The 57671-nt window shown below is 38.3% G+C and carries 52 protein-coding genes and 3 pseudogenes (2 of these 55 cut by a window edge); 22 read left to right on the top strand and 33 right to left on the bottom strand.

Annotation, left to right across the window (positions count from 1 at the left end):
• Window positions 1-21: the final stretch of a CGNR zinc finger domain-containing protein gene (locus RVS70_RS01875; RefSeq protein ID WP_026682376.1), read on the top strand. It extends 561 nt beyond the left edge of the window; only the last 21 of its 582 coding nucleotides appear in the window; the start codon falls outside the window, past its left edge; its stop codon occupies window positions 19-21.
• 431 nt (window positions 22-452) lie between these two features.
• On the top strand, window positions 453-1886 hold the full coding sequence (locus RVS70_RS01880) for an alpha/beta hydrolase family protein (protein WP_026682375.1): 1434 nt from the start codon (window positions 453-455) through the stop codon (window positions 1884-1886).
• Window positions 1887-1913: 27 nt separating this feature from the next.
• Here the strand turns inward: RVS70_RS01880 and RVS70_RS01885 are convergent, their stop codons facing one another.
• From RVS70_RS01885 to RVS70_RS01915, 7 genes are all read right to left on the bottom strand, one after another.
• A complete protein-coding gene (locus tag RVS70_RS01885; RefSeq protein WP_026682374.1) occupies window positions 1914-2939 on the bottom strand; it encodes a MerR family transcriptional regulator in 1026 nt (341 codons plus the stop codon).
• A 311-nt stretch (window positions 2940-3250) separates the two neighbouring features.
• Window positions 3251-5125: a beta-glucoside-specific PTS transporter subunit IIABC gene (locus RVS70_RS01890; RefSeq protein ID WP_166529969.1), complete on the bottom strand. Its 1875-nt coding sequence runs from the start codon at window positions 5123-5125 to the stop codon at window positions 3251-3253.
• 188 nt (window positions 5126-5313) lie between these two features.
• A complete protein-coding gene (gene licT / locus RVS70_RS01895; RefSeq protein ID WP_026682372.1) occupies window positions 5314-6144 on the bottom strand; it encodes a BglG family transcription antiterminator LicT in 831 nt (276 codons plus the stop codon).
• A 238-nt stretch (window positions 6145-6382) separates the two neighbouring features.
• A complete protein-coding gene (ascB, locus tag RVS70_RS01900; protein ID WP_321132444.1) occupies window positions 6383-7819 on the bottom strand; it encodes a 6-phospho-beta-glucosidase in 1437 nt (478 codons plus the stop codon).
• A gap of 298 nt (window positions 7820-8117) precedes the next feature.
• Window positions 8118-9302 carry an alanine racemase gene (gene alr / locus RVS70_RS01905; protein ID WP_321132445.1) on the bottom strand — a complete coding sequence of 395 codons (1185 nt, stop codon included), beginning with the start codon at window positions 9300-9302 and terminating at the stop codon, window positions 8118-8120.
• A gap of 250 nt (window positions 9303-9552) precedes the next feature.
• Entirely contained in the window at window positions 9553-10674 is a 1122-nt protein-coding gene (gene ald, locus RVS70_RS01910; protein WP_321132469.1) for an alanine dehydrogenase, read from the bottom strand.
• Window positions 10675-10787: 113 nt separating this feature from the next.
• A complete protein-coding gene (locus RVS70_RS01915; RefSeq protein WP_321132446.1) occupies window positions 10788-12032 on the bottom strand; it encodes a PucR family transcriptional regulator in 1245 nt (414 codons plus the stop codon).
• A 129-nt stretch (window positions 12033-12161) separates the two neighbouring features.
• On the opposite strand from RVS70_RS01915, the gene RVS70_RS01920 reads away from it, so the two are divergent.
• The 3 genes from RVS70_RS01920 to RVS70_RS01930 all read left to right on the top strand — a co-directional run bounded on the left by RVS70_RS01920 (window position 12162) and on the right by RVS70_RS01930 (window position 15960).
• Window positions 12162-13250, top strand: a complete 1089-nt coding sequence (locus RVS70_RS01920) for a hypothetical protein (RefSeq protein ID WP_321132447.1) — start codon at window positions 12162-12164, stop codon at window positions 13248-13250.
• Between the two features lie 343 nt (window positions 13251-13593).
• Complete coding sequence (gene mqo, locus RVS70_RS01925; RefSeq protein WP_321132448.1) at window positions 13594-15093, top strand: malate dehydrogenase (quinone); 1500 nt, start codon at window positions 13594-13596, stop codon at window positions 15091-15093.
• 318 nt (window positions 15094-15411) lie between these two features.
• Complete coding sequence (locus RVS70_RS01930) at window positions 15412-15960, top strand: GNAT family protein (RefSeq protein ID WP_321132450.1); 549 nt, start codon at window positions 15412-15414, stop codon at window positions 15958-15960.
• Between the two features lie 274 nt (window positions 15961-16234).
• Here the strand turns inward: RVS70_RS01930 and RVS70_RS01935 are convergent, their stop codons facing one another.
• On the bottom strand, window positions 16235-17773 hold the full coding sequence (locus RVS70_RS01935; RefSeq protein ID WP_026682364.1) for a multicopper oxidase family protein: 1539 nt from the start codon (window positions 17771-17773) through the stop codon (window positions 16235-16237).
• Window positions 17774-18146: 373 nt separating this feature from the next.
• Between RVS70_RS01935 and RVS70_RS01940 the strand changes: the two genes are divergently transcribed.
• Window positions 18147-19031, top strand: coding sequence for a cupredoxin domain-containing protein (locus RVS70_RS01940; RefSeq protein WP_321132451.1), 885 nt, complete (start codon window positions 18147-18149; stop codon window positions 19029-19031).
• 227 nt (window positions 19032-19258) lie between these two features.
• Entirely contained in the window at window positions 19259-19804 is a 546-nt protein-coding gene (locus RVS70_RS01945) for a hypothetical protein (protein WP_321132452.1), read from the top strand.
• A 264-nt stretch (window positions 19805-20068) separates the two neighbouring features.
• On the opposite strand, the gene RVS70_RS01950 is transcribed toward RVS70_RS01945, so the two are convergent.
• Window positions 20069-20545: a hypothetical protein gene (locus RVS70_RS01950; RefSeq protein WP_321132453.1), complete on the bottom strand. Its 477-nt coding sequence runs from the start codon at window positions 20543-20545 to the stop codon at window positions 20069-20071.
• 410 nt (window positions 20546-20955) lie between these two features.
• A pseudogene (locus RVS70_RS01955) lies at window positions 20956-22241 on the bottom strand (IS110 family transposase).
• A gap of 242 nt (window positions 22242-22483) precedes the next feature.
• On the opposite strand from RVS70_RS01955, the gene RVS70_RS01960 reads away from it, so the two are divergent.
• Window positions 22484-22894, top strand: coding sequence for a hypothetical protein (locus tag RVS70_RS01960; RefSeq protein WP_321132454.1), 411 nt, complete (start codon window positions 22484-22486; stop codon window positions 22892-22894).
• A gap of 79 nt (window positions 22895-22973) precedes the next feature.
• Here RVS70_RS01960 and RVS70_RS01965 read toward each other — a convergent pair.
• From RVS70_RS01965 to RVS70_RS01975, 3 genes and pseudogenes are all read right to left on the bottom strand, one after another.
• Window positions 22974-23135, bottom strand: a pseudogene (locus tag RVS70_RS01965) (transposase); the annotation flags it as partial.
• 169 nt (window positions 23136-23304) lie between these two features.
• The gene (locus RVS70_RS01970; RefSeq protein WP_026682360.1) at window positions 23305-23505 is read right to left on the bottom strand and encodes a cold-shock protein; all 201 of its coding nucleotides are present in this window, start codon (window positions 23503-23505) and stop codon (window positions 23305-23307) included.
• Window positions 23506-23909: 404 nt separating this feature from the next.
• Window positions 23910-24539, bottom strand: a complete 630-nt coding sequence (locus tag RVS70_RS01975) for a spore coat protein (protein ID WP_414617164.1) — start codon at window positions 24537-24539, stop codon at window positions 23910-23912.
• Window positions 24540-24706: 167 nt separating this feature from the next.
• Between RVS70_RS01975 and RVS70_RS01980 the strand changes: the two genes are divergently transcribed.
• Both RVS70_RS01980 and RVS70_RS01985 read left to right on the top strand, forming a co-directional pair.
• Window positions 24707-25654 carry an arginine deiminase family protein gene (locus tag RVS70_RS01980; protein ID WP_026682358.1) on the top strand — a complete coding sequence of 316 codons (948 nt, stop codon included), beginning with the start codon at window positions 24707-24709 and terminating at the stop codon, window positions 25652-25654.
• Window positions 25655-25680: 26 nt separating this feature from the next.
• Entirely contained in the window at window positions 25681-26976 is a 1296-nt protein-coding gene (locus RVS70_RS01985; RefSeq protein WP_321132470.1) for an amino acid permease, read from the top strand.
• A 354-nt stretch (window positions 26977-27330) separates the two neighbouring features.
• Here the strand turns inward: RVS70_RS01985 and RVS70_RS01990 are convergent, their stop codons facing one another.
• The 4 genes from RVS70_RS01990 to RVS70_RS02005 form a co-directional block, all read right to left on the bottom strand.
• Complete coding sequence (locus tag RVS70_RS01990; RefSeq protein ID WP_051388410.1) at window positions 27331-28491, bottom strand: MFS transporter; 1161 nt, start codon at window positions 28489-28491, stop codon at window positions 27331-27333.
• A 271-nt stretch (window positions 28492-28762) separates the two neighbouring features.
• Entirely contained in the window at window positions 28763-29815 is a 1053-nt protein-coding gene (locus RVS70_RS01995) for a Gfo/Idh/MocA family protein (RefSeq protein WP_205389288.1), read from the bottom strand.
• A gap of 233 nt (window positions 29816-30048) precedes the next feature.
• The gene (locus RVS70_RS02000; protein WP_321132455.1) at window positions 30049-30897 is read right to left on the bottom strand and encodes an HAD-IIB family hydrolase; all 849 of its coding nucleotides are present in this window, start codon (window positions 30895-30897) and stop codon (window positions 30049-30051) included.
• Entirely contained in the window at window positions 30884-32197 is a 1314-nt protein-coding gene (locus RVS70_RS02005) for a DegT/DnrJ/EryC1/StrS family aminotransferase (protein ID WP_166529976.1), read from the bottom strand. The genes RVS70_RS02000 and RVS70_RS02005 overlap by 14 nt, the downstream gene beginning before the upstream one ends.
• A 95-nt stretch (window positions 32198-32292) precedes the next feature.
• On the opposite strand from RVS70_RS02005, the gene RVS70_RS02010 reads away from it, so the two are divergent.
• Window positions 32293-33285, top strand: a complete 993-nt coding sequence (locus tag RVS70_RS02010) for a LacI family DNA-binding transcriptional regulator (protein ID WP_321132456.1) — start codon at window positions 32293-32295, stop codon at window positions 33283-33285.
• 68 nt (window positions 33286-33353) lie between these two features.
• Here RVS70_RS02010 and RVS70_RS02015 read toward each other — a convergent pair whose 3' ends face one another.
• The 4 genes from RVS70_RS02015 to pssA form a co-directional block, all read right to left on the bottom strand.
• Window positions 33354-34109 carry a YqcI/YcgG family protein gene (locus RVS70_RS02015; protein ID WP_321132457.1) on the bottom strand — a complete coding sequence of 252 codons (756 nt, stop codon included), beginning with the start codon at window positions 34107-34109 and terminating at the stop codon, window positions 33354-33356.
• Window positions 34110-34169: 60 nt separating this feature from the next.
• Window positions 34170-34799, bottom strand: coding sequence for a LysE family translocator (locus tag RVS70_RS02020; RefSeq protein WP_166529979.1), 630 nt, complete (start codon window positions 34797-34799; stop codon window positions 34170-34172).
• Between the two features lie 293 nt (window positions 34800-35092).
• Complete coding sequence (locus RVS70_RS02025) at window positions 35093-35752, bottom strand: DUF3889 domain-containing protein (RefSeq protein ID WP_166529980.1); 660 nt, start codon at window positions 35750-35752, stop codon at window positions 35093-35095.
• Between the two features lie 171 nt (window positions 35753-35923).
• A complete protein-coding gene (pssA, locus tag RVS70_RS02030; protein WP_026682349.1) occupies window positions 35924-36610 on the bottom strand; it encodes a CDP-diacylglycerol--serine O-phosphatidyltransferase in 687 nt (228 codons plus the stop codon).
• 692 nt (window positions 36611-37302) lie between these two features.
• Here pssA and RVS70_RS02035 point away from each other — a divergent pair.
• A complete protein-coding gene (locus tag RVS70_RS02035) occupies window positions 37303-38085 on the top strand; it encodes a phosphatidylserine decarboxylase (protein WP_414617165.1) in 783 nt (260 codons plus the stop codon).
• Here the strand turns inward: RVS70_RS02035 and RVS70_RS02040 are convergent.
• The 4 genes from RVS70_RS02040 to RVS70_RS02055 all read right to left on the bottom strand — a co-directional run bounded on the left by RVS70_RS02040 (window position 38078) and on the right by RVS70_RS02055 (window position 41334).
• Window positions 38078-38677 (bottom strand): DedA family protein, encoded by a 600-nt coding sequence (locus RVS70_RS02040; RefSeq protein WP_308036003.1) that lies wholly within the window; start codon window positions 38675-38677, stop codon window positions 38078-38080. The two genes, RVS70_RS02035 and RVS70_RS02040, sit on opposite strands and share 8 nt — an antisense overlap.
• A gap of 603 nt (window positions 38678-39280) precedes the next feature.
• Entirely contained in the window at window positions 39281-39964 is a 684-nt protein-coding gene (locus RVS70_RS02045; protein ID WP_321132460.1) for a DUF421 domain-containing protein, read from the bottom strand.
• A gap of 220 nt (window positions 39965-40184) precedes the next feature.
• Entirely contained in the window at window positions 40185-40949 is a 765-nt protein-coding gene (locus RVS70_RS02050) for an HAAS domain-containing protein (protein ID WP_121604128.1), read from the bottom strand.
• Between the two features lie 28 nt (window positions 40950-40977).
• A complete protein-coding gene (locus RVS70_RS02055) occupies window positions 40978-41334 on the bottom strand; it encodes a PadR family transcriptional regulator (RefSeq protein WP_051388409.1) in 357 nt (118 codons plus the stop codon).
• Between the two features lie 157 nt (window positions 41335-41491).
• Between RVS70_RS02055 and RVS70_RS02060 the strand changes: the two genes are divergently transcribed.
• From RVS70_RS02060 to RVS70_RS02070, 3 genes are read left to right on the top strand one after another with little or no spacing between them, the layout of a single operon-like run.
• Window positions 41492-41869 (top strand): SLAP domain-containing protein, encoded by a 378-nt coding sequence (locus RVS70_RS02060; protein WP_051388404.1) that lies wholly within the window; start codon window positions 41492-41494, stop codon window positions 41867-41869.
• 57 nt (window positions 41870-41926) lie between these two features.
• Window positions 41927-42889, top strand: a complete 963-nt coding sequence (locus RVS70_RS02065) for a D-2-hydroxyacid dehydrogenase (protein WP_321132461.1) — start codon at window positions 41927-41929, stop codon at window positions 42887-42889.
• 47 nt (window positions 42890-42936) lie between these two features.
• Window positions 42937-43497, top strand: a complete 561-nt coding sequence (locus RVS70_RS02070; RefSeq protein ID WP_121604125.1) for an HAD-IA family hydrolase — start codon at window positions 42937-42939, stop codon at window positions 43495-43497.
• 312 nt (window positions 43498-43809) lie between these two features.
• Here the strand turns inward: RVS70_RS02070 and RVS70_RS02075 are convergent, their stop codons facing one another.
• The 3 genes from RVS70_RS02075 to RVS70_RS02085 all read right to left on the bottom strand — a co-directional run bounded on the left by RVS70_RS02075 (window position 43810) and on the right by RVS70_RS02085 (window position 46387).
• The gene (locus tag RVS70_RS02075) at window positions 43810-44130 is read right to left on the bottom strand and encodes a hypothetical protein (RefSeq protein WP_026682344.1); all 321 of its coding nucleotides are present in this window, start codon (window positions 44128-44130) and stop codon (window positions 43810-43812) included.
• A 272-nt stretch (window positions 44131-44402) separates the two neighbouring features.
• A complete protein-coding gene (locus RVS70_RS02080) occupies window positions 44403-45890 on the bottom strand; it encodes a PH domain-containing protein (RefSeq protein ID WP_121604124.1) in 1488 nt (495 codons plus the stop codon).
• Window positions 45890-46387, bottom strand: coding sequence for a PH domain-containing protein (locus RVS70_RS02085; RefSeq protein WP_321132462.1), 498 nt, complete (start codon window positions 46385-46387; stop codon window positions 45890-45892). Before RVS70_RS02085 ends, RVS70_RS02080 begins: the two co-directional genes overlap by 1 nt.
• Before the next feature lie 179 nt (window positions 46388-46566).
• On the opposite strand from RVS70_RS02085, the gene RVS70_RS02090 reads away from it, so the two are divergent.
• The 4 genes from RVS70_RS02090 to RVS70_RS02105 all read left to right on the top strand — a co-directional run bounded on the left by RVS70_RS02090 (window position 46567) and on the right by RVS70_RS02105 (window position 49735).
• Complete coding sequence (locus RVS70_RS02090) at window positions 46567-47136, top strand: bifunctional transcriptional activator/DNA repair enzyme AdaA (RefSeq protein WP_240455803.1); 570 nt, start codon at window positions 46567-46569, stop codon at window positions 47134-47136.
• A 2-nt stretch (window positions 47137-47138) separates the two neighbouring features.
• Window positions 47139-48053 (top strand): DNA-3-methyladenine glycosylase, encoded by a 915-nt coding sequence (locus RVS70_RS02095; RefSeq protein WP_321132463.1) that lies wholly within the window; start codon window positions 47139-47141, stop codon window positions 48051-48053.
• A complete protein-coding gene (locus tag RVS70_RS02100; protein WP_205389280.1) occupies window positions 48037-48540 on the top strand; it encodes a methylated-DNA--[protein]-cysteine S-methyltransferase in 504 nt (167 codons plus the stop codon). The genes RVS70_RS02095 and RVS70_RS02100 overlap by 17 nt, the downstream gene beginning before the upstream one ends.
• A 472-nt stretch (window positions 48541-49012) precedes the next feature.
• Entirely contained in the window at window positions 49013-49735 is a 723-nt protein-coding gene (locus tag RVS70_RS02105; protein ID WP_121604121.1) for a Crp/Fnr family transcriptional regulator, read from the top strand.
• A gap of 157 nt (window positions 49736-49892) precedes the next feature.
• Here RVS70_RS02105 and mobB read toward each other — a convergent pair whose 3' ends face one another.
• The 3 genes and pseudogenes from mobB to glp form a co-directional block, all read right to left on the bottom strand.
• Window positions 49893-50378 carry a molybdopterin-guanine dinucleotide biosynthesis protein B gene (gene mobB / locus RVS70_RS02110; protein ID WP_034679445.1) on the bottom strand — a complete coding sequence of 162 codons (486 nt, stop codon included), beginning with the start codon at window positions 50376-50378 and terminating at the stop codon, window positions 49893-49895.
• A 175-nt stretch (window positions 50379-50553) separates the two neighbouring features.
• Window positions 50554-50665, bottom strand: a pseudogene (locus tag RVS70_RS02115) (molybdenum cofactor biosynthesis protein MoaE); the annotation flags it as partial.
• Between the two features lie 28 nt (window positions 50666-50693).
• A complete protein-coding gene (gene glp / locus RVS70_RS02120) occupies window positions 50694-51938 on the bottom strand; it encodes a gephyrin-like molybdotransferase Glp (RefSeq protein ID WP_121604120.1) in 1245 nt (414 codons plus the stop codon).
• A 457-nt stretch (window positions 51939-52395) separates the two neighbouring features.
• On the opposite strand from glp, the gene RVS70_RS02125 reads away from it, so the two are divergent.
• From RVS70_RS02125 to ric, 3 genes are all read left to right on the top strand, one after another.
• Entirely contained in the window at window positions 52396-52587 is a 192-nt protein-coding gene (locus tag RVS70_RS02125) for a hypothetical protein (protein WP_121604119.1), read from the top strand.
• A gap of 471 nt (window positions 52588-53058) precedes the next feature.
• On the top strand, window positions 53059-54582 hold the full coding sequence (locus RVS70_RS02130) for a NarK/NasA family nitrate transporter (RefSeq protein ID WP_121605809.1): 1524 nt from the start codon (window positions 53059-53061) through the stop codon (window positions 54580-54582).
• A gap of 101 nt (window positions 54583-54683) precedes the next feature.
• Window positions 54684-55373, top strand: a complete 690-nt coding sequence (ric, locus tag RVS70_RS02135) for an iron-sulfur cluster repair di-iron protein (RefSeq protein WP_121604118.1) — start codon at window positions 54684-54686, stop codon at window positions 55371-55373.
• 283 nt (window positions 55374-55656) lie between these two features.
• Here ric and RVS70_RS02140 read toward each other — a convergent pair whose 3' ends face one another.
• Both RVS70_RS02140 and nrdD read right to left on the bottom strand, forming a co-directional pair.
• On the bottom strand, window positions 55657-56316 hold the full coding sequence (locus RVS70_RS02140; RefSeq protein WP_166529986.1) for a 4Fe-4S cluster-binding domain-containing protein: 660 nt from the start codon (window positions 56314-56316) through the stop codon (window positions 55657-55659).
• Between the two features lie 20 nt (window positions 56317-56336).
• Window positions 56337-57671: the 3' portion of an anaerobic ribonucleoside-triphosphate reductase gene (nrdD, locus tag RVS70_RS02145; RefSeq protein ID WP_321132464.1), read on the bottom strand. The gene runs 609 nt beyond the window's last position; the window shows 1335 of its 1944 coding nt (coding positions 610-1944); its start codon lies beyond the right edge, outside the window; its stop codon occupies window positions 56337-56339.

Here is a 57671-nt window from a genome sequence, read left to right on the forward strand (position 1 = left end):
AGGCGACAAAAACAAGAATGAAAGTAATTATTCTAAAAGAAGACTTAAGATTAATATAATTGGAGTGACTTACGCAAAGGGCTATTAAAGGATATGATTATAATGAATCACAAATTAATCTGAACATATCCTAACTTTAAACTTAATCATGAGTAAGGAAAGCAATGTATCCACTGCCCGCTCAGAGGTCACCTATATTATTAACGCCTATACCATGTACTTCTTTTAAGCAATCATTAAAAAATAAAGTCAATACTTCCTTAAAGAGCCTCGTACAGAATATCTAGAGAAGAAATTCGCCATTCACCAACTTCGCCTTTCCGTTAAGTTGCAGTGATTGAATGAATAAAATAGTCCTTGAATCTCCACCTACTGGATAATGTATTGTTTATATTAGCAAGCAGCTAGCATTTGAAGCTAGAAGCTAACGTAAACGAGGAGGTTCTATGCATATGAGATTTTTTGAGATAGTCGTTATTGTCTTCAACCTTTTGCTGATCGGTTGGATTCTAGTTGCCAAGAAAAAGCCTGTGCCTTGGTTGCTTATTGGTTTCGGTGTTTCCACCATTCTAATACTGATACATGGAGTTATTGAAGGCTGGCGCTGGCAGATGATTCCGGCTTATGTTATGACAGTAGTTCCGTTAGTGGCTGTAGCCGGTAGATTGCTGTTCAAATCCGAACAGTCTGCTGAGCGAGTGGTGACAAAAGCATCCCGCGTAAAACGAATAGCACTGATAACGTTAGCTGTAATCTATTCTTCCGTGGCCGTTGCGCTGCCGCTTATACTTCCGGTCTTCACCTTTGAGGAGCCGACAGGTCCGTACAAAATCGGCACCGTTACCTACGACTGGAAGGATCAGGCGCGGGATGAAACCTTCACGCCAGATCCGGGTGACAAGCGAGAGTTAATGGTGCAGATCTGGTATCCTGCAGATGCTCAAGCAGAAGGAGAAACAGAGCTCTATTTTTCTAACCCAGATGTGTTTGTGGAGGGGTATAGTAAGCTTCTGAATATGCCGAAACTGTTGTTTACGACGTTCGCTTATGTTAAAACACATGCCATTGAGAACGCGGCGATTTCCAATCGGGAGCCATCTTATCCGGTTCTTATTTTCTCGCATGGATTTAGTGGGCATAAGAATCAGAATACTTTTCAGATCGAGCATTTAGTGAGTCATGGATATATAGTGGTGGGCATAGATCATACGTACAGTAGTACAGCATCTGTTTTTGCTGATGGTCGTGTTGCAAACTTTGTGCCACAAGATACCGAATCAATCGCTTACTTGGATAAAGCGAATGAAGGCTGGGTAGCAGATGCCAAGTTTGTGCTGGATCAAGTAGAGAAGCTAGCCAATAATGATCCGGATCGTCGTTTTACGGGTCGCATGGATATGAGCAATGTAGGGATGTTTGGCCACTCTTTTGGAGGGGCGACAAGTGCACAGATGCTAATGTCGGATTCTAGAATAAAGGCTGCAATTAATATGGATGGCATTTTATATGGAAAACAACGGATTCCAGCAGAAGGGATGAAAAAGCCCTTTATGATGATGAGTGCCGATGACTCCATAGAGGTGAAAAACACCGCAGATACAGTGTCTGTCCAAATTATAGAGGAAACGTTACCGCGGTATAAACATGTGGCTGTAGGTGGAAATTACTGGATGAAAATAAAAGACATGAAGCATATGGGCTTCTCTGATTTATATCTGTTTTCACCAATATATGAAAAACTGGAGGGGGTTGATGCCCGAAAGGCTCATCGGCTCATTAACGATTACACGCAGGATTTCTTCGATCATTATTTAAAGCAGCAGCCATTTAAGCTATTGGAGCAAAATATGGGGGAACACCCGGCGTTTGAGCTGGAAAAAGGCTAAATGGTACAGGTGAACAGCCAGGGGACGTTAGCCTTCAGGCTGTTCGCATGATTGATCTGACAGTTGCTCTAGCTTTAGCTGTAAGCTCTGATAAAGTACGAGATTACCTTTTGCAAGCAAATGAAATGAAGGACTTATAATGGAACATAGTGTATTGCAGCGTTCGAGCAGTGGCGCCCTCGTTTGCTGAACATATTCTGCAAAAGAACGGATAAAATCTTCCTTATTAAATGCTTGCTCTGTATTGACATAAAGCATAATCATATCCTCGACAATGGCCTGTACATAAGGACTGTCGGCAGCATGTTTTTTATCCACCGCATGATTCAATCGATATTGTATATTCTCAAGCTTTTTCATCCATGTGGCTACACTGTAACGAGGTTTATAACCTGTATGTAAGAAGAAAAACTCAATATTATTCAGTTCCTTGATAAATTGGGGATCGTTTATCAGCTCCTGAAGCTCATTCCAAGCGGCTGTTTGTTTTGCTGTTACCCTCGCTTGATTGACAATATATTTATTGAAAAAATATAACATTGGCTCCTTCCATTCTGAAGGAATCTCTGCAAAAATGTTCAAGGTTTCCACCTTCTCAGAAATGAACTGTTTTCGTTTCTCGATAGTTAATTCTTTTTCATGAACGAGGTCGTAAACATAACGCAGTGAATCCCCTTGGTGCTGCTTCGCCTGACGTAAAATCGCAATCATATTGGTGAGTGCGCTAGCCTGTGTCGAAAGCGATTCGATCTGCCAATCGAGTGCCTTTTCAACCGGCAATTCCCCAGAAATGAGCTGGCTTATTTCATCAATACTAAAATCAAGATAGCGCAAGGTAATCGTTAACTCTAAACGCCATATATCTTCTGCCGTATATAATCGATGTCCACCATCCGTATGGCTCGTAGGCTTTATTAACCCAATTTCATCGTAATAACGGACGGTTCTGACCTTAGTTCCAATCATTTTCGCCACTTGCCCAATGGAAAACGTATCCGTCACAGCTTTAGAATCTAAAACCTTCTGAAAATCCATGCCGCTGTTTGCATGCACATGACTCACCTCCAATATCTTATTTTACGTTCTCCAGTTACTGGAGATTCAACCGGATTATACTACGTAAGCATGTCCCGGAAAGGGAGTTGCTTTGATAATACCATCATTGTATCCTTCCAAAGGGTGTGTCTTACAAATACTATTGTACTAGAAAAAATAGAATTGTACTGTACGATATACAACTATATACGGCCTTTTTCAAAACTAAACTGCCTTCCCCCTGTTCCATTCAGGGCAAAGGCAGTATAGGTGCGTTTTCTTGTCTCATATTACTAGGTTAGTTTATTACAATAGAGGGTTTTATTTGTTTAGTCCTTTGCAACAAGTGTCAGGATCGAATCTTTTTCTTTTACTTGATTTTCAGCTGTAGCATCGACTGTACTGTATTGGTTAGAGTTGGTGACAATGATTGGAGTGGTTACATCATAACCGGCCTCCTTGATTTTATTTATATCAAATTCTACTAAAACATCACCAATGTTCACTACATCTCCCTGTTGGATGTGAGAAGTGAAGTACTGCCCATCTAACTGTACGGTATCTATACCAACGTGGATCAATAGTTCAGCACCATTCTCCGAAACGATACCAATCGCATGCTTGGTTTTAAAGGCAACGGAGATGGTTCCATTAACTGGAGAAACAACCCGACCTGTCTGAGGCTTAATCGCAATCCCTTGACCCATTGCCTCTGAAGCGAAGGTAGGATCAGCTACATTGGTCAATGCAATTGCCTCTCCTTCCAATGGGCTAAAAATTTGCTCATCTACCGATTCTATATTATCGTCTTTTATAGCTGTGTTTGCTTCCTCAACAGTTTCTTCCACTGGATCATCAAAGCCTAGCATATAGGTTAGCACGGCAGAGATTATGAAGGAAGCGGTAATTCCAAGAATTAAGGCGAAAAATCCTTCGCCACCTGGCCCGAAGAAGATCGGTAGGGTTAATAACCCTGGTGCACCGGAGGCAAATGCTTGTGTACCACCGTATCCGATAATTGCCCCACCAACGGCCCCACCGATAATGCCGGCGATAAAGGGTTTCTTCAATCGTAAGGTTACTCCGTAAACCGCAGGCTCGGTAATCCCGAATAATGCGGTAATCGTGGCTGAACCGGAAAGTGCTTTTAATTTTTTGTTTTTCGTTTTTAAGAATACCCCAAAGGCTGCTCCAGTTTGAGCGAATACCGAAGCGGTAGCTGCTGGTTTAATTCCATCCTGTCCGTAAACAGCGATGTTATTGATAAAGACAGGAACAAGTCCCCAGTGCACCCCAAAGATAACGAATAGCTGCCAGCCAGCCCCTAATGCTGCTCCTGCAAGTAATGGGCTAAAATTAAATCCAGCAAGTAGTGCGTCGGCAATCCCATTACCAATCGATACACCGATTGGTCCGAAGACAATTAAGGTAATTGGCACCAGTACGACTAAAGAGATTAACGGTGTTAAAAAGTTTTTCACGCTTTGGTGAATATAGCGATTCGAGAGCTTTTCTACATAACTCATCATAATTACAGATAGAATAATCGGTATAACCGTTGATGAATAAGGCATCATCACGACAGGAATGCCGAAGAAATCGATAGCAGCATCCTGTGCTTCTAATTCTACAATGGTTGGATAGACAAGTGCGCCAGCTACTGTCAATGCGGTAAAAACATTCGCACCAAATTTACGTGCGGTGGTTACCGCTAATAGTAGTGGTAGGAAATAAAATAAGCTATCTGAAGCTGCATATAAAATCGTGTAGGTGCTTCCGGCTGGGTCTAACCAATTTAGGTTATCAGCAATTAATAGTAGCCCCTTCAAAATACCTGCTCCAGCCATTACGCCTAACAATGGTGCAAAAATACTAGAAATGACATCTACGACACGTCCGACAATATTCCCCTTTGATTCATTAGTGGAAGCATCTGTCGTTTTTTTATCATCTTCTAGAATATTAGAAATCGCACCAATTGCTTGGTACACTTCGGGCACGGTGTTTCCTATAACCACTTGGAATTGTCCACCGCTCTCCTTCACTGTAATAATACCCTCTGTATTTTCTAATTTGTCCTTATTAGGCTTCGAAGGATCCTGTAAGGTAAAGCGTAGACGCGTAGCACAATGAACAAGTGATTGTACATTATCCTCGCCGCCCACATGATGTATAATTTCTTTAGCTAATGCTTGGTTATCCATAGTAAACCTCCTCTAGGCGTTTGAGCGAAAAGAGTATGAAAAAAACCTAAGCCAATAGAAGAGCTAGAACATACTCGTGTTCCTCTTCCATGACTTAGGTTTTGCCTGCTTAATCAGTAACAATCCTAATCGCTTTTATGATTTATTTGTTAAGATATTTCATGATGACAGGGCTATCCATCTGGATTTTAACGGTTCACGACACGTTCGATATGAATCGTTAAATAAAGCATTTCTTCATTTGTCAGCTCGTGATTATATTGCCTTTTAATATAGCTTTTAATCTTCTCGGTGCATTTGGATGCTTCTTTATGCTTTTGCTTAATCATGATATATAAGTAATCATCATCATTTTTATAATGAGAACCATTAAATACACGTTGGGCAAAATATTTGAGGTGTGTAATAAAGCGTCCGTAGTTCAACGAATCTTCATTGAACTCCACATTAAAATGATATTTGACGATATTGATAATCTGTTGAATAAACTTCGTCGTGTTAAACGTATTTTCTGTGTCCTCATTCATATTTGCTTCAATAATATGAATGGCGATAAACGCTGCCTCATCCTCGGGCAGCTCGACATCAAACCGTTGATTAATGCGTGCTACTGCTCTTTTTCCAACCGCAAATTCATCCTTATACAACTGCTTAATTTCCCAAAGAATATCATTTCGTATGGTAATCCCTTGCTGATAACGCTCGATAGAAAAATGAATATGGTCTGGAAGGGATAAATAAATTTTTTCATTGAGCTCTGTATTCAAGGCTTCCTTAGCATCCTTAATGATCAGCTCAACCTCAGACATGAGCTCAGCCGGAATTTCTCGTAGCAATAGCTTAAAGTTATCAAAGGTTTGCTGATCCTTTAAGGTGAACACCTTTTCAATTTTATCCGCTTCGATTTCTTGACCAGCTTTCTTTTGAAATGCTAGCCCTCTTCCCATGACAACCAATTCCATGCCCTCTTCATCAAATGCACTGACAACATTGTTATTTAGTACTTTATGAATCTTCATTCGCTATCCTTCCTTCACATACAACGTTCGTGAAAAGTAAAAGAACCTAAGCCACTTTGAAATAAACCTAATACAGGTCTATAAAAGGTGACTTAGGTTTTGCCTGCTGACCAGTTACAACCCTAATCATCATATCTATAGTTATTCATAACTTACTAGTATTATAAGCCTATTTCTTTTCATACGTCAACGCTTTCATAAAAGAAAGAGCATACCAAAGTTCTTATTCGTTAAAATGCTAATCAAGTTGCTGACCATTAGATGAAATAACGCGTTTATACCAGTCAAAGCTCTTCTTTTTGATTCGCTTACCAGTACCATTTCCTTCATTGTCGCGATCGACATAAATATAGCCATATCGCTTTTTCATTTCTCCGGAAGAGGCACTGACAATATCGATAGGCCCCCAGCTTGTATAACCAATAATTGGTACGCCATCTTCGATCGCTTCAGCCATTTCGGCAATGTGTCTACGTAAATATGCAATACGGTAATCATCTTCAATCGTTCCAGCCTCAGTTACTTGGTCAATAGCACCTAAGCCATTTTCTACTACGAACAACGGTTTTTGATAGCGATCATACAATTGATTTGCGGTGATGCGAAATCCAACTGGGTCAATCGTCCAGCCCCATTCTGATTTAGATACATAAGGGTTCACTGCTGAACCGAATACGTTCCCACTTGTCGCCTTTTTCATCACTTCTTTGTCAGAGCTGATCGTTCTACTGGAATAATAGCTAAATCCGATGTAATCGACTGTATGATTCTTGAGGATTTCAAGATCTCCAGGCTCCATCGCAATGTGAATGTTATTTTCGTTGAAGAAGCGGTTTGCATAGCCTGGATATTCCCCACGTGCTTGTACATCGATAAAGAAGAAGGATTCACGATCCTTATCCATCGCCAGCTTTACATCTTCTGGATTACAACTGTATGGATAGAACATCCCTGCTGCTAGCATACAGCCAATTTGTGCATCTGGAATGATTTCATGACATGCTTTTACTGCTAAGGCACTAGCCACTAATTGATGATGGGCTGCTTGATATTGAATTTGTTTTTGATTATCTCCTTCAGCGAAGACCAGTCCAGCACCGAGAAATGGAAGGTGAAGCAGCATGTTTATTTCATTAAAGGTCATCCAATATGTCACCTTGTCTTGGTAACGTTCGAACACCGTTTTTGCATAGCGTTCGAATAGGCTCACAAGCTCACGAGAGTGCCAGCTTCCATACGTATCAATTAAGTGAACAGGCACATCAAAGTGTGCAAGCGTTACGACTGGCTCTATATCATGCTTTCGTAGCTCATCGAATAACGAATCATAGAATGCTAATCCTGCTTCATTTGGTGTTGCATCTTCTCCAGTTGGAAAGATCCGTGTCCAAGCAATTGACACACGTAGTGCTTTAAAGCCCATTTCTGCAAATAAAGCAATATCCTCTTTATAATTATGATAAAAATCAATCGCCTCATGAGCCGGATAGAACTCGCCAGCCAATGGTTGTAAGGAAGGAACATCCCCCTTCATGATTGCGCGACGACTATCTCCTGTCGGCAATAAATCAACAATGGTTAAGCCCTTATTATCTGTTTGATAAGCCCCTTCAGCTTGGTTTGCTGCAATTGCGCCACCCCATAAGAACCCATCTGGAAATGTATAATTTTCCATTATCTCTGCTCCTTTACGTTCCATATTTTCATAACGGCAATAAAAAAACCTGACGAATGCAAGGGACACAGCAATGGTGCTCCTTATTCGTCAGGTTATGCCCACTAAAGGTAACATTCCTTTTCGTTACGTATATGAATTACCTATAATCTAGCAGAAGGGATAATAGAAGTCAATTGGAATAGGTTACATCTATACCATCTGCTTTTGTTCTACAATATAAAAATCCGCTTTTCGTTCTTAATGGAACTTTTACGTAAAGCGGAGAAAGTCACATTTGTATTCTTTTTGCTTTTTTTCAACTACCAGTAATAACTCCTTCTTCAACCATTCCTCTAAACTCCATGGCTTTCCCGCCTCTTACATAAACACGTGGGACGCGTTTCCCCATTAAACAGGCTGTTTCATAATGAATAGTTCCCATTAAATCAGCAACCTCCTCCATGGCGACATAGCCTTCGCTAGGCTCACCAAAAATGGTAAACACATCCTCTAAGCTGACATTCTTATTAACCTCGGTAATATCAATCATTGATTGATCCATACAGATTCTACCGACGATCGGTACGCGTTTTCCGTGGACGGTTACATCGCCACGATTGGATAGTAAGCGCGAAAAGCCATCTGCATAGCCAACGGGAATGGTTGCTATCTTACTTTCCCTCGTTGTCTGAAAGGTTAGTCCATAACTTATCAATTCATTGCAAGCTAATGTCTTGATATGGATAGGCTTGGTTTTGAAGCTCATGGCCTGGGTCAAGTTAATCTTTTCCTTGAGATGTTTCTCTGGATATAAACCATAAAGCCCAATACCGACACGTACCATGTCTAGATGCATAGCTGGATAGGCGATGGTTGCTGCGGTATTACAGCAGTGAATAATTGGAATATGGCGGTATTGCTTGAGAAATGAAATAACCACACAAAATTGATGGAATTGCTTCTCTGTATAAGTTGGATCGGTATTATCTGCATCGGCAAAGTGTGTGAAGGCACCCTCCAGTATGACATAGTCGGATGTAGCTGCTTCGACTACTTGAATGGCTTTTTCTTTACTGTTCACACCAATTCGATTCATGCCACTTTCGATCTTTAAGTGAATATGTGCGGGCTTCTGCAGCACCTCTGCTTCATGCTTCACTTTCATAGCTGCTTCTTCCGTGAAAATTGTCAAGGTAATATCCTGCTCGATCGCTGTTCTCACACCAGCTGGGTGTGTATATCCAAGTACGAGAATAGGGAAATCAATTCCTGCTCGCCGCAACTGAATCGCCTCATCTAATAAGGCGACAGCGAGATAGTCAGCACCGGCTGCAATAGCTTCATTTGCAACTTCTACGGCTCCGTGCCCATAGCCATCTGCCTTGACGACAGCCATCAGTTTGGTTTGCTTGCCGATATGATTTCTAAAGGCGCTGACATTATTCTTAATCGCATCTAACGAAACTTCTGCCCATGTATCGCGGTAACTTCCAAGCTTCATTTTGCATCTCTCCTTAGGTGACTGCCGATGTTGAATTTCTGCAATGAGGCAACGCACTTTTCGATCATACATAATATAAAGTGAAACTTCAATCAGCTGGGCTTTTGTTTATCCCCCCCCACGGATAGTTCGTACGACAAGGATATGACCTAAAGGCCCTAGAACCAATCGTACATTTACTGGCAGTTAGTTATATGTGAATAAAAGCACCCTTCATACCAAGGTAGAAGGGCACATAGCTGCTATTTACTTATGCGTCTTTCAATACATCTTCCGGTGATACGAAATCGTACCCAAGATCTGCTGCGACTGCTTCGTATGTTACTTTTCCATTCATCACATTGACACCGGAAAGGATTGCTGGATTATCCTGAATCGCTTTCACAGCGCCCTTCGATGCGATTTGTACAGCATATGGAACGGTTACGTTTGTCAAACCAACCGTGGACGCACGTGGTACGGAACCAGGGATGTTGGCAACCGCATAATGGAGAACATCATGCTTTACATAGATTGGATCATCATGCGTGGTCGGGTGGTCCACTGTTTCAAAGTTACCTCCCTGATCGATGGCAACGTCAACAATCACAGAACCTGGCTGCATGGATTGAACCATTTTATCTGTTACTAATTTGGGAGCCTTTCTTCCTGGAATGAGCACAGAACCGATAACGAGATCCGATTCTTTCACCGCTTCTGCGATATTGTACGGATTTGACATTAATGTTTGGATGCTTGAACCAAAGATATCGTCTAGTTGACGAAGACGTACTGGGTTTAAGTCGATGATGGTTACTTCTGCACCAAAGCCAAGTGCAATTTTTGCAGCATTTGTCCCAACAACGCCCCCACCAATGACGGTTACTTTTCCGCGTTTTACCCCGGGAATTCCACCAAGGAGGATGCCTTTTCCGCCTTCCGATTTTTCAAGATATTGTGCGCCAATTTGTGTAGCCATTCGTCCAGCTACTTCGCTCATTGGTGTCAACAATGGCAATGTGCCGTTTGCTGTAATGGTTTCATAAGCGATGGCAGTTACGCCAGTTTCCACTAATGCTTTGGCTAGTTCTGGTTCTGCAGCCAAATGAAGGTATGTGAATAGAATAAGTTCTTTGCGGAAGTATTTGTATTCTGATGCAAGTGGTTCTTTTACCTTCATAATCATATCTGCTTTTTCCCAAACATCTGCAGCGTTAGCGATCATCTCTGCTCCAGCTTCTTGGTATTCCGCATCTGTAAAATTACTTCCCATACCTGCGTCTTTTTCGATATAGACGGTATGACCAGCATTTATTAAGTGAATCACCCCAGCGGGTGTCATAGCAACACGGTTCTCGTTGTTTTTAATTTCTTTTGGTACACCGATAATCATCATTATCCAACTCCTTCTCAATCAATCTGTTCTTGTATCATAACGTTTATGTAAAACGGTTTCATTATGAAAAAATATAAAAGGAAAAAACATGATTTGTGTAAATGCACAAATCATGCTTTTCGTATGCTTTCTATAATTAGATCAAGGTAGGAATTTGCTTTTTGGTTTGGGTCTTTTAAATCAATGCCACTAACCTCTTTAATTCGCTTTAAGCGATAATTCATTGTATTGGGATGAATAAATAGCCTTTTGGCTGTGTTATAGACATTGCTATCACAGTGAAAATACATTTCTAATGTCGCTAGAAGAGAAGTCCCGTGAATTTGGTCATAAGCCCGTAGTTTTTCGATAAATGGGTTCTTGTATTGATTCATCTTCCGTGCAGCTGCTAATTGCTCGATAAATTGGTACACCCCTAAATCTTCGTAGAGTTTTACAGGAGCGATGGTATCTGGTAGCTTTTCTTGTAGTTTTAATACTTCTCTAGCCTGTTGGTAGGAGTTTTGGATCTGTTGCGTCGGTTGATAAACTAGTCCTGCTGCTGCAAATATGTCCGCTAAGTCTAGTTGTTGGCTAATCAGTGTAATGAAGTCGTCCATAAAGGCATACATCGTTTGCTTGTAATCGAATGCATCCTTTAGATGTACGAGCATAATAAAATCATTATTGTCAAAGAGACTTGTAATCACATGTAGCTTGATCTGCGATTCTGATAAGTAAAAGGCATGCTTTTCCATTTGTTCGGTTATTTCATCTGTAAAGCGAATAATGACAATCGCTTTATTACCATCCAAGTGCATATTGTATTTCTTTTCCCGTTGTTTAATAGCGTCCGTATCTTGCAAATCTCCACGCAACAGCTGCCAAAAGAAGTCTCGATATCCTTCTTCCAGCTTGCGATGGCGCTGTAGATCTTTGATGAAGAATTTCTTCACGTAAGCAGCCGCTTCTTTGAATAATATTAAATCCTCGTCTGTAAAGGCTTTGTCGGATGTGTGGGCCCACACAAATCCTAATATTTCATTTTGGTTGCGTACGGAAATAGCAACGCGATTGCCAAGACCAATCTCGTTAATTTTGGGAATACGAACAGGATTATCACTGTCAATTAATTTTGGCATCACACCCTTTTTCCACAATGCATTTATTACCTTATCTGGGACCTTTCGGTTGATAATCGTGGAAATGCGGACTTGGTCGATATTGTCTTTATGTTTGCTGTAGGATACGACATGATGATTGGAATCTTCTATTGTAATTGGACATCCGAAGATATCTGCAATCTGGTCTGCAAGCTGATCGAGGGATGTTATCTTTTCCTTTAAGCTATTCAGTATATCTTTCTGTTGGGACATAGACCTTATTCCTCCGTGTATGGTTTGAACAAATAAACAAAATTTTATTCTATTATTTTAGTATATACACAAATCGATTTCATAGTGAAGATGTTATAGTAATCATGCAACACGATGGGAGGAAATACAATGAAAAAAATCCTGTTAATTGGAAGCGCTTTTATTGGGGTAATTGTTGGTGCAGGTTTCGCTTCTGGACAGGAAGTGCTACAATACTTTACTAGCTTCGGCCTGATGGGGATTATTGGGGGAGTTATTGCAACCGCTTTATTTGCGTATGTTGGGATGACACTCGTCTGGGTCGGTAGTAAGATGAAAACGAATTCACATAAGGATGTTATTTATACAATAAGTGGGAAGACCATTTTTGGTCGCGTGATAGGGACAGTTATTGATTATATTCTTATTTTTACTCTATTTGGTGTTGGTGTGGTCATGTTGGCTGGAGCGGGTTCTAACTTAGCTCAACAATTTGGACTGCCAGCAATTTTAGGTACGATCCTTATGACAGTACTTGTCTTGGTACTTGGGATGATGAATGTGGACAAGGTTGTTTCTGTTATTGGTGGGATTACTCCATTCTTAATTCTATTTATTGTGATGATTTCAGTCTATAGCTTTTTAACGATGGATGTGTCGTTCAGTTCCTTGGATGACTTAGCGAAGCAACAGCCGACAACATTGCCAAATTGGTTTATTGCAGGGGTGAATTATGCATCCTTCAATACAGCAGTAGGTGCATCGATGGCATTAGTAATGGGTGGTGCTGAAAAAGATAGAAGGGCAGCAGCTCTAGGAGGGCTAGTTGGTGGCTTTGTGCTTGGATTACTTATTATTTTGAGTCATCTATCCATCTTTTCTAAAATCGAGGAGGTTGGCGATATGGATATGCCAATGCTTGCGATTGTCAACGATATCTCGCCAATATTAGGTACAATTATGGCAATTGTGATCTTTGCTATGATATTTAATACAGCGATAAGTATGTTTTATTCGTTTGCTGCTCGCTTTACGAAAGTAGAGACAAGCAAGTTTAAAATCTTTTATACGATCATCCTACTCGTTGGATTTATCGTAAGTTTTATCGGGTTTACCGATCTAGTCTCTCTTTTCTATCCAACCATTGGCTATATGGGACTTGTATTAATATTAGGTTTGATCTATGCGCCGATAAAACTTAAAAGAGAAGCGAAGCAAAAGCAAATAGAAGAAGCGTAAATAATGCAAAATGATGCAGGGTATCACAGGGTTGAAACACAGACCAACATCATAAAGTGAAACTTCAATCAGGGGTTCTGTTTATGGGGTATGTCTGCCAGTTATATAGAATAAATAAAATTTCGAATCTAGTCGGTGCAGCTTCAACGTTTTAGCACTCTAGTCCGCTTGTTACCTCCTTATAATTACCAAATAAAATTTAAATATTTCTTTAATAGTGGTAAACTAGAGAGTGGGTTAAATATTTCTAGGAAAGATTTGTAACGAGATACGTCTTGTTTGATGTATCATTCAACAAGAGCGATTACATCTTTTCTGTTGAAAATAGGGAGAATGAATGGGAATGAGCAAAAACTATACGAAAACAGATGTTATGTTAATTGGTGCAGGTATCATGAGTGCAACGTTAGGATCATTGTTGAAAGAATTGGTACCAGATTGGAACATTCGTGTGTTTGAAAAGCTGGAAAGAGCAGGAGAAGAGAGTTCAAACGTTTGGAATAATGCAGGTACGGGGCATGCTGCATTGTGCGAGCTGAACTATACGCATGAACAACCTGACGGCTCGATAGATATGACGAAAGCAATTAAAGTAAACGAGCAATTCCAGGTTTCAAAACAATTTTGGTCTTACCTTGTAAACAGTAATCTGATACGTAATCCAAAGGATTTTATTATGCCTTTGCCTCACATGAGTTTTGTGCAAGGGGAGAAGAACGTAGAATTTTTAAGAAAGCGCTACAAAACCATGTCAGATCATCCGTTGTTTCGGGATATGGAGTTTTCCGATGATCAGGAACAGCTTAAGAAGTGGATTCCACTCATGATGAAAGATAGGATAGCGGATGAACCAATTGCAGCAACAAAGATTGATTCTGGAACCGATGTCAATTTTGGAGAAATAACACGTAAAATGTTCGATCACTTAGAAAGACAAGACGTTGAGGTGAACTATAGACATACAGTTGAGGACATTCAACGTTTGAGTGACGGTACATGGGAAGTAAAAGTCCATGACATCGATAATGGGAAAATTGAGTACCATACGACAGACTTTCTTTTTATCGGCGGTGGTGGAGGCAGTCTGCATTTACTGCAAAAAACCGGGATTCCTGAATCGAAGCATATTGGTGGCTTCCCTGTAAGTGGACTATTCATGGTATGTAATAACCAAGAGGTGATCGCACAGCATCATGCAAAAGTGTATGGTAAAGCTAAGGTAGGAGCTCCACCGATGTCTATGCCACACCTTGATACAAGATTTATCGACCATGAAAAATCATTGCTTTTCGGACCGTTCGCAGGCTTTTCACCGAAGTTCTTGAAAACGGGATCCATGCTAGACCTGTTAGCTTCGGTTAAAACAGATAATCTCGTGACAATGTCAGCGGCTGGTGTGAAAAATGCTTCCTTGACAAAATATTTGATTGAACAAGTGATATCTTCGAAAGAAAAGCGCATGGAAGAATTACGGGCATTTATTCCGGATGCTAAGAGTGAGGACTGGGGTCTAGTAGTAGCTGGGCAACGGGTGCAAGTGATCAAGGATACGGAGAATGGCAAAGGAACACTTCAATTTGGTACGGAGGTTGTCAGCTCTGCAGATGGCTCGATAGCTGCATTGCTAGGAGCTTCGCCAGGTGCGTCTACTGCGGTTCACGTCATGCTTGAGGTAATCGAAAAATGTTTCTCTCAACATGTAAAAGACTGGGAGCCAAAAATAAAAGAGATGATTCCTTCTTATGGTGTTTCACTAGCAGAAAATCCGGAGCTTCTTCGAGAGGTTCATACTTCAACAGCACAGACACTTGGACTTGTTGAAAAAGAAAAGGTGCATAGTTAAGCTGGAACATCCATTCACATAAAGTGAAAGTTCAATCAGTAGGGGGCTATGTTTATCCCCACTTATTCATATTGGCTGTGTATACTGGGATTCTGATAACAGGACAGCATTTAACGTAAACGCAGAACCTTTGATCTATGTTAAGATTAAAGGTTCTTTTTTTACATTGTAAGGGATGAATTCAAGATTCTTATGTAGTTGTACAATCTAGCAGCTTTTTAATGAGTTCATAAGGTACAATTAAGATAGCATTCATTCATACAAGGCAAAGGGTGGAGCTGGAGAAGGATATCCCCCATTACAAAAGGAGAATTAGCAATGAATACATTTCCAATCATTGAAACGGAACGGCTTATTTTAAGGGAAGTAACAAATGAAGATGCACCAGCTATGTTTGACTACTTATCTGATCAAGACGTGGTCAAACATATGGGCTTGGAGCCATATAAAACACCAACCGAAGTTCTGGAGGAAATTAACTGGTATCAGTTAATACGAGAAGAAGGAACGGGAATTCGCTGGGGTATAACTCTAAAAAATATGGATACAGTTATCGGCAGCTGTGGATTTTTGAACATGCATCCCAAGCATTATCGTGCAGAGGTAGGATTTGAGTTAAGTAAGCTGTATTGGGGAAAGGGCATTGCTAAAGAAGCACTAAAAGCTGTTCTAGACTATGGGTATAAGCATTTTGAACTGGAGCGAATTGAGGCTTTAATTGAACCTCTAAATCGTCCGTCCCAACGATTAGTGGAAAAACAGGGATTTATAAGGGAAGGCTTATTGCGACATTACGAATTTACATGTGGAAAGTTTGATGATTTGTATATGTATTCCATTCTGAAAGAATCGTTTTTTAAATCATGAGACAAACGAATGAGAAACAAATAAAAATGAGCGATAATTAGTTGAAATTAATTATCGCTCGTTTTTGGATTAGAATTATTCATATAGCACCTGAAATAAGCGAGACTCTGGCGGGGACAGCACGAGTCCGAAGATCCACTTGGTAACGTGCTTTTCTTTACCAAGTTAGCTGAGGCCGTGCTCGCGGAAAGAGCGTATATTTTCACGGTGCGGCGTGATAACATGATTATTCGTATTTTGAGGAAAGAAGTTGTGTTTTGTCTCAGCCGCTAATTTATTCCGGCTGATTATCTACGTTTCCGTTGTCTTGATAAAATGCTTTAAAGTTATTATAGTTGACCATGCTTACCATTCCATTGGAAGCGTGGTGTAGGTCGTGACAGTGAAACAACCAATTTCCTGGATTATCTGCTAGAAATGCTACCTCGTAAGTTTCTCCTGGTTTTACGTTTAACGTATCCTTCATAATAGGTGAATGGCTAAGTGGTTCTCCGTTCTTACTTAAAACTTGAAAAAAGTGTCCATGAAGATGCATGGGGTGCGTAGCTTTATCCATACTATTATTTGTTAAGGTAACCTTCACTTTATCCCCCTTATTTACTTTTAAAGGAGATACATCTGGGAAGGTCTTCCCATTAATTGTCCAAACCATGCCCATCTCAGCATCCATGCTCATCTGTGTAGCTAAATCCATTTCATATTCTACATCAAAGTTATCATTAATGGAGAATTGGGATTCCCTTTGTTTTCCAAGCTGGGTAATATCCACTGTATTGGTCGTTGTTTCATGCTTGTTATCCTGAACGTTTCTGTCCTCATATACAACATCTATTTTCATGGCCTGTGATGCTTCTGCCTCTCCATGACGGTCAATGGTAAAGTTACTACTGCCATCAGCTGTAAATTCAACGTCTATACGCTCTCCGGGGGCAATTTCAAACAACGATTTGTTTACGGATTGCGGTTTATTCACCTTTTGTCCATCTACATGAGTAATTTTGTAGTCTATTGGAATATGTATTTGATGAACCATGTACCCTGCATTTATGAAACGAAGCTTTACTAAATCCCCTTTTCTCACCTTTAGTGGTTTACTATTTTCATAGGATCTGCCGTTAATAGTAAAGATGTCATAGGAAGACATGTCATGTCCCATTCCTTTTCCATCCATCATTCCGCTCTTATTGTTCATGTCCATGTTATCGTGATCTGTATTATCTGTATTCTCTACTTGATAATTTCCAGATTCCCACTCATCGAGTACTAATGTATAATCTCGATCTATGTCAGCTTCTTCTTTAGGATCTGTAGGTTCTACAATGATCGTTCCATACAATCCCTTATCAAGCTGGTCTACGCCATTTTGATGGGAATGGTACCAATAGGTTCCGGGATCGTTTGCAACAAACTCATATGTGTAAGATTCACCTGGTAAAACAGCATCCTGTGTTATCCCTGGAATACCATCCTCTGTATTGGGTACAGGGATGCCATGCCAATGGATAGAAACCGGCTCCTGTAATTCGTTCGTTAGATTAACTTTAACGACTTCCCCTTCTTTGACACGTAGTTGTTCACCTGGAACAGTGTCATTATAGGTCCAAGCATTTATTGTATTTTCAGCAGTTAATTTCCATGTGGTCTCCATAGCTGTCAAATCGAATTCATTTACTTTCTTTCCGGTAAAATTCTCCTCTTTAACGTGTGCCGTATCCCCTTTTTCTTGATTCGCATTGGTTTCTGATCCCTGTTGCGAACACGCAGACAAAAAACTAATCAGTAAAATAGCAATAAGTAAGTGAGTGATTCTCAAAGTATCTCCTCCTTCTAGTTATCCGCATATAACTGCTAGTGAGACCCCACTTCAAGTAATAAAGTGAAATCAATATGGATAAGTGTGGGATCAATAAAACTTCCACTGATTGAAGCTTCACTCTATAAAGTCTAAAAAAAATGTGTGAAGAAACGATGCATGAAATCAAAATTTTCTGTGACAACTACGATTGATTTATTATCCTGCATATAACTGGCAGTAAGCCCCCACCTCAAGCAATAAAATGAAATCAAAATTGGTAAGCGGGGATCGACTGCCAGTAAATGTCCGATTAGTTGAACTTTATAGTGAATGAATAGCTTAACGATTCATATAATGAAGCAATAGGACAAGTTTGCGAGGAGAATGGAAAATGACAATTTCAATGTTTGTAACCATACTAGTTATTGCTTTACTTTCTGCCTTTATTATCTGGAATACAATCTATTATCGAAATAAGATTGCTGTGATGTCTGGGATGATGGTGGCAATGGCCCTTGGAATGAGTGCTGGATTAGCTATTGGTGTAATCATAGGAGCCTTTCTATCTGGGAATTTGTTTGATTCGACAGTGATTGGAATACTAGTAGGAATGGCTACTGGTTATTTGGCTGGTATGCCAATAAGCATGATGGCAGTAATTGATGGGGCTTTAGCGGGTATCATGGGAGGGATGATGGGAGCGATGCTAGGGGATATGATTGCTGCAGAAAACCAGGAGGCAATGATTCGAATCATAGTTGCATTGTTTGTAGGTACCGTGCTCATTCTTTATTATTTAATCAAGCAAGAATCTACTACAAAAGCAAGTGGCTGGTTCCTCCATCCCTTAACACTTATTGTGATAAGTTCCCTATTTATTATGGCGTATCAGCAATTAGGTCCGGTTATGCCTTATTCAGCCAATGATTATAACAATAGCTATAGCCAGCTTCAGGAAAAGCATCTACAGATAGAGGCTGATGAATATACGTTTTTGCCAAACCGAGCGACGGTAGCAGTTGGAGAAACAATAAATCTTGTCTTAGCTAACCGTGGGACGATGGAGCATCATTTAGTAATTATCGGATTGAAAGCACAGGGTACATCCTCTGCTCATCATCAGGAATCGAATTATTCGATTCAGCTGCATAGTGATGCGGGCGAGAATCAAGTTACTACATTTACCCCGCTTATACCAGGTACATATCGTTATATTTGCACGATCCCCGGACATAAAGAAGCGGGGATGGAAGGTGAGATAGAGGTGACACTATAAGAGAATTTGATAATTGTCATGAACGTTATACTTATTGTATGGTATGATCATATTAACTATAAAACTAATGTTGATAAGTGTGGGATCAACTGCGTAAATGTCGGTCATACCCTTGAGGTACGAACAATCCGTGGGAGCTAACAAAACTCCTGCAGATTGAAGTTTCACTTTATACGAAAATAAATTTAAATAAGTAAACGAAGCTTAAAAGAAAAGGAGAGGTTTGTTTGCAGAAGCTACTGTTATCCGTTACTGTACTCCTATTCCTTTTTAGCTGCTCCAATGAAAAAAGTAATGATCATACCAAAAATGAAAGCGTTGTATCTGAGGGTGTAGATGAAAATGCTTCTGAAACGCTCTCTTTCGAGGAGCAAATTCAAAAAGTAATAAAAGCAAATAGCTATAATCCCGAAGATATTGTCGATTATGATCTTAAACAAGACTACATTTATGTATTTTTGTATAATCCTACAAATGGATTAAGTCCAGCGATTTTAAAAAATGAAAAAGACAAGCTTGTTTGGATAAAGAGCTGGGATGCTATTCAAACAAGTTCCCTTAGCGCAGGGGATGCACCGATTGTTACTATCGTTCAACCAGAGGACGCCGATGTGAAAGATGTTAAAATCTTTGGCAAATCAGCAAGAATGACTAAGTTCACAATAGAAATTACGGAGGATTTTTCAAAAGAAGTCAAGTATTGGGTTTATTATTCAAAGCAACCTGACGAAGTCCTTGATAATATTACTGAAAACATTGAATATATGAAATGATAATTAATACGTCGCAAATTAAATAATAGATTGATAGTTAAGACGGATTAGTACTTTCTTAATGTTGTTAAACATGGGGAAAGCGTCTCGTTGTAAATTCTCACTCCTGTTATATGGTGCTAACGATTTGTGAACGCTTTCGCGATTTCTAAATACTTTCATTTTAAATCCTCCTATTATTAATAGATCTTTAAATTAATTGTATATTACTTTCTTTACTAAGAACACATATTGCACCAAAGTATTTTCCCTTTAAATTTATATCTATATCGTTTTAGGATCACCTTCTACTTCAAATGTACCATCCTTTATTTCTGTTTCTTTGCCATTTACCTTTAAAGTATCTGTCATCATTTCATGATCATGGTCTTCATGTTCACCATTCATTGCCATAGTAAATTTCTCAATTTGTTTAGCTTCTTCATATGTTGGTAAATAGCCTTCATCTATAGCTTTTTCAATCTCTAAGGAAACATTTCTGTATTGCACAAATACACCATTTTCTTTTTTCCACCCAATCTCTTTTAAAATCTTTTTCTGTTCAGGAGTGGCTTTACTATAATCCATGTTAGGTGCCGTATACTTAATAATAATTTCGCCTTTTTCAGATGAATTTACTTCGCTAATTTCTTCTGACGAGTCTTGGTGGATTGATGCTGAAACAGACATTGGAGCCAAAATAATAAACAAAGATGACAATGCGACAAATGCTACGTTAATAAAATTATTTCTTTGTTTCATTATAACAACATCCTCCCTCTATAAATTAAAATTATCTCAGAATTACTCCGTTTTTCTCCCGTTTACTTTATATCATTCAAAGAGAATGGGGGTTGATCGTTCCTTCATCTGTAAATAAATGATATTTATGGAAATAAGGGATGGCACCAACTAAACATCCATGGATTTTTTCCATTAAATGGTTTGCGTTCGTATGATCGCACCTTGGATCTCCACGTTACGCATGGCGGTGGACCCTCCCATGTCTCTCGGCGTCAATGCGCGCAAATTCCTTCGTTCAACCTGACCATGGTGGATGCCGGAAATGCTCCTAAAGCGGGTCAAAGCCCTAACGGTGAAAATATCGACCGGCTTCTCCGTGCTTCGAATGTTCAAACAATGGGTCTCAAAACGAAATAGATCTTTTTTGTTTAGGCAGTTTCCTGTAAGTCTGAAACACCGGGGATATCCCGGATCATGCGTTCTTCACTGAAGGTACACTTGCGTGTCCCTAACACATAAAAGATTTTCACAAGTTTACGACTTAGCGCGATAAACGATTGCTTCCCAGTTAAGGGATTGATGGATCGATGACGGTAATGGTCATGAAGCTTTCGGAAAGCTTCATTATGAAACGAGAGGGGGCGTGCCACCTGATACAGGAGCTTTCTCAGCCTTTTGCGTCCTCGTTTCGTAATGGTTGTCTGCCCCTTGAATTTCCCGGATTGATTCATCATCAGATTGAGTCCCGCTAATTTGATAATTTGGCGTGGATCTCTGTAATTCGATAGATCACCGACTTCCGCAAAGAAACCGGCCACTGTCATGGTACTGACACCTTTGATGGCTATCATCTGCTCCGCCCCAGGAACCAGAAGAACGAGTTCTTCGAGTTGTGCTTCAAGAGCGACGAGTCGTTCTTCTAGGGCCTTGTATTGGTCAATAAGATAACGGAATTCTTCGCGTGCCATGCTTAAACCGACCGTCAGGCCGATACTATCTTCGGCTGCCTGTTTTAATGCCTGGATACGTTTCATCCCCACTGCACGTTGGGCAGCGTTTTTCACTTCGGCCATCAAGTCTTCTTCCGAAGCCTGTCGGATATCATCAGGAAGATACCCCTTTTCCAGTAGGTGGAGTGCTGCTTTCCCGGTCCAGTCTTTGAAGACATCTAGGAACTCCGGAAAATAGCGATCCAGCGCATTATGCATCTGTGCTTTGATGGAAGACAAGTCCTCTTGGATGATGTCATGTAGTTTCATGCCTTCCCTCAATTCGGCATAGACATCCTCGGGTAGTGTGGGTTCATGAAAACGCCCGTCTTTAATGATTTGAGCGATGACTTTGGCATCCTTCGTATCATTTTTGGTCGGGGAGTCATCGTCCATTTCCTTGAACCGTTTTACCTTCATCGGATTAACACCTACCGTATGGATCCCTTCTGCTTTCAAATAATAAGCCAAGTTCAGCCCATAATGACCGGTTGGCTCCATGCCGATGATGATGTCCGGACGTTTATGTTCATTCGCCAGCTCTCTCGCCCAGGTGAGAAGCGTAAAAAAACCTTGATGAGAGTTAGTAAACACTAACCTTTTGGCTAGTCTCTGCCCCGATCATCAATCACCCGTGCTACATGTTTCTTTTTGGCCACGTCGACACCAATGATCAGTGTGTTTTCGTTGATTTGCGCTATGCGCATATTTTGTGTAAAATCCATAGTAGAAGTCCTCCTTCGGTACTTAATTCGAGGTCATCGTGATGACACTCTCTATCGTACCAAGAGGGCTTTTTTTATGCATCCGGACTCTGCTTCGATATCCCCCTCAAATTTCTCCCTTACAGGAATGCTCCTAAAATATGGTTATTTTTCACTGTCTATGATATCATAATCAGAGATGATTACAAATATATAACTAGAAAAAAAGGAATTAATTGCAAAAAATAACAAGGAGGGAGATTATGTACAGAAATATCATTTTATTAGTTCTAGTTTTCTTAACTTTAGTTGGATGTCAATCGGAGCAATCTATGCCTGGAAGTGATCAATCCGAAGAGATAACTGAAGTTCAAGTATCTAACTTTGAAGAATTAGGATCAATGAATGAAGATTTTAAACAGAGCTTTTCTGAAAAGGACGAAATCGAACTATTTCGTACTGCTATAGAAGAAGCGAAACAACAAGAAGAATCCTCCATAACGACTTATGACTACGATATAAAGCTGACATTACAAGGTGGCGGAAATAAAGGTATTCATTTAAAAAAGAATGATGATGATGAAATAATTATGAAGTATATAGGAGATAGTACGAAAACATATATAGTGAATAGAGAAAATTCAAAAGATTTAATTAACCTTGTATATGAGTAGAAATTAATATTGGAACTTGGTATTAAAAAAGGGTTCTAAGTCAAATGTTGGGGTGAGCTAACGCTCGCTCCTTCTTTCTTTATGCGACTCGCCCATTTATATTTTTATATTGATGATGTAATAATACTCTCATTCGAAACCGATCAAAACGCCGATTACCAAAAGCGTTTCTTTTGACTACTTTCGTTTGGTTGTTAATCCCCTCCACATAGCCATTATGTAAGTTAAATGCAAAAGAATTAGGGTTCGCCTTTATGGCGGTGAACTTGAGAAAGTACACCTTCTCTACAGCTAATGGCACCCTAGATCGCATAATCAAACATCAAAAAAGATTCCGATTATCACAAATAACGATAATCGGAATCTTTTTGATGTTTTGGACTAGTTTAGTCTCAGCCTCTTTGTTCCACCTAAGCTTTTTGAACGCTAGCAGCTTGCGGTCCGCGAGCACCTTGCTCAACATCAAAAGTAACTTTTTGACCTTCGTCTAAAGATTTAAACCCTTCACTTTGGATTGCAGAGAAGTGTACGAATACATCGTCATTACCTTCGCGCTCGATAAAACCAAACCCTTTTTCTGCGTTAAACCATTTAACAATACCTTGTTCCATTATGTTGCCTCCTAGTGCGTTCTCGCACATTATATTACTATCCTTGCCCAAAGCGAATCTCAAGACGAAAAGTGATTACTCATGCTATCCTTTACACCGAACAAAAATAATTAAATCTTATTATATCATTTGATTATTAAAAAAGCAATAGAGGAACTGATTTGCCGTATTAAAAATTAGTAATGGGATAAGGGTTTTGAGGATTCATTGAAGAAAGAGATGAAATTACGATCAACCGAACCGATATTCATGTGCTATCATTTAAGCTCACAGGCAACAGGTTAGTTTGATGATGATATATTGCAATAGAAAAAGCTACTCCTCTTTTAAAGAAGTAGCTCGTTGTGGTGTTGGGCAATAAAGAGTTCGTTTTTGCTAATGTTTTGCCTTTGTTCCACCTATTCTTATTGCAAGTTAGTTCCTTGTTGAGGAACGGTTGTGTAGCTGTTTAGCATTTGGTTCATATCCTGTTGGCTTAGCTGAGGTACTTGGTAGTACCCATGCTTGTTTTGATAAAGGAATATTTCATAACTTAGCTCAATAAAGTTCGGAACGGTATCGGCGATTACACGGCGTAAGACCGGGTTGGTCATTTCCACCGCAGTCATCGCTAGTAGAGAAGTTAGGGATTTTGTTTGTCCTAGCATGTAAGCGGAAAGCCCTTGATCAGAAAGCTCATTAATTGAGGCGTTTGGTTTTTTAGGCTGCCCTGGCTTGATGCCATAGACGGTATTGTTGTTCTGCTCCATTTCGTATTGTTGTGTCGGGACTTGTGGATCTTGTCCTGTCTGGAACGCTTGTACAATTGTATTGTATGCTTGTGTAACAAATGTCGATTGGCGTTGTAGGATTTCCTTTAACTCCGGATCTTGAATGTGCTGATCGTACATTTGATATTGATCGAGCATGCTAATGATGCCAGCAATTACCTCATGCGCATCAAATAATTCATGTCCTCCATGGTTTTGCATCGGCTGATTTTGTGGCATGTTGCCGGGCTGCTGTTGATTTCCTTGTTGATTCATATTATTCATATTTTCCATCCTAATACCTCCTATGTTAATTTTGTCCATGCTTAGATTCTCCGATTTAGGAATTTTCATGTATAAATGTCATTTTTTCTTTTCGGTATATCCTCCACATAAATTTTTTTCGAGTTGGAAACGATAAGATGAATACATAATAGAAGGTAGGATATGCCATGTTAGCATTTGAGCCTAATTGTTGGTCGGAGCATGATGTGTTGGAAACGGTGCTAGTATGTGCACCATCAATGGTAAGTATTCCAGATATAAAGACAGCTGAGGAAGTACAGTGGAGTGCGCCTGTTAATTATAAAAAAGCACATGAAAATTTTCTTGAATTGAAAGCAGCTTTACAAAATGCCGGCGTTCAGGTTATTGATTATTCAGCGTATTTAACTAAAGAGGATCAACAGCTAAGTGACCAACTCATCAATCGTTTTTTTGTGAGAGATTTAGCCTGTGTATTTGGGAATACCATTCTACCTGGAGAAGCAGGTACGTCGATGAGACGTCCAGAATATGTACAAGCACATGTATTAATGGACAAATGGTTTCCAAATTCCTTTAGAATGCATGAAAATAACTACATAAAAGCACTAGAGTATGGGGATGTGCTTTTGCTTAATCGAGATGCCGTTTGGATTAATGTTGGCATGCGGACAAGTATAGAAAGTGTGGAGCAGATAAAGCAGAGTATATTTGCTGCGGGTTTTTCTGAAATAGGAATTATTAGCTTACCAAGACGTACAGATACACTACATTTAGATATGAATTGCAATGTAGCTAGTAAGGATGTGGTCGTGTCCAAAAGCTTCGTTCGCCATTTTCCTATTCATGTTTGGACAGAGCGAGCATCAAGATATGAGATGCCAGAGCAATTCCTAAATCGTCATGGTTTTGAGGTTTACTGGCTTGAAGAATATAATACGATTCCTGATATTAATTTTCTTAATCTTAATCCAGAAACCATTCTTATTAGTAAGCAAGCACATAAACAAAGGTTAAGAAGTCATCCGAAATTACAAAGGAAGAACATCATCGAAATTGAAGTTACTGAGTTAGAAAAGGCTGGTGGAGGCATACGTTGCATGACGCTCCCCCTTCAACGGAAAAGCTCAATGTAATAATTTTATGGGGGGTGACGCTGTTGATGCGTAGAAGTAGGGGGAATATGAAGTGGTGGCAGCTGTCTCTGCTTGGCGTAGGCTGCACCATAGGAACGGGCTTTTTTCTTGGCTCCAGTATTGCGATCCAAAAAAGCGGCCCAGCTGTTTTAATTCCATTTATTTTGGCGGCAATAGGAACGTACATCGTGTATGATGCATTAGCAAAGATGTCTGTGGAGCATCCAGATAAGGGTTCGTTTCGCGCTTATGCCAGACGAGCCTTTGGGAGATGGGCCGGATTCAGTAATGGCTGGGTGTATTGCATATCTGAAATGTTGATTATGGGCAGTCAGCTCATTGCATTAGGCATCTTTACGCAATTCTGGTTTCCTAGCATACCCTTATGGTTGCTGGCTGCGATTTATTCGGTACTAGGGTTGCTTGTTATTTTAACTGGTATGAAAGGCTTTGAGAAGTTTGAGAACGTATTTGGCGTTGTGAAGACAGCAGCTATTCTCATGTTTATTATTGTCGCCATTACGCTTATTATCCGGGGATTGATCGGTGAAGCAACGCTTCTTGAAAAAGATGGTAATTTCTTTTCCGAGGGTACCTTGGGAATGTGGAATGCTATGCTTTATGCGTTTTACGCTTTTGGAGGAATAGAGGTTATGGGTCTATTAGTTGTTGATTTAAAAGAGCCAAAGTCTGCGCCGAAAGCAGGCAGAATTATGATAATAGGACTTACATTTATTTATGTAATGTCGCTTGCACTTGCTTTGTCGCTAGTTTCCTGGCATGAAATAAACCCAGATGAAAGCCCGTTTATAACAGCGCTTTCCACTTTTCATGTCCCTTACGTAACAGACATATTAAATGGGATCTTAATCATTGCTGGTTTTTCAACAATGGTAGCAGCTCTTTATGCAGTAGTAACGATTTTAACATCCCTTGCAGAGGATCACGATGCACCAGCACGGATCGCTAAAAAGGGGAAGTGGAAAATTCCGATACCAGCTTTTTTATTTACCGCAGCAGGTCTTTTTATTTCAACGATTATTGCAATTTTATTGCCAGAGAAAATCTTTGAATATGTGACGACTGCTGCTGGCTTAATGCTGATTTATAATTGGGTATTTATTTTAGCGACGTATACGAAGCTAATGCAGCCATCAGTGATGGATTGGATCAAAACAACAATAGGTATGCTACTCATTACTGTCACAGTTTTGGGCACCGTGATGGAGAAGGCAAGTAGGGTAGGGTTTATCGTGAGCTTGATTTTTCTGTTACTCATTGCCATTGCTGCTAGTATCATTCATAAACGAAGGCAATATTGAACCATGAGGACTAAAGTGTTTGCATCAAAAAAACGATCAACTAGCAAGAATGGTTCACATATGAAAGTGCCTCCGGAAACTATACTCTGCTTTCATCGGTCGGCTGGTGAGCCTTCTCATGGTGCGGGCTTTAGGATTTCACCACTGCCTTTCCTTCTGCACGTCTCTACGTTTCCGGAGATAGCGTAGTTGATTGTTCGTCTTTAGAATGGAGCTTAAGGAGTTATGTGTCCCTAACAGATTATCAATCTCTTTCGCGAAATTTCTGGTAGAATCTGTAACAGAATATGAAATAAAGCAAAAGATATAAATTATCGTGGCTGCTCGTATTAATATCATCAGACAAATAATACATTAAGAGAGCTTTTGCGTTGAATTGACTTTCACTGTATCTTCATATTTTATCTTTGTTGATATCCATATCAAAATAGCAGCCATAATCGTAAAGATAAGCAACGTATGGCCATTTTCTATACTCCAGCCAATCAAAAGAGATATTATCGCTCCACCAAAACTAGCAGCGGCTATAAATATACTCGTAACCTCATCAACATATTTCCCAATGATAATAGAGCTCAAAGTCAAAACGATAGGGAATATCCCCGCAATACTGAATGCGATTAGGAAAATATTTACTAACTGTAGTAACGGGTATGCAATATAAGGAAAAAGATTCAAGAAAACGATCAATAACAAACAGCTTACAATTAGATAGTTTGAATAAGTAATCTTTTTACTCAAATTCCCGATAACTAATCTCCCTAATACAATCCCACTCCAGAAAACAGATACACTAATTAAGCTATAATTCTCAAAGCCTAGATTTATCATGATTACGGGTAAAAAATTCGCCAGGTTCGTTTCAATTCCTGCATATAAAAAAGCAAAACATGCAATTAAAAATAAAAATTTAAATTTTCTCGGATGATGAATAAAGTGTTGAATAACTTTATTATTATCCGGTGCTATATGAAATTGATGTTTCATGTCGTTTATTTCAAATTGATTTTTTGACAATAAGATAGACCATCCGACTAGCATCACTAGTAGTAGGGAAAAAAGAACGTAGAAAGGTAAGAACCAGTTTTCTATGTCTATAAAAATATGTACCAAAATAGGGAAAGTAAATGCACCTAACCCGAAAAATACTTCTAATTTACTCATTTTTTCTACATTATCTTTGTGAGTTGCTATGATTAAAGAGCCTATTGTCGTTTCTAGAGTTCCAGCACCATACCCTAATAAAAACATCATGATACCAATATAGTACCAATCCTTTATGATAAAGAATCCGCTCAATACAAGGATTAAAACGATTAAACCAAACGTAATGACCTGAAGATGGTTATATCTTTTTACGATCATTGGAGATAGTATTACCCCATTTACAAAACCGAAAAACTGAAAAAATATAATAACAGATAGGTCATTTGCTGCAATGTTGAAATAATCTAATAAGTATGGTGTGAGGCTTCCTATACTTATATGAATTACACCAACTACGAAGTAAAACATACATCCGAAGATGAATATCCCTCTCACGGTATCACTCCTATTGAAAAAACAGGGACTTTTAAATCCCTGTTTTTTATTGGTTCAGGAAATTATAAAATTTGCCTGTGTGGATACATAGGCGCGTATTGAGCTGCGTCCAGTTCCAGCGCCCAGAAACGATGCGAATTCACGAAACCCCTAATCTAAATCAACATCGGCTCGCAAGCTCACTGTGATTCCTTTACCTTCGTTGATTCGCTCCAGTCCTACGTTTCGCTTGTGCTTTTGTTCTTTAACTCGTTACAAGCTCCTGATATTTGTTTGTTTTTTCCTTCTGGAAGAACATCTCTAATATTTCTTGAGAACGATATCCATCTGCAAAAGTTGGTATATCGACTAAAGGTTTCTGGTTTGCTTTGTTAATCCATGCAATTAACTCATTTCTAAATGAATCAGCCCACCCATAAAACTCAGTTGGAGGGTTGTATAGTAAAGTAGGCGGTACGGAATATTCTTCCTTGTCTATACCAGCTTTTAATTCATATACAAGAGGATTTTTGGTATGATATTTAAATTCCTTTTTATGACCAATAACCTCTATTCCAAAACCGCATTCTTCTATATCGGATATTTTCGAAGTAATTAAGTTAACAAAAACTTGGTTTTCCAGCTGTCCGAAGACTTCAGCATAATCATCTACGTGTACATGTTTATCTTCTTTTGTTTTAACATTTGTTTCTATTTTGACATTTACGGTTTCTTCTTTGAAGTTACTTTTAAATAAGTACCAAATTAAATCAATAAGGTGAATCCCCAGATCTCCTAGCGTTCCACTTGTTTTTTTACTATTAGCGTCGTCTCTCCAAGTATACTTTTTTCTCCTTAATGCACTGTTCTTTTTAAAATGAATTTTTATTGCTAGTACGTGCCCGAGTTCGTTACTGATAATTAGGCTTCTAAGGATATTAACTATTTCTAAATAGCGGTAGTTAAAACCCATAACAGCTAAGGCGCTGTTTTGTTCTGCCGTTTTTCTCATTAGGTTCGCTTCTTCAATAGATATTGCCATGGGCTTTTCGCATAATACATGCTTATTTTCATACAATGCCTGTAATGTATGTTCCTTATGACAAAAGTTCGGAGATGCAACGATAATACCATCTACATCTTGCATCAGCTCAGCGTAATCAGGATATGATTTTCCACCGAAGCTTCTTACAAATTGTTCAGAATGATGATTATTTATGTCATGTACACCAACTAGTTCAACATCTTTAATAGTAGATAATGCTATTGCATGTGCTTTAGCTATACCTCCAGCCCCAACTATCCCGATTCTTTTCATCATTATTCCTCCTAATTATTTAACGTACTGTCAAAAGTTTCCTTATAAAAACGTACTGCTAATAAACGAGGTTATTTATGAGGTGACCCGCAATCCAATAAAAGGATGTAACTAATAGTACCTTCATGTAATGAACCCGTTCGTAAATCATTTCCAAAAATAGAAATCGATTAACGTCAAGACGCTGCCGTTTGCGTATGTCATGTTGTTTTCATAAAACTTTTTACACTACCTTATTGAATAATTGATTTTAAAGCATTCATGATACCTTGAGAATATGGACCAGTAGATATATGCGTGTGATTATCCTTAGCCTCTTTAACTGCATTTTCTACTAAGTAACCATGTTTTACCACTTTTAGCATTTTTAAGTCGTTTCCACTATCACCAAATGCAATAGCATATTCTGGATGTACTTTATATTTTTCTAACATAAACCTCACAATTTCATCCTTCCCAGTACCTGTTGGGATGAAATCTATATCGTAACTGTCTTCCGGATCCCCAGCAAGCGGGTTGCAACGGTTGATATTTACGTTAAGACCAAATTTCTTAACAACTTCTTTAATCTTTGATAAATTCCTCTTATCCATCTTTGTATCCATGGAAGATCGATAGTAAAAATTTTTTTTATAACGAGAACTTCCTAATTGGGTTTGTGGACTTAATTCAATGTCTTCCTTGTTTAATAGAGATATGATCTCATCAATATTTTTTTTGTTAAAGTTTGTTTGGTCGATGGTTGACTGCCAATCCAGATCCTGTAGAAGAAAATTATGGTCAAGAAAATAGGTGATTTCTGTTCCTAGATCACTAGCGATAAAATGAGGAAATGACCTGAAATTCCCTTTTTCCATTTTATGCAATACAGATTCCAAGCTGCTTCCTGTAACCCATCCAATTAATAGTAATCCTTGCTGGCTTTTCTCCTCTAAGTAATCTTCAAGTTCATACAATGCCTTTTGTCTTTCATTAGTCATTTCATGAGGGTAATATGTCTCATCAAAATCACTGAAAACAATGTATTTAGGAGAATCAACAGTCGGTAATAGTCTAAATCCCCCTTTACTACTTGATAACATGGTATAAACCTTCCAATACCAAGTTTTGCTCTTCTACGGCTAAGTCAGGATATAGTGGTAAATGCACTATCTCCCTATGTGCTAATTCTGTCTTAGGTAAATGCACTTCCTGATAATTTACTTTAACTAAATCCGTATCTTGTTTGTGTGCCAATACTGGATAGAATAAGTCAGTTTCAACATTGAATTTCTCTTTCATTGCTTTCATAACGTGATCCCTACGATCGTTTTTAATTTTGATCGGAAACAAGTGCCAAACGTTATCTCCATTTAATTCAGGAATTTCTATTAGTCCCTCATTCTGTAAGGTACTCAATTTAGTAATATATCTATTTGCCAACAAAAGTCGCTTAAAATTATTTAATGATAAATACTTGATTCTCTGTAATCCGATAGCTGCTTGTAAATTATCCATTTTTGAATTTAAACCGTAATCTATTGCTTTCACATTTTTTTTACCTGCTGCAAATCCATGATAGCTATATTGGATACATTTCTCAGCAAGTTCTTTATTGTCTGTGGCAATTGCTCCACCTTTTCCACATACTCCGATGTTTTTATAGGGATTAAAACTTAATGTGGTAATGTCTGCCTTTTCACCTAGATTAGCTATACCTATTGCTTGACATGCATCTTCAACGACCTTTAAGTTAAACTGATCAGCTATATTTCTAATAGAAAGCATATCTGCATGTTTGCCATAAATATGTACTGGCAAGATAAACTTCGTTTTACCCGTAATAGCTGATTCAATTCTATTGCTATCGATGCAATAAGTGTGCGGATGTATATCTACATATACTGGTACACCTCCAGTTGCAAGCACGGCATTCTCGGTGGCGGCGAAGCTATTAGCTGGCATTATAACTTCGTCTCCTTGCTTTAGACCGGATGCTAATAAGCTAATCATTAACGCATCTGTACCACTACTTGTTGCTATCACATACTTTTTTTGTAAGTAAGATGATAAGACGTCTTCAAATTCTGTTAAATATGGACCACTTGTATATTGTCCAGTCGGTAATACGTTTGATAAAGTTTCTAGAATATCATTTACCTCATCTTCAGATATCAGACGATTTACAGGCATGAATGGAACCTTATCTAGTGGTTCTGATTTATGATTCAAAATATCCTTTTCCAAATCAAAATCTTTTTCACTACAAAATGTTGCATGTAACTTCTGATTTACGATGCTATCTTGAATCTCAAAATAATCTCCTTGTAATTTACTACTTAGATTCTTTAATAACCACAAATTTGTGTCGCTTTTACCAGTAACTTGGACAATAGTTTTCAACAACTGCTCCCTCCCTATATAATATGATTAAGTCGTATTTATCCTAATATATGGAATCGATATCATGTCAACAACTTTTTTTAAGGAGGGAAATAATGGCTACAATAAATGAAATAGCTAGATTGTGTAATGTATCTAGAACCACGGTATCACGAGTACTGAATAATCAGCCTTATGTTTCCAAGGAAAAGCGTGAACAGATATTACATGTAATAAATCAGCTTGATTATACGCCAAGCGGTCTTGCTCGTAATTTTCGGGCCAAAAAGAACTATATTATTGCAATATCTATTCCGAGAATAGATCATCCCTTCTTTGCCCAATTAATCAAAGGTGCTGTCTCCTTTAATGCATTAGAGAAAAATTATAAAGTTCTTATCTTTCAAACTTTTTATAACAAAAAAATAGAATTAAAAGTCTTGGATTTACTAAAAAAGAAAGAGATTGATGGGGTAATTTTGTGTTCTTTAGAAAATAAATGGGGACTTATTGAACCTTATTTAAAAGAGGGTCCAATTTTATTGTGTAATGAGTATCACGATTCAGCTCCAATCCCAATTATAGGGTATGATGAATTTGATGCCTCCTATAAAGCAGTTAAATATTTAATCAAAAAGGGACATAGAAAAATTGGGTTTTGCTATGATCTGTCTTATAGTCAAGCGCAAAAAGAAAGAAAAGCAGGCTATTTAAAAGCTTTATCCGATTATGATCTTCCGTATATAGATGAATGGTTTTTTGGTAAGGCATTTAATATTGAAGATGGCTTACGAATTTTTGAAGAGCTGATAAATGTAAAAGAAAAACCTACAGCTTTGTATACAGGGAATGATCAGGTTGCTGCAGGTGTTATTAAAAAAGCAATTTTATCCGGATACAAAGTCCCTGATGACTTAGCTGTTATTGGCTATGATAATCAGCTGATTTGTGAGGTTACAACTCCAACAATTACAACTATCGAAATACCAATAATAGAACTAGGTCAACAGGTTGTTTTAGAATTACTAAAACATATTGAAGAGGGTGTTGAACTGAAGCGTGAAGTTATGAAGCTTCCCACTAAACTAATCATAAGAGAATCAACATAATCATTCTAGGTTCACCTAACCATCCGTGGGAAAAATAAAACCCCCCACGGATGGAAGGTTCACTTTATTTAAAAAAACGTTGTAAGCTTGCTTTTCATACGTTGAAATGGACAATTGTTCGGGCTCGTGTCATCATCATTTAGAAAGTACTGCCTCCATTCATGGTTATCCTCTTGGCCATACCATTTGAGATCAGGATGCCCAGGAATGCCGTCATAGTCTGTGAGTCGCTTGCGGATAATGCTTTTCATTTTACGTCCAAAAGCAGTGGACTCGTTCATTTCTGCAAATACCCATCTTGGCTGAAAAGCCATGAGGAAAAAGGGGAAGTGGCGGCTTTTCCTTTGATGGTGAGCTGGTGTAGCACAAAAGGCAAAGTACGGCTCGCCATGAAAGCAAAATTCCCATTTATGATGAGCGGGATCTGTCGGAATATCCTTGGGCCATGCTGCTTCATCAAATGCTGTTACATGGTTTAAAATGGACCAGAACAGCTCTCGATAATCCGCTTCCGCGTAACGATTTCTAATTTCCTTAGAGGTTTGAAAAAATACGGCTAACGATGTATAGTTTCCTGCATTTCGTGAACAATCGCTATACTCTCTTAAAGCATCAGCAAGCTGCTTTACAGTACTTTCTTTGTTTGGATCACCTGCAAAAAGAAATCGTAAATGATTAGCTAGAAACCCTTGACGTGCAGGGACACATGGATAGGTGTTTGTATCAGCAATCAAGGAAGAGAAGGATTGAAAGGCTTCCTGTTGCCATTTCGGAAGTATTTCCAGCTGTTCATCTAGCTGCTGCTTATCATAAAGTAATCCCATTTGTTTTTCCTCCTTCTACCATACTGTATTATCGAAGGAGAAATTGGGTGCATGCCTATGCTAATTCGCTAAAAGAATATATGCTTGATACCCGAAATATAAACCAAACCCAATTAGAATGATGCCGGCAATCACCGATATGTAATTAAGGGTCTTTGATTGAAAAAACTTACGAAACGTACTTGCTAGCCCAGCCATAAACACGTCCCATATGAGGATTCCTAGAAATATGCCGCTACTAAATAGGAGAAGCTGCTGATTGCTATATTGGTCACTAGTCTTCGCTAATACTGCTCCGTAAATCCCCAACCAAAAAACGATATTTAGCGGATTAGAGATTGCCATAAAAAAGCCTGTCCTAAATGATTTTCCTTTTGTTGATGCAGCCAGCGCTTTATCTTCTCGTAAAGCTTTTCTAGCACTTAAAATACTTTCAATACCCGTATAGATTAAAATGAAGAAGCCAAATAACCAGAGAAAGGTTTTCATCAAGGGTGTAGTCAAAAACTGGGCAACACCAAAATAGATAAGCACCATAAATAGGAGGTCACCAAGCATTGCTCCCAAGCCCACGAGCCAAGCATGAAGAAAGCCATGATGTATTCCTTTATTTAATTGAGCAGCGTTAATAGGACCTACTGGAGCAGATAAAGATAGTCCAAGAAGTATATAGCTAAAAAAGGTGTTCATAAGTGGCTCCCCTCCCTATTTAAAAAATGCGGTTATGCGGTTTACAATTTTTGGGTGGTATTATTTAATGAAAAGCTTGTTGTATAGCTATCGAGAAGTTCTTAATAGCTTATAATACTATTCTATTCCAAAATGAAGCTTGTACAACCTTTAATTATCAGAAAAGAAGAGCAAATGAAGAGTAACCATATATGAAATATTCCAGATCCATCAATGCTTCCATTAGTTTTTTCCTTTTTCTTCCTAAAAAACAACTTCGGTATCATACCGAAGTTGTATCTGTTCATATTTCATCAAATTTCTTTTATATCAAACGATATCACTTTATCTGTTTTTGGATTATAAACGACGGTCCCTCTAACGGTGATTTTATCCTGCGGTGCTTGTAACACATATTCATATACTTCCTCTGTTCGTGTTGCGGAAACCTCTGTTTTTCTTACCTTACTATACTCTGTTATTTGGTAATTAGGGTAAGCAGTTTGAGTTATTTCCAACAGATATTTCCCCCATTTTTCTTCATCTAATTCAGGAGAGGGTATAATGTCAATATGAATGACACCCATATTGACATTTGCTCCTAATGTTTCGAATGCTTTGCGATGAAGATTAATCCTATTTGGAGGATAGTTTGGAACCTGGTCAACGACCGTTACTAGAATTTCTCGTTGACCAGGTATGGATAGATTTCTTATTTTTAGCGTTTGTCCGCATTGGTAAGGAGAGTTTTCCCCTACCGCCGCCGTCATATACAGATTATCTGACCATGGAATACCACATTGTGTAATTTGTCCTCCATCCGTCCATGTAGCCTGCCCTCTAACTGGCTGCTGCCGATCTTGGTTATATGGGTGTGCGGTGTATATGTCGCTATAGCTATAATATGGAGCTTGTGTAAAAGGATAGGCTGGATGGGGACGTTTACTCTTATAGTGATCATTTGGATAATACATCTTTCTTCCTCCCCTCTAGACTCATGTACCGTTACTAACATATGAGTGATGAAGGTTGACCGGTGACATTCTCCTTTTGCCTAAATTAGTCTGATTATTCTTTACAACCCATTTCCTAAATCCATAACAGCTTTATAGTAGCGTCCTAGATACATAGTATCTTTACATGTATTATCTTGTTTCTCTTACTTTGACAAATCGATAAGCTACATAAATTAAATAGATAGGTGTTGCTACATAAAGTAAATATGGAAATCGGCCATGTGACTCGATATTCACTATAATTAATAATGCACCTAAAAAGACAGTCACAATAGTTCCGTAGCGAGGTAAAGGAATTTTTTTAAAGCTTGGAATTTTAATCGTACTAATCATTAAAAAACATAAAGCAGTAAAGACAACCGTTGTTACAATACTAGGAACTTCATTATTAAACAAGGTTAATAGTGCTAATATGCCGCCAGCAGCGGTGATTGGTACACCAGTGAAATGATTCATGGATTGTTGCTCAGATGTAATATTAAATCGTGCTAATCGGTATGCGCCGAATAAGGGAAATAATCCGGAAACTGCAAATCCTAGCATGCCATTATTAAAAAATACCGTATAGTATACTAAAAAGCATGGAGCTACACCAAAAGTTACTATATCGGCTAAAGAGTCTAATTCTTTACCTAATGAACTTTCAGCATGAAGCATTCTAGCGATCCGGCCATCCATGCTGTCTAGCATCATGCCGATAAGAACGAGAACAGCAGCATTTTTATATTGACCTGAAGCGGCATAACCAATGGATAGAAAGCCGCAATAAAGATTTCCTAGTGTAAAGATATTTGGTATTTGTTTCCTTATATTCATGATGTCCTCCTAATAAGTCTATCAATATAGTTGGGTGAATTTCGTCATGTAACTAGTCTTGTAGAATCTAAAAATCTGTATGTAACTAGTGAAAATATAGTTGATGGCCGCTACAAGTCAATTACTTTCTGTGTATGGCTTCGCGAGTTTCCACGTTGCTTCTACGGGGGCTTGTCTGAACGCGCTATCCCGTAGGAATAACCGCCTATCGTTTGTATGTATGGAATGAGCGTCATTGCTCGTGCACGAATAATTGAAATTAATTCATTTAAAAACAGAATACAACGCGTTCCCCATTTACTTTGCTGTTAAAGAAAATTATACTATATTTTGTCGAAAGAGATTTACAAAGTTGCTTTATCCCGCATATAACTGGCAGTAAGATCCGCACTTCAAGCAATAAAGTGAAACAATAAGGGTAAGTGAGGATCAACTGCCAGTAAATGTCCGATTGGTTTAAGGGCCTTTAGGTCATACCCTTGTGGTACTACCAATCCGTGGGAGAAAAGAAAAACCCACGGATTGAAGTTTCACTTTATCCCGCATACAACTGGTAGTAAGCCCCCGGTCAAGCATGGGGAAGGGGGGGAGACTGCCAGTAAATGTCCGATTGGTTTAACTACCAATTCGTGGTGGATAAAGAAAACCCTACGGATGGAAGTTTTCACTTTATGGTATTGGAGGGACACACATTGTTAAAGGCACTACTTAAGCTACTTGTAGAACTAACCGGAAATCGATATATATCTAAGTTACTAATAGCTGTGACAACATCAAAATCTAGTCGAATGCTAATTCCTTTGTTTGTAAAAGTGTATCGGATTAATCTAGCAGAGATCAAGCTTCCACTTTCAGAATACCAGAGTCTTCATCATTTTTTTACTAGAGTACTGAAGCCGGGAAGTCGACCAATCGACAATCATGAAGGGGCTCTTGTCAGCCCAGTTGATGGTGTTATTCGTGCGTTTGGCTCGATAAGCGAGACAGAAACATATGAGGTGAAAGATAGGCAGATTTTATTAGAAGAAATGCTGGGAAGTAAAGAAAAAGCTAATCAATATAAGGACGGAAAGTATATCATTCTATATTTATCTCCGCAGCATTATCACAGAATTCATAGTCCAATCAAAGGGCATATTAAAGGGAACTGGACACTTGGAGGTAAATCCTATCCAGTAAATAGGATTGGTATAAAATATGGAAATCTCCCATTATCTACAAATTACCGCATCATTACAGAAATAGAAAGTAACAAGAAAAATATTGCAGTTGTTAAGGTTGGCGCTCTAAATGTAAATAGTATCCATCTTACCAATCAACATGAACAAGTAGAACCGGGAGAAGAGTTAGCTTATTTCTCATTTGGGTCCACCGTCATATTATTAATAGAAAACGACAACTTTCAGTTTGCAGAAGATGTATCAGCATGGCGTGAAATAAAATATGGAGAAAGTCTTGGGGTTATTGCTAACTAGCTTTCTCCCTTTTTTTCGCCCATCTTTTCCCATAAATATAAAGAATAATGATAAAAAGCATGATCCAGAATATTTTGGTGCTATGAAGAAAGACGTGCTTGATAACTTCCCAGTTATTACCTAAAATCATTCCTAAAAAAATAAATGTCGATACCCATATCATTGCACCAATATAAGCAAAAATAGAAAAATATAAATAGCGGTAGCTTGTTATACCTGCCATATAGGCGGTAATATGTCTAACCCCAGGGATGAAATAGCCGGTTAAAAGAAAAAATCCACCAAATTTTCTAAAGCTATGTTGCACCCATGTAATATTTTTTTCCGTTATATGTACTTTAGGACCAAATCGTTTAATAAACGGTAGCCCTAGTTTTTGCCCAAGAAAATAACTAATCGAGATACCTATGACAGACCCTAATATTGCTACAAGAAGTGATAAGGATAGTGACATACGACCTGCAAATACGCTGTAACCAACGTAAGTGAGTAAAAACTCATCAGGTATTGGTAACCCAATAATACCTAAGATAAGAACAATAAAGATCCCTATATAACCGTAATGTGCAACAAAGCTCCCTAAGTCTGACATGTCCATCCTCCATCTCTATTGGCTGTTTCAATTCATTAGCTGTCTATCTGTCTATTTATCCCACATATAACTGGTAGTAAGCCCCGGTTATGCAATAAAGTGAAACCAAAATGGATAAGTATGGATCAACTGCCCGTAAATGTCCGATTGGTTCCAAGGTCTTTAGATCATACTTCTGTGGTACAAACAATCGGTGAGGGATAAACAAAACTCCCCACGCATTGAAGTTTCACTTTATTTGATAATAATCGCTTAATTTCCATTATAGATTATAACATGGACTCTATCATACTTACTATGTTGAAATAGGATTGAATAGTATGAAAGATGGTGACGGTGGCTAATAATAACGGCGGTTTTGGACTAAACATCGCGGAGAGGATAGTTAGACTTATCAACTATACTTTTTAATAGCTAAGTTTTTAATTAATTAGGTCAATAATAAGATGATAGGTGCTTAAAGATGGTGTAATAAAAGCGTTCGATATTAAATATTTATACCTTCTAAAGGTAGTAAGGCATTTTAATGTTGTTTCAACCTCGATATGAACATTTGCAAATGGAATAATGTTACTAACCTCCATTAGAATACTAACTATGAAATTACATTAATCTATATGGAATAATCATCATTCCATCGTCTTCTAGCCATTCAGCAAAGAGAACATTTTCAAATTTATCTATCCCTTTGCTTAATAATTGATCGTTAAGCCAGTGTATGTCTTTGTTTATCTCTTCTAGATTTTCTTTAATCAATTTCCCATCAGAAATTAACGTTATAGGCAGATAAATGGTGAAAGCAGGGAGGTTGAAATCTTGTAAGGTTGTCTTTTGATATTTTGCTTTTTTTAATACACTAATAGAACCATTTGGTTCAATAAATGCAAATGATACTTCCCGAATGGAGAAGATTTCACTTTGACGGAGTAAACTTTGTAATTGGTTTATATTCATTCGACATTTTTTTAACTGCTGATAGTCAACTTGTCCATTTCGAATTACCATGGAAGGCTTACCTTCAAATAATTTTCTTAAAAATAGAGATTTTTGACCGATGTAATCAAGGAAAGATAGTAAACCTCCCCAAATAAGGATTGCTACAAAGATATGCAAGATAGGGACCCTTTCTTCATAAATTGCATTTCCCAACAACTCGCTTAGTACGATTGCAGAAATAAAGTGGAAGGGTGTAAACTGATCGATTAACTTTTTACCTAATATGCTGATAAAGACAAATAGAAATAAGAAACCTATCGCTAGCTTCATAGACATTTGAATGATTTCCACAGTTTATTCTCCCATCTATTGTTCCGTACTCATATATTCATAGTTTTACCAAGATTGTTTCGATACATACAGAAATATAAGATAAAAAGCTTTATCTCATCCGTTTATATGTTGCTTTATTTCAATATATGAAAAGGAAGGGGTGTCCAATGTTTTTAGCAAGCGTATGTAGAGTAGTTTCTATCGAGGCTACAAAATTTGCTGAAAAAAGCCGTACCCATTATGAATGAGCGCGGCTTAATTTGCTATGAATAACAAGGTAAATGGCAATACCAACGAAGCTGATGGATGTTCCTAAAAGGAGGTGAAGCGTTTCAGAAATATGAAAGGAATGCAAAACGGTATCTGGTAAGATTAGTAATGCTAGAATAATCAACATGGCCCACGTTTTTGCCCAATATGAAATAGCTAGTAGTAAGGCGAGTGTAAGGATTGCAGTAATTATCATACCAAGCATTTCTAGATGGATAACGGGTGTTTCTATTACTTCGTTTAAAAAGATTAAACCTATGTACAAACTAATTGGCAATAGGCCAAGTACGTAAAAAATGACATATTCGACTATTTTGGAAAGATTATGTGCAGCAATATATTTAAATGCTTGAAATACACAAATGATAAAAACAGTAGCAATACTTAAGTAACCAATGATTTCTAATAGAGAATAGGACACGCTCCCCTGAAACAGGTCATTCATGATAATAAAACCAAAGGAGCCAAAAACAATAATAACAATATACGTAAACCATTCCTGATAGTCTGTTAGCATTTCATCAGAGATTTGATCCATATATGCCTTAGGCGATTGCCCAACAATGTTATCAATTGACTTGCCATCTCGCTCTGCCTCGATGAGGTGCACTTGTAATTCCTCTACGATATCCTCAATTTCATCTGCATTTTTTCCACTTGAGAATAAATAGATGCGTAAATCTTCTAAGAATCGTTTACTCTTTTTCGAAAGTACAATACGATTTGTATTCATTTCAACATCCCCTTTATGTAAATAGGCTTTATTTTGTCTCATCGCTCAGTACACGGTTTACGTTTGCTTGCAACGTTTGCCACCGCTCCATAAAATGTTGTAATTCGCTTTCACCTTTTTCTGTCAGTGAGTAATATTTTCTTCTTGGTCCAGCAGTTGATTTTTTTAAGGTTGAAGTTACTAGCTCTTCTTTTTGCATGCGCATAAGTAATGGATAGATCGTTCCTTCGCTAAATGAATGGAAGCCGTAGTCTTCAAGCTTTTCAGCTAGCTCATATCCATATACCTCTGTATCCTTAATAATTGCTAGCAGACAACCATCGAGAATACCTTTCATCATTTGAGTTGTAGACAATGGAGTAACACCTCTTTCTTTGCCTTGCATTACAAGGTAATGCAAGTATACGATTATTTACCTTGTAATGCAAGGTATTTGTTTTTGTAGTTAAAAAATAATGGAAAAGTGCATTACACAGTAGCCAGTGGAAGAGTAATTTTCATGTAAATGGTATACTAAGGGAAGAAAGGATGAGGTGGTTAACATGCAACGTTTAGTCTTTGAAAAGGCGTGGGACAAGACAATTGATTCACAGGATAGACAGGACCTCGTGAAAGCATTTGAAAAAGCAAATCAAGCAGATCATCCGGAACGGTTTATTCCATTTTGGCAAGCGCGTAATCACCGTGATGACCTTCTTATTACAGTAATCATTCAAAATCTAACGGACGATATTCTGACATTGGATGGTGTGCGTTTGACCTACGATGAAAAAGGTTATGCAATTGCTACCCATACCTTTTCAGATGCAAGGTTAACGCTTGAGCCTAGATGTAGTATGCCGTGGACATTTATTTTTCCTAAGTCTACGATACAACAAGAGCCTGAATTAGAGTCTGGTTATGTAAGAGAACGGAACTAAAGTAACTATTTCTTTAAACTAGAGGGGCCGGCTAGCCACTTCATATAGGAGGAAATGATGAAGAAGCGAACCTTAGTGATAAATCTTGATTTGGACGAAACACAGATAAACACAATAAAAGAAATAATACCAGAATGGAGGGTAGTGGCAGATAAACATCCTGAGAACGTATTGGAGCAATTATCAGAGGCGGAAGTGATTCTGCATTGGAAGAAAGCGATTGCCCCAACCATACTGGAGCAAAATACGAATTTGCAATGGGTACAAACATGGAGTGCAGGGGTGAACAGTCTTCCGCTTGCTACTTTAAAAGAAAGGAATATTGTAGTAACAAGTGCGAATGGTGTGCATGCTTATCCAATTTCAGAGACTATATTTGCTTTAATGCTTGGACTTACTCGTAAAATTCATACGTATGTTCGTCAGCAGCAAGCAAAGCTATGGCATCATGCTCACCTCAACCAAGAGATCCATGGCAAGACCATTGGAATCATCGGCGTTGGAGCAATCGGTTTAGAAACAGCTAAAATTGCGAAGGCATTTGGGATGCGTGTACTTGGTGTACGACATTCCGGAAAGCCGACAGATGATGTGGAACAGATGTATCGAGCTGATCAATTAGCTGAAGTACTTCCGCAATGTGATTTTGTCGTAATAACCTTACCGTTAACCGAGGAGACGAAGCAGATGTTTGCAGCTCAGCAATTCCAACAAATGAAGGAAACCGCCATATTAATTAATATTGGACGTGGTCCAATTATTAATGAGCAGGATCTTGTCCATGCTCTGCAACAAAAGCAAATTGCTGGAGCGGGGCTGGATGTATTTACAACGGAGCCATTACCATCAGAAAGCCCACTTTGGGATATGGAAAACGTCATTATAACACCACATACAGCTGGTTCTACTGAGCATTATGCTAAGCGCGTCATCGATGATATTTTTTTGCCCAACTTACAGCGCTATGCTAAGGGAGAATTACCAAATATGAATGTTGTTAACCTGGAAAAAGGGTATTAATGTCGCCATCGTTTAGCAGCCGATTAAGAAGCAAAGGAATGATTTAATTGAATATATTATGGGATTTTGATGGTACATTAATAGATACATACCCTCGTTATACGGAATGTTTTAAGGAGGTTTTACAGGACAAAGCGGATGAACACGAAATTTATCAACAATTAAAGATTTCGTTTGGTCATGCTATTACCTATTTTAGGATGACAAGAGAACAAGAAGAAGAGGTGAGACGTCTCATAGATCATATCTCGCCCGAAGAAGTAAATCCTTTTGAGGGGTTAGAACATGTCTTGCAATTTGCTGATACCAATGTCATTATGACGCATAAGGATCGTAAAAATTTGCTACGTGTATTAAACTACCATGGTTTAGCGTCATATTTCTCGGATATGGTGACGATCGATGATGGTTTTCCTCGTAAGCCGGATACTTCCTCATATGTTTATTTACATGAGAAATATCGGCTTGATTTAGCTGTAGGTGATCGCGAAATTGATCTGATCCCAGCAAAGAAACTAGGAATAAAAACATGCAGCTTCCAAAATCAATATATTTCAGCTGATTTCTACCTTACTAGTTATACTGACTTTTTTGAGGTTGTAAAATAGTTGTAGCGCATACCCTCCTGAACGAATGGTGATATAACACCCGCCCGTTTAGATAAGTCTGTTGTACAAGGATTCATCCCACATATAACTGGCAGTAAGAACCACACTTCATGCAAGTGAAGCTAATATGGATAAGTGGGGGATCGACAGTAAATATCCGATTGGTTTAAAGGCCTTTAGGTCATACCCTTGTGGTACAAACAATCCGTTGGGGTCAACAAAACCCTTACGGATTGAATCTTCACTTTATTAACCAACAGGATGGATGCTTATAACTTTTCCATGGTTTAGCTTCTTACGGATGGAAATACATTATATACTTCCACCCGCACTGTTTGTGGAACTTGACTGTTTCCTTTTTTCAATTGCATTCACTCCCATGACTACAATGACGAGTTCTGCCATGCTTATATGGTTCGTGTGTTTAACTAGTTCATAAGCAGGGGAAGAAAAGAAATGATTCATTCGCTTAAACATAGCAATTTCATTACCCTTCGTATCGACAACAGTGAATGCTTTTGAGAAGGTAGGAGAAGTTATCGTATAAGTCCCCCTGCCAGTAGTTTTGTAGCTATATTTTTTTGAGAATGAGAACCAGCTTGTTTTTAATACAATTCCGAAAGAAGTCTCCATCTTCTAGCGTGTGAAGGGCGTATCCCAACGGTAAGGGTGGTAAGTGGTGGGAGTAGTTCACTACACCAAGCACTTCGCATTGTGATCATATACCGTCCATTGATTAGAAAAGGACGCAAGCTTTCCTGAGGCTTGTTTGACTTGCTTGTCATCATATACGGCAACTCCAGAGCGAGAAAGCAGTCTTTAAATCAAGATAGCCTATCTCCTCATTATGCTTATTCTTCATAGTAGTATAGCCGGATGATAAAAAGTTATCGGAAATAAAAACATTATTGTTCTCCATAACTGTCACCTTCCATATCTAATGCTGGTTTACGTCCGGTATACCAAATAAACGCTCCCTTTGCCTGATCATAGGATAGATCATCTAATGTCTCCACATGGATTGGTTTCCCTCGGTTTGTTGTTGTAATGGTGGCAAGTCCTAAACGTTTTTTTAGTAGTGATTGAGATAAGTCAAATTCGATAATTTTTTCACGAGTTGTTATGACAGTAGTTAACGAAAAGCCACCGGAACGAATCTGTAGAAATTCCTCATGAATCAAAAAGCGTGTAAAATAGAAATCTAATATACGAGAAGTATATGTTAATACAAAGAGAATCGGCGAAATAATCCACCATTCAGGCTTCCAAATCATTAGTATTGCTGTAACAATTAACCAAAGCCACGGAATGCGACATAATCGTACGATAAGTGACTTCTTCGGTAAACGTTCCATTTCTGTTTTCACTTCAAAATCAGGAAGCAGCTCTTCGATTAGTGTAATCGCTCGTTTAGTTGGCAAGAATGGATACAAGGAATTAACCTCATCCCCGGAAAAATCAACTCCACCTGCGCTAATGAGCTTAACTTCTGCTAGATGTAGTATTCGTTTAAATAAGGATTGTTCGATATGGACAGCTTGCACGTTTTGTTTTCGTATCGAAAAATGCTGTTCATTGAGTATGCCCTTTCTAATATAAATACGGTTTTCATCAGAAGCTATTTCATATTTTCCATACTGAAGGTAGGTTCGTACTAATCCAAAGACTACAGCAGCAAGAATAACCAACATAATAACGATTGTTAACAATAGCCAAGAATGGATGAGGAAGTCGAAGGTCCCCTCAGCGAAGTCTGTCAGATCGTAAACCTCATTGATATTCTGAAAGACGGAAATGAGTAAAGGAATAAGCAATAAATAACTAAAGGACAACACGGAGGCCTTCAAAATATCATTCTTGCTTGGATTAAAATGGATCGTTCTTTTTTCATGATTAACCAAGTCCTCAGAGGACTCTATTCTCACACAATCTTTTTCTGCATCTTGTTGTTTAAATTGATCCAACGTATCTTCCATACGTTGTGCTTCTTTTATTGCTAGAGCGGTAAATGTAAATGAAGCATCATTACTTTCAGCCCCAGTTTCTAACGTTATGGACGTTAATTGAAACATGCGTAAATAAAATGGCGTATGTGATTGGACATTTTGGACACGTTGGTATGGAATAGTGTGGTGTTTTTTGGTAAATACGCCTTCCTCTATTTCAACAGCATCCTTTTTTAGCGTATAGGTTGTTTTCCACCATTTTAGAATGATAGAAAATAATGCGTAAACCAAATAAACGATAAATAGAATTCTGCCTATTTTCACCCACATAGCATCATTGGATAAGTTAATAATAAATAAAATAAAGAATATGAAGAATGTATTCTTTAGAGATTTAATATAGGAAACGGGTATCATCAGTGGATGCATTCGCTTGCTTAAATCCATTAGTATTCCACTTCCTTTATCCGCGCTAGTGTTGCAATTTGATTTCTTAGCGATGTTGCCTCTTGTTCGGATAGTGCAGGAATCTGGTGGGTGGACGCCATCGTCCCGATAGAAATCGTATACAAATTGTATTTTCGTAATAATGGACCTTGTTCCAATCCGACATACTGTACTTTGGTCATCGGAATCATTTGATTATGAATGTGCCATTTACCGTGCCGTAATTTTACATACGCTTCGTCTACCCCGTATCGCCAATATTTTTGTAGCAATACAGGCTCGAAAAAGATGGACCAGATCGCAGTGATAATATCTAAAGTAAGAACAATCCATAGGACATAAGTGACCCAATTATACCAGTCAAAATGATTATCAAGTATAAGTAGGATTATTGCCATCAGTATAAAGCTTATATGGATCATGCAATTAGAGATCCGCCAGACGCGAATGGCGTCTTTGGAAATGTGTTGATCAGGTTCTTTCATGTTTGCATACATATGTTTGTCACCTTCTATCATCGAAATAATAAAATTGCTTGTCTTTTATTACGAATATGATGTCCGATTTGTTTCAATAGATTTGCGAAAGACGGTAACCGCAAGATTGAGGACGATAAGCAAGTGAATTTTTTGTTAAACTAGGAATAAGGTAGAAACGTGAAGGGAGTGAGCTTTCCATGATCGATCTTTCCTTTGAAGAAATGTGGGAGCGGATCGTCGCTTGTGATCGAATGTATGATGGACAATTTTACACAGCTGTCAAGACCACAAAGATTTATTGTCGCCCATCTTGTAGATCGCGTAAGCCCAAAAAATGTAATGTAGAATTTTATGATCGAATGGATCAAGTAGAAGCGGCGGGATATAGGCCATGTAAAAGATGTCAGCCAGAGGTAGAGCACTCCCCGCATGTGGCACTTGTGCAGAGCGTTATCTCGTATTTGCTACAGCATTATAGGCAACGAATTGTCTTGCAGGATATTGCTGATCACATTGGTATGAGCTCCTATTATTTAGAACGAGTGTTCAAAGAGGAAACATCGGAAACACCTCGCACGTATTTAGAAAAAATTCGGATGGATAAGGCGGCGTATTTATTAAAAAATACTGATTTGAAGAATTTGGAAATTTGTTATCGAGTAGGGTTTCATAGCCCATCTAATTTTTATAAAGTCTTTCGTAAACATCAGCATTGTTCACCTAGTGAATATCGAGATGGCCTAATTCAGCAAGGAGGGGAACGGTAAGAATGAAATGGTGCGATTGCCAAACATATATAGAAATAATCCCTCCGGAACATTTTAATTTTCATGAATGTTTGCTATTCCTTAACAGGTCAGATCAAGAGATTGTACATGTTATTCATGAGGAAGGTGTATATAAGCTGTTAAAAATAAACGATTCTATAATACTATGTCGCATTGTTTATAATGATCAGGTACTAGCCGTCCATTTTCCAATAGAGGTTCCTTCTACCGAAGAAAAGCGAGAGGTAGTGCGCTTTATTTGTGAATGGTTTGATTTAGATAGGAACGTAGAATTGTTTTATCAAGCTGCAGAACAGGATCAGTTGCTCAGCCGACTTACATTAACGTATCGAGGCTTACGCATGATTGGTATTCCCGATCTCTTTGAAGCATTATCCTGGGCAATTATTGGTCAGCAAATTAATTTAACCTTTGCTTACAAATTAAAAAGGCGATTTACAGAGAAGTATGGGGAATATATGACATTTAAGGGAGAAACGTTCTGGCTGTTTCCAGAGCCAGAAAAGATTGCTATACTAACTGTCAAAGAGCTAAGAGCCCTGCAATTTTCTACTAGAAAGGCAGAATATGTCATCGGCGTTGCTAGGTTAATACGTGATGGTTATGTAACCAAGGATGACTTACAGGGAAAGGATTACGATACGATAAAGCAGGCGTTAGTAGCGATTAGAGGTATTGGAAACTGGACAGCCGACTATGTGTTGATGAAATGTTTTCGGAGAGCCAATGCATTACCAATCGCCGATGTCGGCTTGCACAATGCTCTAAAAATTCAGCTAGGCTTAGATAAAAAGCCATCAATAAAGGAAATTGAAGTAATAGCAACGAATTGGGAAGGCTGGCAGGCTTATGCTACCTTCTATCTTTGGAGGTCTTTATATGATGAACCTGTATAAAGTTGATTTTCCATCACCGATTGGTGTAATAGAGATTGCTGGAACAAAAGACACTGTTTATTCCGTGTTATTTGCTGATCGTGAAATTGTTGAATATGCTCGAACTTCGGATACGCCACAAGCTATTGAAATTTGCTATCAGCAGCTAGAGGAGTACTTTGCTGGAAAACGATTGGAATTCACGTTTCCTTATGAAGTGAGCGGAACAGCGTTTCAAAGAGAGGTATGGCAGGCATTGACGACCATTCCATATGCAAAAACGGCTAGTTATCGTGATATTGCACGGACTATCGGTAGAGAAAAGGCTGTTCGCGCAGTTGGAAGTGCCAATGGTAAAAATAAAATTAGTATTGCCATCCCATGTCATCGAATTATTGGAGCAAACGGGAAGCTAACAGGCTATGCTGGTGGTTTATGGCGGAAGGAATGGCTATTGGAGCATGAGCAACGAATCAGCTCTAGTGAAAAAATGGATTTGCTATCATGAGCAAAATAAAATTTTTTGGGTGTTATCAGAGTATATCCAACGTTTATTCGATGAACATATGGATAAAGGAAGGGTAAGGCGTTTATTTAACCCGCATATAAACTAGCAGTAAGACCTCATTTCAAGCAATAGGGTAAATTGCCAGTAAATGTCCGATGGATTTAAAGGCCTTAGATCATATCCTTGTGGTACTAGCAATCAGTGGGGGATTAACCAAAGCCTCCTACTAGCTAATTGCATTCATCATAAAATCAAATAAACCCGTTGTTCCACGAAGTTGGTCATATACTTCTTGGCAATGCCCATCTGGCTAGTCCCACACTTTCCGTCTTTTGCATTATCACCTAAACCCAATAAAACGATAACGGAGTTCATTCAATATATTGTAAATTATTACGTCTCTACATCATAAATGTTCATGATAAAATGATATATGTAAAACCTTTGATACTATGGAAAGGGGCTGATATATATGCAAACCAGTTTGCTTGAAAAATCACCTCATGGTAGAGAGCGTATATCCCATGAGCTGTATGCCCTACTAGAAGAAATTGGTTCAAAGAAAAAAATGTATAAGGACTCCCATCTTTTTCATGAAGGAATGGAAGCTCATGAAATTTACCTGATTAAGTCTGGTCTGATTCAAATTAATAAGCTTACTGCAGACGGCAAGGAATTATCTCTTCGTATATGTAATCATGACGATATTGTAGGCGAGCTTACATTATTTAGTGAGAATGCTAGGTACTTTCTCAGCGCGAAGGTTGTGGAGTCTGGTGAGGTCGTAATCATTAATAAGGATAGATTGGAAAAAGAACTCCTCTCTAATGCTGCCTTAACACTTGAATTTATGAAGTGGTCGGGAAACCATATGCGGAAATTCCAATCTAAAATTAGAGATCTGCTCTTGAATGGCAAAAAAGGTGCATTATACTCTACGCTTATTCGTTTATCAAACAGCTATGGTGTAACTTGTTCTAATGGTATTCTTATTGACATGGCTTTTACTAATCAAGAGATGGCTTTGTTTTGCGCAGCAAGTAGGGAAAGCGTCAATCGGATGCTTAGTAGACTTAGGAAAATGGACATCATATCCATTAATAGTAGCGGAAAAATTCTCATAAAGGATATTCAGTTCCTAAGAGATGAAATTGGCTGTGAGGATTGTCCGATTGAAATATGCAACATTAACTAAATAGATGAGTGTTTTTAAGCGTATAGGAACGTTTATGGTAAGTGAGGACAACACCGAGTCGCTTCTGGAAAATTATATAGCACAGTATTACGCTAGTACAGGCTGATGAAGAATGGCATGCCTATTGCCTGTATTGGCGATCACACTGTGCTATTCTTTAATCAAAGTTATTAAGAAGCCACCTCATGAACGCCTCGATATGATTAAATATTGGATACGGATCGGAGCGTTGCTGTAATGGTAGTGATGTTATGACTGCCTGAATGTTTGTCATTTGATCCAAGAGGTGAAGGTCTTGTTCACTCCTAATGAAGACAATTTTGCTATAGTTCGCTTGCTTGTATCCTTCTATGATCAACAGCTCTATCCCCATCATTTGATAGATTTTCACTATTTGGTCTACATATACAGGATTTTGATAAGATAATTGAAGCATACCATCTCCTTCCACTCCTGAGATAATTGCGCCTGCCTTTACGTGTTTTTCACTATCTTTGTTCTCCATTCCCAATGGATAACCACCATGGCCGTGATGTTTTAAGGAGGCTACTCGGAATCCTTGTTTGGAGAACGTTTTAATCATTCTGGATACAAGGGTTGTTTTTCCGCTGTTTTTATATCCGACAACTTGAATAATTTTCATATGAATCCTCCTCAACCACTGCTTACAGATGGGATGAAAGCAACCGTATCCCAGATTTTACTACGCCTTCGTTTCTAGCATATCCTTCGTTAATCGCTACATTGTTTGATCTAATCCGAGAGGATACATGTTCTTTAGTTTTTCTTTAAAATCTGTAATTGTTATTTGTCTAACCGTAAGCTTGATATTCCAAATAAAGGGTACGTTCCCTCTGCCCATTCTCGGACAGTACCAATAAATGTTGTTATTGCATCAGCTTTCCTTTTAACTAAGGCATCGACCTGAATTGGTTATTCTACAATATTAAAATAATACTTACATATCATCTAATAAAATTACCGAAATTTCACTACCCTGTTTGTATCCCCTTGTACCAGCAGGAAATTCGATAAATACATTGGCAGCCCCAAGCGAGGAGACAACGTTGGATTTATCCAACCCAATTGGTGTCGCGACTAACTTTCCTTGATGAAAAGTTAGACGGCCCCTGACAAATCTGTCAAACGGATTTGGTTTGGAGAAATCAGCACCCAATATTGCCGTTTCCTTTTTTAAAAGTGGATGAAAAGCATGGAGAAATTTTCGAATTGCCGGCCTTGTAAAAAGTTCAAAACCTACAAAACAGGCAGATGGATTCCCTGATAAACCAAATAACAGCTTGCCTGTTTTTTTTGCAACAGTTGTGACACTGCCAGGACGCATTCCCACTTTATTAAATAGAATTTCTGCTCCCAGTTCTTTATAGATATCCTGCATATAATCGTAATCTCCGACTGAAACACCACCGGTAGTTATTAAAATATCGACCTGATCCAATGCCTGTTTCACTTGCTCAAAGCAGGCTGTGAAATGATCACTGAACTGACCAAAATAATAGGGTTCCCCTCCTGCACGTATTACTTGTGATTGAACCATATAAGCATTACTATTTCTAATTTTACCTGGCTGTATTTCTTCATCTAACTCTAATAGTTCACTACCAGTTGCGATAATTCCGACAGTTGGTTTTTTGCTTGTGGGAACATGCTTATAACCGAAGGTGGCTAATAAGGCAACTATTCCTGGACTGATATAGGTGCCTTTTTTAGCTAGAACCTCTCCAGATTTGGCATCCTCACCGGTAAAGGAAATATTCTCTCCTTGTTGTAGCCTTCGTTTAATTTGGATGTATCGTTTTTCACAAGCTTCATACTCTTTTACAGATTCAAACATAATAACGGCATCGCAACCATTGGGGACTTGCGCACCTGTCATGATTCGTACGGCTTGCATTTTGCCAACCTTCCCAGTAAACACGCTCCCGGCACCAATCTCTGCAATAACTTCATAGTTTTGAGGATTGGTACTAGCAGCAGCTTCTGTATCCTTAGAGCGAACTGCAAACCCATCATAGGGCGAGCGATCAAAAGGAGGGATGGGATGATCAGCTACCAAATCGTCTCCAAGGAAATGTCCGTAGCTTTGATGGATAGGGATGTAATGGATACTTCCCTGGGGAGCATATTTGATCACACGTTTTAATGCATCGTTCACTTTAATTGGTTTTCGACGTTCAACCATTTAATGTAACCTCCTAAACGATTAGTTTCTTATAGAAATTTTGTGCTTGTGTCATAGAATTCGTTCCATGAATGAGGCTCCTGCCATCTTTAAAAAAGACAATGCGTTAGAGTTCATATTTCATGAAAAGCAAAAGGAATTTACCCCCTTACTAAATTGATAGCCTAATTGAATTGTTTTTGTACTAAGTTAAGAAAGTATAAAATCAGTGCAATGACTGCGTTAAGCCAAGTAGTTATTTTGAAATGTTTGTGTATATTGGCAATGCTCCGACTAATTACTTCGCTTTCCGCGGGCACGGCCTCAACTAACTTTGCAAAGAAGAACACGTTACAAAGTGGATTTTCGGCTCGCGCTAATCCCGCAGGAGTCTACGTAATTAGTCTCCGCTATGAGAATGTGCAACAATTCTTGTCATAAGTAATAGGTTGACTTTTTTTACAAAAAATCGTTATCCGTGAGTATAAAAACAGCTGTGTTACTTCATGCTAGCGTTGTAGAGCCTGATAATAGCGAAGGCCGGCTACTTCAACTCCTGTGGGAAATGTTTGACCTGAAGATCCACTTTTTTGAGCGGGTTTTGCTAAAAAAGTTAGCTGAAGGACAAACCCCACGGAAAGGGAAGTGGGCAGCCGGAGTGATTCCATAATAGCTACTAGAGGAAGCGTAAATCTGAGCATGTAGTGATAAGGACTGAGCGAATTTTGCTCAGTTTTTCTTATTTTTTCTTTTGTTATATTCATGAACTTTTCTTCCGTGGAGTGTTTGTTTAATCTATGTGTCATACGATTCCCTTTTCAATTCCTAAAGTAACCCCATTGAAATATAGTTTTGCCACGCTTCGTTGTCTCTTTTATCCCGCATATAACTGGCAGTAAGTCTCCACTTTAGGTACTAAGAGTGAAACCAATAATAAAGTGCTTTTTGTATCTGTAATTTAAGTTAATCATAGCGCATTATGCGAAGTTGTGAAAAACATCACTCTATACTTATGGTATGTCACTGCTTTCTCTGTGAATTACTACAGGATAAATATGTGATGTTTTTCACAGCCAATCATCAAGTAAATCGATATCGTAAAGATGTCGAGATCAACTTGGAGAAAGGGGAAATTATTCCTATGAAAAAGCCTGGTATACAGTTATCGATGCAAACATCTAGCCTAATTGTTGGATTTATGATCTGGGTTTTAATCTCATCTTTAATGCCTAGTATTCGGGAAGATATTGTTTTAACATCAGGTCAGGCTTCACTAGTAACTGCAATTCCTGTGATTCTTGGGTCTATATTACGTATTCCTATTGGATTTTATGCCAATCGATTTGGCGCCCGATGGGTATTCATAGTTAGCTTTATCATCCTACTATTCCCTGTCTATTATTTGAGTATTGCAAGCTCCTTTACAGATTTATTAATAGGTGGATTACTTCTCGGGGTTAGTGGTGCTACATTTTCTATTGGGGTCACATCGCTACCTAAGTATTATCCAAAAGAAAAACATGGTTTTATTAATGGTATTTATGCGGTTGGGAATGCAGGTACGGCCATTACAACTTTTGCAGCGCCTGTTATCGCTCAGTCTCTGGGCTGGCAAAGCACTATTCGATTATATATCCTTTTAATAATCCTTTTTATTGGATTGAATTTTTTGTTTGGTGATAAACAGGAAACAAAGGTCAAAAATTCGATGTCTGAGCAAATAAAGGGTGTGTATCGTAATGCTACACTTTGGTTTTTAAGTCTGTTTTATTTTGTAACATTCGGTGCCTTTGTCGCTTTTACGGTATTTCTTCCAAACTTTTTAGTGAATAATTATCACTTAGATACAGTAGATGCGGGTTTGAGGACGGCTGGATTCATTGTGTTAGCCACGCTCTTTCGCCCTTTAGGCGGCTGGCTGGCAGACAAATTCAATGCGTATATTATGTTAATGATTACCTTTATCGGTATCGCATTTTCGGGGATTTTATTGTCCTTTTCCCCAGGAATTGGCTGGTACACCATAGGGTCTATTGCTGTTGCTATGAGCGTGGGTATTGGGAATGGAACCGTCTTTAAACTTGTTCCTTTATACTTCTCTAAACAAGCAGGTATTGTAAATGGCATCGTCTCTGCAATGGGGGGATTAGGTGGCTTTTTTCCGCCAATCATACTAACAGCTGTTTATACAATAACAGACCATTATTCTATCGGTTTTATGGCTTTATCTCAATTTGCATTCATATGTTTAGTGATCGTCCTGTTTTTATATTACCAAGATCAGATGAATATTGAACGGAAAATTATTGAAAGTACTGCAGAAGCAATTATTATAACCAATAAGGATGGTGTTATCCAAAACGTGAATCCTGCTTTTACTCGTGTTACCGGTTTTACAAAAGAAAATGTAATTGGCAAAAAACCAAGTATACTACATTCTGGAAAACAGGATGCTGCCTTTTATAAGAAAATGTGGGTCCATATCCATCAAAAGGGATTCTGGGAAGGAGAAATTTGGAACAAACGAAAAAATGGAGAAATATACAAGGAGTGGCTCAATATAAGTGCCGTTAAGAATAATGTTGGTGATGTTAAATATTATGTAGGCATGTTTAATGATCTGACAGAATTCAATCAGTCGAAATATAGAGATCATCATAGTTAATAAGTGATAATTTTGCTTTTTTGTAAAAGTGATTTCTATCACTGACTCTAGAAAGGAAATAGCTTACATTGGAGATAAGTCAGGTATTGGAGGTAATCATAATGAATACATTTACGAAAGATCACACACCAGCTCATATTGTAAAGATGTTCCCGAAGGCCAGTGACTTGTTTAAGGAGCATCAGATTGACTTTTGCTGTAACGGAGATCGCCCTCTTAAGGAAGCATTTGCTCAAAACAATCTTGATGGAGATGCGATTTTAAAGGAATTAAATACCAATTATCAAGGATGGCAGGCAAATGATTCTACTGTCGATTGGGGTACGTTCTCTATATCAGAACTAGTAGATCACATCGTTCATACACATCATGCCTATTTGTTAGAGGAACTCCCTGCATTAGGGGAATTTGTTACAAAGGTTTTTCGTCGACATGGAGCAGATCAACCACATTTAATAGAATTGCATCGATTATACAATCATTTCAAAGTAGAAATGGAGGAGCATACTTTAAAAGAAGAGAATGAACTTTTTCCTTTATTGAAGGAATACGAATTAAACCCGAATGAAAAGCTGTTACAGCAAATTTATGAGACAATTCATAAATTAGAAAAAGAGCATGACGTTGTTGGAGAAGACTTGAAGGAAATGCGGGCCATTACCGATGGATATCAACCTCCTGTGAATGCATGCGGTACGTATCAAATTACCTATGCTAGATTAGCTGAATTGGAAGATGATACATTCCAGCATGTTCATTTGGAGAATAATATCTTGTTTAAGCGAATATAAACGACACAAAAACCGAGAATGACATATCTTTTGTCGTTCTCGGTTTTTGGTAGTCTAGGAAATTAAAAAATTTGCCGATGTGGATAAATAGGCGCATGTTGAGCTGCGTCCGGCTTCAGATTTTTCGGAAGCAAAGACGCTTTCCTGGATCTTCCTCGCCCTTTTCCTGTAAGGTGTGATTCGGATACATCGCACATAGAAAAAGATAAGCGCTCTTTTTACTATTTTATCGTTCCGCTTTTGCTATCTATTTTAGTTATGTATCCGATCCATGTGTTTCGTATTAGCTCCGTGGGTAAACAAATTCATTTAGGAAATAAGGCACAATGCTTCTATGAGATGCTTTTCTTTCCTCTACAAAATGCTTTATCTCTGTAAAAAATGCCTCATCTAGCAATGGATATTGCACTGTTCGAACTTGGTCTAAGATTGAGTTATGTTCAATTACTGCGTCAACACTTGCGATTAATTGATCAACAAGTTTTTTGCTTGGTGTGATTCCCATAACATCTTTATATATTTGTGCATCTTCTTCTATATCTAATACATGATATGGCAGCTTCATATCGATATGGATGCCATCAACAAGGTTTTCCGCGTATAATGCACGAACCTTTTGGTAATAAATTCCGCTAGTTGTTACAATTATTCTTCCACCAAAAAGTGCTCTCACTTGTTGCAATAGGTCACGCACTTCATCTAATGGGTTAATCAGAAATTCGCCTCCACTGAACATTATAGCATCGAATAAAAAGCCACTTTTCTTCAAATAGTCATATAAATCATTTGTGGTCTTATATTCTTTTGGTGTGTTAGCGATGATTTCCTCATAATTATGACAGTCCAAACAATGAAGGGGACAGCCTGACAATGAATGAATCAATAATGTGGTATGATTAGGCAAGTCAGTAAATGTGCGAATAAAGTTATTGTATAATTTCATTGTGATGTTATCACCGCTAATTAACGGTGGACAGCCTCCTTCAACGCAGCTTCTTTTAATCGTTTTCTCATCGCCCAATCGTATCTTCTCGCTTTTGACCAGAAGTTATATCTCCCTTCATAATATCCCTTATCATCTACATGGACGTTGTTTCTGGAGATCATTTTCAAATAACCAATAACTCTGCTGAAAGTTGCAATGTCTTTTGATTCACAGACGGGACAACGATGAATGTTCTTAGCATCTTCAGCAATGATTTTCTGACCGCAACTCATACAAGACGTAATCGTTGGTGTCAATGTAATATAATTAATCGGTTTTTCAAAAATTTTATCCATGTATTTGGCTAAGGCTTCTGGTTTTACTTTTACTTCAAGAAAATGATGTAATACACTGCCGGATGTAGCATAGCCTTGGAATTCAGCACTGTTTTCTAATTGTTCTGCGAAATCATCTTCAGAAAATGGAGTCATACAGCCACTAGTCAAGTAAGGATTATCTCCTTCACCTTGTACATAGATTTCACGATTATTTGCTTTTGCCCATTTAAGGTCATGGCGTGCAAGTTTAATGGCAGCATTTTCGGCAGGGGCATACTCAATTCCACATGCCACGTTATCTCTCACAATAAATTCATTTACAATCTCTGTCATGTATTGCATAATTTCGTGAGCAATCATTTTACCATTTTTATCTTTAATTCCATCCTTATAGCCTAAATTAATGAGACCTTCATTCATACCAGTAAGGGCGAATACATTAAAATAGTTTTTCAAGTTTTTATTAAAGGCGAAAAAAGTCGGATATAATTCTTTGTTTTGTTCAATCCACTTTCTCTTTTCCATGTGGGCTTCCTGCATAACTTCCATATACTCACGTATCTTCACTTTGACGAGATTCATATCATGTCCGAATTCCAAAAGCACCCTGTTCATGTTTAAATTGAGCACCTGTACAGCACCTGTGGAGCCTGTTGATGATCCGAAAACACCACCACCGGCTTTCGATAGTGTCTCTAAGTTGATTTGCAGCCTACAACAGAGACTCCTACTCACTTCTGGATCCTTTGCTTGAATGAGTGGATTTAATGCTTTGTAATATGGATCCTTAAATGGCTTTGTTTTAAAGTTCTCAAAATATACACCACCCCAATGATACATTTTATCCAGTAGTTCGATAAATAATGGGTTTTGGTAATCAAAATGATCATCAATTTGGACTGTCAATAATGGGAAAGTAAAAGGAATTCCATCACTACCTGTTCCATTTTTCATTACATTAATAATTGCTTGGTTGATACGATCAAAGTAAGTTGCTGGTATATCCTTATACTGGATATTTCGTCCTTCACCACC

Source organism: Virgibacillus sp. M23 (assembly GCF_034190895.1).
In the GTDB taxonomy this organism is placed as follows: Bacteria; Bacillota; Bacilli; order Bacillales; family Amphibacillaceae; genus Virgibacillus; species Virgibacillus salarius.

Coding starts and splice junctions, on each gene's coding strand:
- RVS70_RS01880 (WP_026682375.1), top strand. CDS start 453: ATGAGATTTTTTGAGATAGTCGTTATTGTCTTCAACCTTTTGCTGATC.
- RVS70_RS01890 (WP_166529969.1), bottom strand. CDS start 5,125: ATGGATAACCAAGCATTAGCTAAAGAAATTATACATCATGTGGGCGGC.
- licT (WP_026682372.1), bottom strand. CDS start 6,144: ATGAAGATTCATAAAGTACTAAATAACAATGTTGTCAGTGCATTTGAT.
- ascB (WP_321132444.1), bottom strand. CDS start 7,819: ATGGAAAATTATACATTTCCAGATGGGTTCTTATGGGGTGGCGCAATT.
- alr (WP_321132445.1), bottom strand. CDS start 9,302: ATGAAGCTTGGAAGTTACCGCGATACATGGGCAGAAGTTTCGTTAGAT.
- ald (WP_321132469.1), bottom strand. CDS start 10,674: ATGATTATCGGTGTACCAAAAGAAATTAAAAACAACGAGAACCGTGTT.
- RVS70_RS01915 (WP_321132446.1), bottom strand. CDS start 12,032: ATGTCCCAACAGAAAGATATACTGAATAGCTTAAAGGAAAAGATAACA.
- RVS70_RS01920 (WP_321132447.1), top strand. CDS start 12,162: ATGAAAAAAATCCTGTTAATTGGAAGCGCTTTTATTGGGGTAATTGTT.
- mqo (WP_321132448.1), top strand. CDS start 13,594: ATGAGCAAAAACTATACGAAAACAGATGTTATGTTAATTGGTGCAGGT.
- RVS70_RS01930 (WP_321132450.1), top strand. CDS start 15,412: ATGAATACATTTCCAATCATTGAAACGGAACGGCTTATTTTAAGGGAA.
- RVS70_RS01940 (WP_321132451.1), top strand. CDS start 18,147: ATGACAATTTCAATGTTTGTAACCATACTAGTTATTGCTTTACTTTCT.
- RVS70_RS01950 (WP_321132453.1), bottom strand. CDS start 20,545: ATGAAACAAAGAAATAATTTTATTAACGTAGCATTTGTCGCATTGTCA.
- RVS70_RS01960 (WP_321132454.1), top strand. CDS start 22,484: ATGTACAGAAATATCATTTTATTAGTTCTAGTTTTCTTAACTTTAGTT.
- RVS70_RS01970 (WP_026682360.1), bottom strand. CDS start 23,505: ATGGAACAAGGTATTGTTAAATGGTTTAACGCAGAAAAAGGGTTTGGT.
- RVS70_RS01975 (WP_414617164.1), bottom strand. CDS start 24,539: ATGAATAATATGAATCAACAAGGAAATCAACAGCAGCCCGGCAACATG.
- RVS70_RS01980 (WP_026682358.1), top strand. CDS start 24,707: ATGTTAGCATTTGAGCCTAATTGTTGGTCGGAGCATGATGTGTTGGAA.
- RVS70_RS01985 (WP_321132470.1), top strand. CDS start 25,681: ATGCGTAGAAGTAGGGGGAATATGAAGTGGTGGCAGCTGTCTCTGCTT.
- RVS70_RS01990 (WP_051388410.1), bottom strand. CDS start 28,491: ATGTTTTACTTCGTAGTTGGTGTAATTCATATAAGTATAGGAAGCCTC.
- RVS70_RS01995 (WP_205389288.1), bottom strand. CDS start 29,815: ATGAAAAGAATCGGGATAGTTGGGGCTGGAGGTATAGCTAAAGCACAT.
- RVS70_RS02000 (WP_321132455.1), bottom strand. CDS start 30,897: ATGTTATCAAGTAGTAAAGGGGGATTTAGACTATTACCGACTGTTGAT.
- RVS70_RS02010 (WP_321132456.1), top strand. CDS start 32,293: ATGGCTACAATAAATGAAATAGCTAGATTGTGTAATGTATCTAGAACC.
- RVS70_RS02015 (WP_321132457.1), bottom strand. CDS start 34,109: ATGGGATTACTTTATGATAAGCAGCAGCTAGATGAACAGCTGGAAATA.
- RVS70_RS02020 (WP_166529979.1), bottom strand. CDS start 34,799: ATGAACACCTTTTTTAGCTATATACTTCTTGGACTATCTTTATCTGCT.
- RVS70_RS02025 (WP_166529980.1), bottom strand. CDS start 35,752: ATGTATTATCCAAATGATCACTATAAGAGTAAACGTCCCCATCCAGCC.
- pssA (WP_026682349.1), bottom strand. CDS start 36,610: ATGAATATAAGGAAACAAATACCAAATATCTTTACACTAGGAAATCTT.
- RVS70_RS02040 (WP_308036003.1), bottom strand. CDS start 38,677: ATGTCAGACTTAGGGAGCTTTGTTGCACATTACGGTTATATAGGGATC.
- RVS70_RS02050 (WP_121604128.1), bottom strand. CDS start 40,949: ATGAATACAAATCGTATTGTACTTTCGAAAAAGAGTAAACGATTCTTA.
- RVS70_RS02055 (WP_051388409.1), bottom strand. CDS start 41,334: ATGCAAGGCAAAGAAAGAGGTGTTACTCCATTGTCTACAACTCAAATG.
- RVS70_RS02060 (WP_051388404.1), top strand. CDS start 41,492: ATGCAACGTTTAGTCTTTGAAAAGGCGTGGGACAAGACAATTGATTCA.
- RVS70_RS02065 (WP_321132461.1), top strand. CDS start 41,927: ATGAAGAAGCGAACCTTAGTGATAAATCTTGATTTGGACGAAACACAG.
- RVS70_RS02075 (WP_026682344.1), bottom strand. CDS start 44,130: ATGGAGACTTCTTTCGGAATTGTATTAAAAACAAGCTGGTTCTCATTC.
- RVS70_RS02080 (WP_121604124.1), bottom strand. CDS start 45,890: ATGGATTTAAGCAAGCGAATGCATCCACTGATGATACCCGTTTCCTAT.
- RVS70_RS02085 (WP_321132462.1), bottom strand. CDS start 46,387: ATGTATGCAAACATGAAAGAACCTGATCAACACATTTCCAAAGACGCC.
- RVS70_RS02090 (WP_240455803.1), top strand. CDS start 46,567: ATGATCGATCTTTCCTTTGAAGAAATGTGGGAGCGGATCGTCGCTTGT.
- RVS70_RS02095 (WP_321132463.1), top strand. CDS start 47,139: ATGAAATGGTGCGATTGCCAAACATATATAGAAATAATCCCTCCGGAA.
- RVS70_RS02100 (WP_205389280.1), top strand. CDS start 48,037: ATGATGAACCTGTATAAAGTTGATTTTCCATCACCGATTGGTGTAATA.
- RVS70_RS02105 (WP_121604121.1), top strand. CDS start 49,013: ATGCAAACCAGTTTGCTTGAAAAATCACCTCATGGTAGAGAGCGTATA.
- mobB (WP_034679445.1), bottom strand. CDS start 50,378: ATGAAAATTATTCAAGTTGTCGGATATAAAAACAGCGGAAAAACAACC.
- glp (WP_121604120.1), bottom strand. CDS start 51,938: ATGGTTGAACGTCGAAAACCAATTAAAGTGAACGATGCATTAAAACGT.
- RVS70_RS02130 (WP_121605809.1), top strand. CDS start 53,059: ATGAAAAAGCCTGGTATACAGTTATCGATGCAAACATCTAGCCTAATT.
- ric (WP_121604118.1), top strand. CDS start 54,684: ATGAATACATTTACGAAAGATCACACACCAGCTCATATTGTAAAGATG.
- RVS70_RS02140 (WP_166529986.1), bottom strand. CDS start 56,316: ATGAAATTATACAATAACTTTATTCGCACATTTACTGACTTGCCTAAT.